Annotated in this window: 54 protein-coding genes and 3 pseudogenes (2 of these 57 cut by a window edge); 18 read left to right on the top strand and 39 right to left on the bottom strand. The window is 56.1% G+C overall.

Translation table 11 applies throughout. From position 1 onward, the window contains the following. The 12 genes from gstA to blr form a co-directional block, all read right to left on the bottom strand. Positions 1–300, bottom strand: the start of a protein-coding gene (gstA, locus tag INF77_RS16080) for a glutathione transferase GstA (RefSeq protein ID WP_028012912.1). The gene continues 306 nt to the left of window position 1, outside the view; only the first 300 of its 606 coding nucleotides appear in the window; the start codon lies at positions 298–300; its stop codon lies off the left edge, out of view. A gap of 105 nt (positions 301–405) precedes the next feature. Continuing rightward, complete coding sequence (gene dtpA, locus INF77_RS16075) at positions 406–1,914, bottom strand: dipeptide/tripeptide permease DtpA (RefSeq protein WP_028012913.1); 1,509 nt, start codon at positions 1,912–1,914, stop codon at positions 406–408. Positions 1,915–2,505: 591 nt separating this feature from the next. Beyond that, positions 2,506–3,141, bottom strand: coding sequence for an endonuclease III (nth, locus tag INF77_RS16070; protein WP_028012914.1), 636 nt, complete (start codon positions 3,139–3,141; stop codon positions 2,506–2,508). Further along, positions 3,138–3,824 (bottom strand): electron transport complex subunit E, encoded by a 687-nt coding sequence (locus INF77_RS16065; protein ID WP_023617347.1) that lies wholly within the window; start codon positions 3,822–3,824, stop codon positions 3,138–3,140. The genes nth and INF77_RS16065 overlap by 4 nt, the downstream gene beginning before the upstream one ends. A 2-nt stretch (positions 3,825–3,826) precedes the next feature. Further along, positions 3,827–4,447, bottom strand: a complete 621-nt coding sequence (rsxG, locus tag INF77_RS16060; RefSeq protein ID WP_193531782.1) for an electron transport complex subunit RsxG — start codon at positions 4,445–4,447, stop codon at positions 3,827–3,829. Between the two features lie 10 nt (positions 4,448–4,457). Beyond that, positions 4,458–5,510, bottom strand: a complete 1,053-nt coding sequence (gene rsxD, locus INF77_RS16055) for an electron transport complex subunit RsxD (protein ID WP_049138880.1) — start codon at positions 5,508–5,510, stop codon at positions 4,458–4,460. Beyond that, positions 5,511–7,532, bottom strand: coding sequence for an electron transport complex subunit RsxC (gene rsxC / locus INF77_RS16050; RefSeq protein ID WP_193531783.1), 2,022 nt, complete (start codon positions 7,530–7,532; stop codon positions 5,511–5,513). After that, a complete protein-coding gene (gene rsxB / locus INF77_RS16045) occupies positions 7,525–8,103 on the bottom strand; it encodes an electron transport complex subunit RsxB (protein WP_032640037.1) in 579 nt (192 codons plus the stop codon). The genes rsxC and rsxB overlap by 8 nt, the downstream gene beginning before the upstream one ends. Further along, entirely contained in the window at positions 8,103–8,684 is a 582-nt protein-coding gene (gene rsxA / locus INF77_RS16040; protein WP_028012919.1) for an electron transport complex subunit RsxA, read from the bottom strand. Before rsxA ends, rsxB begins: the two co-directional genes overlap by 1 nt. Before the next feature lie 76 nt (positions 8,685–8,760). After that, on the bottom strand, positions 8,761–9,201 hold the full coding sequence (locus INF77_RS16035; protein ID WP_023311379.1) for a DUF2569 domain-containing protein: 441 nt from the start codon (positions 9,199–9,201) through the stop codon (positions 8,761–8,763). A gap of 86 nt (positions 9,202–9,287) precedes the next feature. After that, complete coding sequence (gene ydgT / locus INF77_RS16030; protein WP_013096896.1) at positions 9,288–9,503, bottom strand: transcription modulator YdgT; 216 nt, start codon at positions 9,501–9,503, stop codon at positions 9,288–9,290. A gap of 233 nt (positions 9,504–9,736) precedes the next feature. Next, positions 9,737–9,862: a division septum protein Blr gene (gene blr, locus INF77_RS16025; RefSeq protein ID WP_168733269.1), complete on the bottom strand. Its 126-nt coding sequence runs from the start codon at positions 9,860–9,862 to the stop codon at positions 9,737–9,739. Between the two features lie 241 nt (positions 9,863–10,103). On the opposite strand from blr, the gene INF77_RS16020 reads away from it, so the two are divergent. Continuing rightward, on the top strand, positions 10,104–11,144 hold the full coding sequence (locus INF77_RS16020) for an oxidoreductase (protein ID WP_193531784.1): 1,041 nt from the start codon (positions 10,104–10,106) through the stop codon (positions 11,142–11,144). A 54-nt stretch (positions 11,145–11,198) separates the two neighbouring features. Here INF77_RS16020 and add read toward each other — a convergent pair whose 3' ends face one another. From add to malX, 3 genes are all read right to left on the bottom strand, one after another. Continuing rightward, positions 11,199–12,200 (bottom strand): adenosine deaminase, encoded by a 1,002-nt coding sequence (gene add, locus INF77_RS16015; protein ID WP_047368418.1) that lies wholly within the window; start codon positions 12,198–12,200, stop codon positions 11,199–11,201. Between the two features lie 96 nt (positions 12,201–12,296). Then, positions 12,297–13,469, bottom strand: a complete 1,173-nt coding sequence (locus tag INF77_RS16010) for a MalY/PatB family protein (RefSeq protein WP_193531785.1) — start codon at positions 13,467–13,469, stop codon at positions 12,297–12,299. A gap of 48 nt (positions 13,470–13,517) precedes the next feature. Further along, a complete protein-coding gene (gene malX, locus INF77_RS16005) occupies positions 13,518–15,110 on the bottom strand; it encodes a maltose/glucose-specific PTS transporter subunit IIBC (RefSeq protein ID WP_028012923.1) in 1,593 nt (530 codons plus the stop codon). Positions 15,111–15,287: 177 nt separating this feature from the next. On the opposite strand from malX, the gene INF77_RS16000 reads away from it, so the two are divergent. Continuing rightward, the gene (locus INF77_RS16000; protein ID WP_028012924.1) at positions 15,288–16,316 is read left to right on the top strand and encodes a Mal regulon transcriptional regulator MalI; all 1,029 of its coding nucleotides are present in this window, start codon (positions 15,288–15,290) and stop codon (positions 16,314–16,316) included. Between the two features lies 1 nt (position 16,317). On the opposite strand, the gene INF77_RS15995 is transcribed toward INF77_RS16000, so the two are convergent. Continuing rightward, the gene (locus tag INF77_RS15995) at positions 16,318–17,214 is read right to left on the bottom strand and encodes a LysR family transcriptional regulator (RefSeq protein ID WP_088205345.1); all 897 of its coding nucleotides are present in this window, start codon (positions 17,212–17,214) and stop codon (positions 16,318–16,320) included. Between the two features lie 107 nt (positions 17,215–17,321). Here INF77_RS15995 and INF77_RS15990 point away from each other — a divergent pair, with 107 nt between their 5' ends. After that, the gene (locus INF77_RS15990) at positions 17,322–18,302 is read left to right on the top strand and encodes an MBL fold metallo-hydrolase (protein ID WP_193531786.1); all 981 of its coding nucleotides are present in this window, start codon (positions 17,322–17,324) and stop codon (positions 18,300–18,302) included. A gap of 15 nt (positions 18,303–18,317) precedes the next feature. Further along, positions 18,318–19,172 (top strand): alpha/beta fold hydrolase, encoded by an 855-nt coding sequence (locus INF77_RS15985; protein WP_150143605.1) that lies wholly within the window; start codon positions 18,318–18,320, stop codon positions 19,170–19,172. A gap of 38 nt (positions 19,173–19,210) precedes the next feature. Here the strand turns inward: INF77_RS15985 and INF77_RS15980 are convergent, their stop codons facing one another. Beyond that, on the bottom strand, positions 19,211–20,743 hold the full coding sequence (locus tag INF77_RS15980) for a YdgA family protein (protein ID WP_193531787.1): 1,533 nt from the start codon (positions 20,741–20,743) through the stop codon (positions 19,211–19,213). 99 nt (positions 20,744–20,842) lie between these two features. After that, positions 20,843–22,018 (bottom strand): mannose-6-phosphate isomerase, encoded by a 1,176-nt coding sequence (gene manA, locus INF77_RS15975; protein ID WP_028012929.1) that lies wholly within the window; start codon positions 22,016–22,018, stop codon positions 20,843–20,845. A 199-nt stretch (positions 22,019–22,217) separates the two neighbouring features. Between manA and fumA the strand changes: the two genes are divergently transcribed. Further along, positions 22,218–23,864 (top strand): class I fumarate hydratase FumA, encoded by a 1,647-nt coding sequence (gene fumA / locus INF77_RS15970; protein ID WP_028012930.1) that lies wholly within the window; start codon positions 22,218–22,220, stop codon positions 23,862–23,864. Positions 23,865–24,001: 137 nt separating this feature from the next. Beyond that, on the top strand, positions 24,002–25,396 hold the full coding sequence (fumC, locus tag INF77_RS15965; protein WP_028012931.1) for a class II fumarate hydratase: 1,395 nt from the start codon (positions 24,002–24,004) through the stop codon (positions 25,394–25,396). On the opposite strand, the gene tus is transcribed toward fumC, so the two are convergent. The 3 genes from tus to INF77_RS23295 form a co-directional block, all read right to left on the bottom strand. Continuing rightward, positions 25,397–26,326: a DNA replication terminus site-binding protein gene (gene tus, locus INF77_RS15960; RefSeq protein ID WP_193531788.1), complete on the bottom strand. Its 930-nt coding sequence runs from the start codon at positions 26,324–26,326 to the stop codon at positions 25,397–25,399. It abuts the gene before it with no gap. 73 nt (positions 26,327–26,399) lie between these two features. After that, positions 26,400–27,698, bottom strand: coding sequence for a two-component system sensor histidine kinase RstB (gene rstB, locus INF77_RS15955; protein WP_028012933.1), 1,299 nt, complete (start codon positions 27,696–27,698; stop codon positions 26,400–26,402). A gap of 29 nt (positions 27,699–27,727) precedes the next feature. Continuing rightward, positions 27,728–27,982, bottom strand: coding sequence for a hypothetical protein (locus INF77_RS23295; protein ID WP_370529626.1), 255 nt, complete (start codon positions 27,980–27,982; stop codon positions 27,728–27,730). Positions 27,983–28,014: 32 nt separating this feature from the next. Here INF77_RS23295 and INF77_RS23290 point away from each other — a divergent pair. Further along, positions 28,015–28,188, top strand: a pseudogene (locus INF77_RS23290) (KilA-N domain-containing protein); the annotation flags it as partial. Positions 28,189–28,230: 42 nt separating this feature from the next. On the opposite strand, the gene INF77_RS15950 reads toward INF77_RS23290, so the two are convergent. After that, positions 28,231–28,617, bottom strand: a complete 387-nt coding sequence (locus tag INF77_RS15950; RefSeq protein ID WP_126345674.1) for a hypothetical protein — start codon at positions 28,615–28,617, stop codon at positions 28,231–28,233. 327 nt (positions 28,618–28,944) lie between these two features. Between INF77_RS15950 and INF77_RS15945 the strand changes: the two are divergent. Beyond that, positions 28,945–29,091: pseudogene (locus INF77_RS15945) on the top strand (DJ-1/PfpI family protein); the annotation flags it as partial. Between the two features lie 175 nt (positions 29,092–29,266). Here the strand turns inward: INF77_RS15945 and INF77_RS15940 are convergent. Both INF77_RS15940 and rstA read right to left on the bottom strand, forming a co-directional pair. Next, positions 29,267–29,527: a hypothetical protein gene (locus INF77_RS15940; protein WP_063942568.1), complete on the bottom strand. Its 261-nt coding sequence runs from the start codon at positions 29,525–29,527 to the stop codon at positions 29,267–29,269. 243 nt (positions 29,528–29,770) lie between these two features. After that, positions 29,771–30,487 carry a two-component system response regulator RstA gene (gene rstA / locus INF77_RS15935; RefSeq protein WP_028012938.1) on the bottom strand — a complete coding sequence of 239 codons (717 nt, stop codon included), beginning with the start codon at positions 30,485–30,487 and terminating at the stop codon, positions 29,771–29,773. A 128-nt stretch (positions 30,488–30,615) separates the two neighbouring features. On the opposite strand from rstA, the gene INF77_RS15930 reads away from it, so the two are divergent. Next, positions 30,616–30,951, top strand: a complete 336-nt coding sequence (locus INF77_RS15930) for a GlpM family protein (RefSeq protein WP_014883596.1) — start codon at positions 30,616–30,618, stop codon at positions 30,949–30,951. Here the strand turns inward: INF77_RS15930 and folM are convergent. The 3 genes from folM to ydgH all read right to left on the bottom strand — a co-directional run bounded on the left by folM (position 30,948) and on the right by ydgH (position 34,221). Further along, positions 30,948–31,670, bottom strand: coding sequence for a dihydromonapterin reductase (gene folM / locus INF77_RS15925; RefSeq protein WP_028012939.1), 723 nt, complete (start codon positions 31,668–31,670; stop codon positions 30,948–30,950). The genes INF77_RS15930 and folM overlap by 4 nt on opposite strands. Before the next feature lie 39 nt (positions 31,671–31,709). Then, positions 31,710–33,092 (bottom strand): amino acid permease, encoded by a 1,383-nt coding sequence (locus INF77_RS15920; protein WP_028012940.1) that lies wholly within the window; start codon positions 33,090–33,092, stop codon positions 31,710–31,712. A gap of 184 nt (positions 33,093–33,276) precedes the next feature. After that, the gene (gene ydgH / locus INF77_RS15915; RefSeq protein ID WP_193531789.1) at positions 33,277–34,221 is read right to left on the bottom strand and encodes a DUF1471 family protein YdgH; all 945 of its coding nucleotides are present in this window, start codon (positions 34,219–34,221) and stop codon (positions 33,277–33,279) included. 535 nt (positions 34,222–34,756) lie between these two features. Here ydgH and pntA point away from each other — a divergent pair. The 3 genes from pntA (at position 34,757) to INF77_RS15900 (ending at position 38,901) form a co-directional block, all read left to right on the top strand. Beyond that, on the top strand, positions 34,757–36,286 hold the full coding sequence (gene pntA / locus INF77_RS15910; RefSeq protein ID WP_028012942.1) for a Re/Si-specific NAD(P)(+) transhydrogenase subunit alpha: 1,530 nt from the start codon (positions 34,757–34,759) through the stop codon (positions 36,284–36,286). 10 nt (positions 36,287–36,296) lie between these two features. Next, positions 36,297–37,685 (top strand): Re/Si-specific NAD(P)(+) transhydrogenase subunit beta, encoded by a 1,389-nt coding sequence (gene pntB / locus INF77_RS15905; RefSeq protein ID WP_013096868.1) that lies wholly within the window; start codon positions 36,297–36,299, stop codon positions 37,683–37,685. 106 nt (positions 37,686–37,791) lie between these two features. Continuing rightward, complete coding sequence (locus tag INF77_RS15900) at positions 37,792–38,901, top strand: mechanosensitive ion channel family protein (protein ID WP_045261475.1); 1,110 nt, start codon at positions 37,792–37,794, stop codon at positions 38,899–38,901. Positions 38,902–38,941: 40 nt separating this feature from the next. On the opposite strand, the gene uspE is transcribed toward INF77_RS15900, so the two are convergent. The 7 genes from uspE to INF77_RS15865 all read right to left on the bottom strand — a co-directional run bounded on the left by uspE (position 38,942) and on the right by INF77_RS15865 (position 46,116). Beyond that, positions 38,942–39,892 (bottom strand): universal stress protein UspE, encoded by a 951-nt coding sequence (gene uspE, locus INF77_RS15895; protein WP_028012944.1) that lies wholly within the window; start codon positions 39,890–39,892, stop codon positions 38,942–38,944. A 109-nt stretch (positions 39,893–40,001) separates the two neighbouring features. Then, positions 40,002–40,184 carry a hypothetical protein gene (locus INF77_RS15890; RefSeq protein ID WP_224224379.1) on the bottom strand — a complete coding sequence of 61 codons (183 nt, stop codon included), beginning with the start codon at positions 40,182–40,184 and terminating at the stop codon, positions 40,002–40,004. Between the two features lie 146 nt (positions 40,185–40,330). Then, positions 40,331–41,083, bottom strand: a complete 753-nt coding sequence (fnr, locus tag INF77_RS15885; protein ID WP_006174991.1) for a fumarate/nitrate reduction transcriptional regulator Fnr — start codon at positions 41,081–41,083, stop codon at positions 40,331–40,333. Between the two features lie 183 nt (positions 41,084–41,266). Continuing rightward, positions 41,267–41,782: a methylated-DNA--[protein]-cysteine S-methyltransferase gene (ogt, locus tag INF77_RS15880; protein WP_028012946.1), complete on the bottom strand. Its 516-nt coding sequence runs from the start codon at positions 41,780–41,782 to the stop codon at positions 41,267–41,269. 10 nt (positions 41,783–41,792) lie between these two features. Continuing rightward, positions 41,793–43,319 carry a p-aminobenzoyl-glutamate transporter gene (abgT, locus tag INF77_RS15875; protein WP_045261473.1) on the bottom strand — a complete coding sequence of 509 codons (1,527 nt, stop codon included), beginning with the start codon at positions 43,317–43,319 and terminating at the stop codon, positions 41,793–41,795. A gap of 41 nt (positions 43,320–43,360) precedes the next feature. After that, complete coding sequence (locus tag INF77_RS15870; protein ID WP_045261472.1) at positions 43,361–44,806, bottom strand: M20 family metallopeptidase; 1,446 nt, start codon at positions 44,804–44,806, stop codon at positions 43,361–43,363. Next, the gene (locus tag INF77_RS15865; RefSeq protein WP_193531790.1) at positions 44,806–46,116 is read right to left on the bottom strand and encodes a M20 family metallo-hydrolase; all 1,311 of its coding nucleotides are present in this window, start codon (positions 46,114–46,116) and stop codon (positions 44,806–44,808) included. Before INF77_RS15865 ends, INF77_RS15870 begins: the two co-directional genes overlap by 1 nt. A gap of 175 nt (positions 46,117–46,291) precedes the next feature. Here INF77_RS15865 and INF77_RS15860 point away from each other — a divergent pair, with 175 nt between their 5' ends. Continuing rightward, entirely contained in the window at positions 46,292–47,203 is a 912-nt protein-coding gene (locus INF77_RS15860; RefSeq protein WP_045261470.1) for a LysR family transcriptional regulator, read from the top strand. A gap of 355 nt (positions 47,204–47,558) precedes the next feature. After that, the gene (smrA, locus tag INF77_RS15855; protein ID WP_045630204.1) at positions 47,559–48,122 is read left to right on the top strand and encodes a DNA endonuclease SmrA; all 564 of its coding nucleotides are present in this window, start codon (positions 47,559–47,561) and stop codon (positions 48,120–48,122) included. 27 nt (positions 48,123–48,149) lie between these two features. On the opposite strand, the gene INF77_RS15850 is transcribed toward smrA, so the two are convergent. Next, on the bottom strand, positions 48,150–49,811 hold the full coding sequence (locus INF77_RS15850) for a methyl-accepting chemotaxis protein (RefSeq protein WP_193531791.1): 1,662 nt from the start codon (positions 49,809–49,811) through the stop codon (positions 48,150–48,152). A 143-nt stretch (positions 49,812–49,954) separates the two neighbouring features. Here INF77_RS15850 and INF77_RS15845 point away from each other — a divergent pair, with 143 nt between their 5' ends. Next, positions 49,955–50,821: an aldo/keto reductase family oxidoreductase gene (locus tag INF77_RS15845; RefSeq protein ID WP_028012953.1), complete on the top strand. Its 867-nt coding sequence runs from the start codon at positions 49,955–49,957 to the stop codon at positions 50,819–50,821. Positions 50,822–50,867: 46 nt separating this feature from the next. Here INF77_RS15845 and INF77_RS15840 read toward each other — a convergent pair whose 3' ends face one another. Next, entirely contained in the window at positions 50,868–51,068 is a 201-nt protein-coding gene (locus tag INF77_RS15840) for a hypothetical protein (RefSeq protein WP_028012954.1), read from the bottom strand. A gap of 309 nt (positions 51,069–51,377) precedes the next feature. Here INF77_RS15840 and umuD point away from each other — a divergent pair, with 309 nt between their 5' ends. Both umuD and umuC read left to right on the top strand, forming a co-directional pair. Next, entirely contained in the window at positions 51,378–51,812 is a 435-nt protein-coding gene (gene umuD, locus INF77_RS15835) for a translesion error-prone DNA polymerase V autoproteolytic subunit (RefSeq protein WP_028012955.1), read from the top strand. After that, positions 51,796–53,058 (top strand): translesion error-prone DNA polymerase V subunit UmuC, encoded by a 1,263-nt coding sequence (gene umuC / locus INF77_RS15830; RefSeq protein WP_193531792.1) that lies wholly within the window; start codon positions 51,796–51,798, stop codon positions 53,056–53,058. Before umuD ends, umuC begins: the two co-directional genes overlap by 17 nt. An 83-nt stretch (positions 53,059–53,141) precedes the next feature. On the opposite strand, the gene INF77_RS15825 is transcribed toward umuC, so the two are convergent. Continuing rightward, a complete protein-coding gene (locus tag INF77_RS15825; protein WP_193531793.1) occupies positions 53,142–54,122 on the bottom strand; it encodes a nitronate monooxygenase family protein in 981 nt (326 codons plus the stop codon). Between the two features lie 136 nt (positions 54,123–54,258). Between INF77_RS15825 and INF77_RS15820 the strand changes: the two genes are divergently transcribed. Beyond that, positions 54,259–55,143, top strand: coding sequence for a LysR family transcriptional regulator (locus tag INF77_RS15820; protein ID WP_193531794.1), 885 nt, complete (start codon positions 54,259–54,261; stop codon positions 55,141–55,143). On the opposite strand, the pseudogene INF77_RS23495 reads toward INF77_RS15820, so the two are convergent. Then, a pseudogene (locus INF77_RS23495) lies at positions 55,077–55,259 on the bottom strand (hypothetical protein); the annotation flags it as partial. The gene INF77_RS15820 and the pseudogene INF77_RS23495 overlap by 67 nt on opposite strands. Positions 55,260–55,332: 73 nt before the next feature. After that, positions 55,333–55,935, bottom strand: the 3' end of a protein-coding gene (locus tag INF77_RS15815; RefSeq protein WP_193531795.1) for an efflux RND transporter permease subunit. Its footprint extends 2,475 nt past the window's final position; 603 of the gene's 3,078 nt are visible here — the last part of the coding sequence; its start codon lies beyond the right edge, outside the window; it ends in the stop codon at positions 55,333–55,335.

Below are 55,935 nucleotides of genomic sequence, written 5' to 3'. Positions count from 1 at the left end.
ATAGTTCAACCACTCCAGCGTTTTATAACGTGCGACGCTGCCGGTAGGGGCAAGGAGCTGGCGATCCGGTACGTTGTCCGCCAGGAATTGCATAATCGCCACGCCTTCGGTCAGCAGAGTTCCGTCATCCAACAGCAGGGCCGGAACCTGCCCTTTTGGGTTAATCGCAAAAAAGTCATCCCCGTTTTCCAGGCGCTTTTTCATCAGATCAACGCCATCCAGCGTGAAATCTTTGCCGCTCTCGCGCAGGGTGATATGGGAAGCAAGAGAGCACGCGCCCGGTTTGTAGAACAGTTTCATCGGTAACTCCTTTTTGCTGAGGTTTCAGCTATGTTAGTGCGCGAAGGGACAAAAAAAAAGCCGCTAATCTCTTAGCGGCTTCTGTTCTGTCGTTTCTCTCAAATATCACGCGGTAGCGGTTTTGTTCGCTTCCGCCGTCTTGTCGTCGTCCTGAGTCATTCGATTCAGTTTCGGCGCGGTCAGCAGCATCAGCGCCGCGATAACCGCCGTAGCGATACCAATCTGCATGAACACGGTACCGTAGACGTTCAGGGAGAGCAGCGGATCGGTCACGTTTTCTGGCACAGCCATCAGGTTCGCGATCTTACCGGCGATGATCGCCGCACCGGCAGTGGTCAGGAACCAGCTACCCATAATGAAGCCCATCAGACGCTGTGGAACCAGCTGTGCAACCATCGCCAGACCCAGACCGGAGATCATCAGTTCGCCGATAGACTGCAGCGCGTAGCTCAGGATCAGCCAGTTAACGGACACGATACCGGCGTCGGACGCAAACTTAGTCCCCAGCGGCAGCACCAGGAACGCACCAGAACAGAGCACCATACCCACCGCGAACTTGTGCGGCATTGGCAGACGATCGCCCATCTTGTTATAGATTGCGGCCAGAATCGGGGAACCGATCATGATCCAGAAGGGGTTCAACGCCTGGAACTGCTCGGGTTCGAATGCGATACCCAGGATAGAGTGCTCAACGTTACGAATAGCGAAGAAGTTCAGAGAGGTTGGCATCTGGCTGTACAGCACGAAGAAGATAATCGCTTCCAGCATCAGAATGAACGCCACAATCATCTTACGACGGGCTGCACCCTTCATAGCGAACGCTTCTTTCGCGAAGATGACCACGATGCCCAGCGCAACTACGCCCAGAACGGCACGAGCGATACCCTGGTTGTGCAGCAGCCAGGTGGCGATCGCCGCCAGGACGACAACGCCCACGATGGTAGCCAGCAGCTTGCCCATGTGTACAGGCTCGAAGTCAGGTTTTGAACCGTAGTCTTTCACCCAGTTGCGGCAGAACAGGAAGTTTACCACGGTGATCAGCATACCCACGAAGCTCAGCGCAAACGCCACGCTCCAGCCGAATTTCGCGGCCAGCCATGGGGTTGCCAGCATGGAAAAGAAGGAACCGATGTTGATGGACATGTAGTACATGGTAAATGCACCGTCCAGACGTGGGTCATCTTTGCTGTAGCAGGTTGAGAGCAGGGAAGACGGGTTCGCTTTGAACAGGCCGTTACCCACGGCGATGGTTGCCATGCCCATGTAGACCACAGCCGCATCATGTCCTGACCATGCAACCAGACCATAGCCAATAGCCAGAACAATGGCACCCAGCATAATGACGCGCTTAGTACCGAGAACTTTATCACCCAGCCAGCCGCCGATAGCAACCAGACCGTAAACGAGGGCACTAAAGGAGGAGAACAGCGTGATGGAATCGGCTTCGGACATACCCAGCTGTTTAACCAGGTAAACCGCCATGATCCCTTGCAGGCCGTAGTAACCAAAACGCTCCCATAACTCGATAGAGAAGATGAGATAAAACGCTTTCGGTTGTTTAAAAGCGTTCAGACTCACGCTTTCATCTGTTGGTTTATTGTTTGCAGTCGACACATATACCTCTTTTTTTACATCCCATATTAACGGGGGTGTTCATAGCGTGATGGCCGTAGCCCATCCGCCTTATAGTTATATTGGGAGGAGAAACGGCGGGTAATGTTCACTATCCTGCCCCGTCTGGCAATACGTTTGTAATAATCTGTTACATATATCTTGAACGGTATAATTGTCGGTTTCTACAAATGTTATTTAGCGTTAAATTTTATACGATAACTAAAGGTAGTTTTTTCGACTGGCATACACCCAGTGCGATGGGGTTTTGGCGATATGTTCTGCTATTTGCCGCTTGTTGTAGTGATATAGCCCATATTCTGAAAAATAGCTGGTCTTATCTTCCGGGTAAACGCATTTAAATCTTGCCCGGCAAAGGGTTTGCGATGACTTTGACTACAAAAAATCAACATGACGTTATCAGAGTGATCGCGATCACAGATGTATAGAAATTTTTGGCTATGAAAAAAGTATTAACCTGTTTGAGCGTTATAGAGCCGAACAAGTGACAAGTCAGAAGAAAGTAAGAGCGGACAAATAACGGCCAAAAGAAGAACGAACGGTAGTCCTTCTTTTGGTAGGTGATTATGACGGTCAGGGATAGACTTTTTCTTTATATTCGCAAAGATCTTCAATAACGCAGGAGCCGCAGCGCGGCTTTCGGGCTATGCAGGTATAACGACCGTGCAAAATCAGCCAGTGGTGGCAGTCAACCTTGAATTCGGCAGGAACCACTTTTAACAGCTTCTCTTCTACCTGCTCGACATTTTTCCCTGGGGCGAAATTTGTCCGGTTTGAGACGCGGAATATATGCGTATCAACGGCGATGGTCGGCCAGCCAAACGCGGTATTGAGCACAACGTTCGCGGTTTTACGCCCCACGCCCGGCAAGGCTTCCAGCGCGGCGCGATCTTCCGGTACTTCGCCTCCGTGCTGTTCCAGCAGGATCCGACAGGTCTTAATTACGTTCTCGGCTTTGCTGTTAAACAGGCCGATGGTTTTGATATAGGACTTCACACCTTCCACGCCCAGCTCCAGCATGGCCTTCGGCGTATTGGCGACCGGATAGAGCAGGGCAGTGGCTTTATTGACGCTCACGTCGGTAGCCTGCGCAGAGAGCAACACCGCGATCAGCAGCTCAAACGGGGAGGTAAAATTCAGCTCCGTCGTCGGGTGCGGGTTCTCGTCCCGCAGACGGGTCAGGATCGCAATGCGCTTTTCTTTATTCATGAGGCCTTCTCGGGTGTCCCTTCCAGAACGCTGCGCTCAGCCGCGCGGCGCTTACGTTTCTCATCAATCAGGTATTTTATCGCCAGCATCATGCCGAGGCCAATAAACGCGCCGGGCGGCAGCATCGCCAGCAGGAATGGCGTATCGGTGTGAAACACCTCAACGCGCAGCGCTTTAGCCCAGCCGCCCAGCAGCGCATCTGCGCCGTCGAACAGCGTACCGTTGCCGAGGATTTCACGCAGCGAGCCCAGCACGAACATGGCGCACGTGGCGCCCATGCCAATGGAAAAACCATCCAGCGCCGACATGGCCGGGCTGTTTTTTACCGCGAACGCTTCCGCACGCCCGACCACAATACAGTTGGTGACGATAAGAGGAATGAAGATCCCGAGCGACTGGTACAGACCAAACGCGTAGGCGTTAATCAGCATCTGGACAATACTGACCACCGACGCAATGATCATGACGTAAATCGGAATACGAATTTCCGACGGCGTCCAGCGTCGCAGGGCAGATATGGAGAGGTTGGTCAGGGTCAATACCAGCGTGGTTGCCAGACCCAGACCGAGCGCGTTGGTGGCGGTGGATGTCACCGCCAGCAGGGGGCACATACCCAGAAGCTGTACCAGCGCGGAGTTGTTCTTCCACAATCCCTGGACAATAACCTCTTTAACCTGGCTCATGATTACTCCTCACAGGCCGGAAGATTGTTGATCTGCGCGGGCAGCGTTTCAGCGTACAGCCCGGCTCGTTTTACAGCGTTTACCACCGCCCGCGGGGTGATGGTTGCGCCCGTGAACTGGTCAAACTCGCCGCCGTCTTTCTTCACCGCAAACGCGGTGTCATCTTCACCATGGATCACTTTACCGGCAAAGTGCAAAATCCAGTCGCTCAGACGGATTTCGATTTTATCGCCCAGGCCCGGCGTTTCATGATGTTCCGTCACGCGGGTGCCCAGGATGGTACCGGAGAAATCGCTGCCCACGAGCAGCTGAATGGCGCCGGAATAGCCGTCAGGCGCGGTCGCTTCCATCACCGCGCCGACCGGTTTATCCCCTTTGCGGGCGATAAAGAGGCGGTGCGGGCCTTTCCCAAGCTGCGGCGCGTCTACCACAAAGCAGCTTTTTTGCAGGTCATTATCGTAGAAATCGGACGGGATCACCTGATCGAACAGCGCCTTTTGCTGCTTCGAGGCCTGTTCTTCGATGGTCGTTTTGGTCAGCGCATTAACCAGTGCCGTCAGCCCCGTCAGGACCGCGGCGAAGACAGCCAGCGTGACGCCGTGTTTTTGCATCGTTTTTAACATGGCGAAACCCTTAGCGATGGCCGTACACGCGCGGACGCGTGTAATAGTCGATGAGCGGAACGGTAATATTGGCGAGCAGGACGGCAAACGCCACGCCGTCCGGATAGCCGCCGAAGCTGCGGATGAGCCAGACCAGCAGGCCAGCCAGCGCGCCGAAGATCAGGCGACCGCGGTTGGTGGTGGAGGCCGTCACCGGATCCGTCAGGATAAAGAAGGCACCCAGCATGGTCGCGCCGGAGAGCAGGTGCATCTGCGGGCTGGCCAGCGATTCAGGAGAGAATACCCAGCCCAGCGTGGCGCAGACCGCCAGCGTTACCAGGAAGCTGACCGGAATATGCCAGCGGATGGCCTTCTGCTGCAACAGGAACAGGCCGCCCAGCAGATACGCCAGGTTGACCCACTGCCAGCCGGCTCCCGCCAGCACGCCGCTGTAGATGGCGGACTTCATGATTTGCTCAACGCTGTGCCCGGCGTGCAGGGACGTTTTAAACGTATCGAGCGGCGTCGCCTGGCTGATACCGTCCACGCCCATACGCAGCGCGTTCATATCAGCACCCAGCGCCGTATGGCCGGTAAAGATCACCTGCAGAGCATCCATAATGCCGGGAACCGTGGCCGCAATCTCGTGCGGTGGCAGCCAGCTGGTCATCTGTACCGGGAAGGAGATCAGCAGCACCACGTAGCCAATCATCGCCGGGTTAAACGGGTTATGACCGAGGCCGCCATAGAGCTGTTTGGCAATAATCACGGCAAACACGGTGCCGAGCACCACCATCCACCACGGGGCAAGCGGGGGAATGCTGATGGCCAGCAGCAGGCCGGTCAGCAGAGCGGAGTTGTCCGCCAGGATGCGGGAAACCGCCATCTTGCGCAGCTTCAGCACGAGGGCTTCCGCGGCGACGGCGCTGGCGCATCCAAGAGCTATCTGGAACAGAGTTCCCCAGCCGAAAAACCAGCACTGAACGGCAATGCCCGGCAGCGCGGCCAGGCAGACCAGCATCATGATGCGCGAGGTCTGGCGCTGATTGTGGGTGTAAGGGGAACTTGCGATTCTGAAAACCATTTAATCCTCGTTTACGGCTTGCTGTGCGGCTTTCTTTGCCTGAACGCGCGCAATGGCGGCGGCGACGGCGGCCTTGCGCGGGTCATCGTTGGCGGCCTGCGGCTGCTCTTCCTGCTGTGCTGCTTTGCGCGCTTTGGCGCGGGCTATCGCCGCTTCAACGGCGGCTTTACGTGGGTCGACCGGTGCTTCAGGTTCTGCGGCTGGCGCCTGCTGCGCTGCTTTGCGCGCTTTGGCGCGGGCAATCGCCGCTTCAACGGCAGCTTTACGCGGATCGACCGGTTCCTGTTCAACCACCACTGGCTGCTCCCCAGCCTTGCGCGCTTTGGCACGGGCAATCGCCGCTTCGACGGCGGCTTTGCGTGGATCGATTTCAGCTTCCGGCTGCGCAGCTTGCGCTTTTTCCGCCTGACGGGCGCGGGCCGCAGCTTTACGCGCTTCGCGGGCGGCAATCGCTTCGCTGTTATCCGGTTTTTCACCGGCCTGGATCACCAGCGTCTGGGCGGCACTGGCTTTTTTCTCGCGAACGCGCGCCAGTGCGGCGTTGATTGCATCCTGATCCTTCCCGACAGGCTGAACGGCGGCCTGCTTATGTCGCTCCTGACGAGCCATCTTCTCACGTTCGAGACGCGCCTGACGCGCTTCGAAACGTGCCTTGGCTTCCGCGGCGCGTTTTTCTTCCATGGAGATGGCATAAATCTCGGCCTTCTCCTGGCGGAAGTACTGCACCAGCGGAATGTTGCTTGGGCAGACCCAGGCGCAGGCGCCGCATTCGATGCAGTCGGCCAGGTTATGGGCTTTGGCTTTATCGTGCTGCTGGCCTTTGCTGTACCAGTACAGCTGCTGCGGCAGGAGATCCGCCGGGCAGGCATCGGCACAGGCGCTGCAGCGGATGCAGCCTTTCTCTTCCTGCTCCTCCCCCATTTCGGTTGGGGAAGGGGCGAGCAGGCAGTTGGTGATCTTCACTACCGGAACGTCGAGCCACGGCAGGGTAAAGCCCATCAGCGGACCGCCCATGATCACCATCTGGTCGCTGGCAGGGCAAAATTCAGCCTGTTCCAGCAGATGGCGCACCGGCGTGCCGAGGCGCGCCCAGACGTTACCCGGACGAGAGACAGACTCTCCGGTCAGCGTTACCACGCGCTCGGTCAACGGCTCGCCGTCAATCACCGCACGCTTGACGGCGTAAGCGGTGCCGACGTTTTGCATCAGCACGCCGATATCCGAAGAGCGTCCGCCGTGCGGGACCTGCTTGCCGGTGAGGATTTGCGTCAGCTGTTTTGCGCCGCCAGAGGGGTACTTGGTCGGAATAACGCGCAGGGCGATATCATGGCTACCGGCCAGTACGGCGCGCAGCATTGAAATAGCCTGCGGTTTATTGTCTTCGATACCAATCAGCACTTCTCGCGGCTGTAAGATGTGGGCAAGGATGCGGATGCCTTCCACCACCTGGGCGGCGCAATCCTGCATCAGACGATCGTCGGCGGTGATGTACGGCTCGCACTCGGCGGCGTTGATAATCAGCGTCTGAATCTTATCGCCACCGCCGCGCAGCTTGACGCCGGTCGGGAAGCCCGCGCCGCCAAGCCCGGCGACGCCGAACTGATGAATACGCTCGATGAGCGCTTCGCGGCTCTGGCTGCGGTAGTCGCTCCAGCCGTCACGGTCAATCCAGCGATCTTCGCCGTCGGCTTCAATAATCACGCTCAGTTCCGACAGCGCGGACGGATGCGCCACCGTATGAGGGGCAATCGCCACCACTTTCCCGGAAGTAGGGGCGTGTACCGGCAGCATACGTCCGCGTCCGAAGGTCAGCGGCTGACCGCGCAGCACCGTATCGCCTTCTTTCACGCACAGCTCGCCCTCAGCGCCAATATGCTGCTTGAGCGGCATGACGTAACGCGTCGCCAGCGGAATTTGACGCAGCGGCGTGCCGTTGGACTGGGTTTTCATCTCTGGCGGATGGATACCGCCGTCAAAGTCCCAGATCTTCTCTTTTCTGAAAGCAGAAAATAACTTAAGCATGTTGTTCCACAGGAATATTGCGAACCGGAATGGTTTGAAGATCCCACTTCCAGCTTTCGGTAGTCGTTTCAACCGGGCGCAGCTCTATACATTGCGTCGGGCAGGGGGCCACGCAGAGGTTACAGCCGGTGCAGAGATCCGCCACAACGGTGTGCATGGCGCGGGTCGCGCCAACAATGGCGTCGACCGGACAGGCCTGAATACATTTGGTGCAGCCGATGCAGTTTGCTTCGTCGATCACCGCGAGGGCGCGAACCGGCTCCTGGACTTCCGCATCGCCATCAACGGGCTGCGGATCGACGTTAAGCAGGGCGGCAATTTTCAGCATCACCGCTTCGCCGCCGGGCGCACAGCGGTTAATTTTTTCACCCTGAATGCCTACCGCTTCAGCGTAAGGGCGGCAGCCCGGGTAGCCGCACTGTCCACACTGACTTTGCGGCAAAAGCTCATCAATTTTTTCAACAACAGGATCGTCCTCTACCGCGAAACGGCGGGAGGCGTAACCCAGGATAAGGCCAAACACCAACCCCAGGACGCTGATAGAGGCGATGGCAATCCAGATAGCACTCATTACAACTTCACCAGACCACTAAAGCCCATAAAGGCCAGAGACATTAAACCCGCGGTCACCAGCGCAATGGCATTACCGCGAAATGGCGCAGGGATATCCGCTGCTGCCAGACGTTCGCGAATCGACGCGAACAGCACCATAACAAATGAGAAACCGACAGCGGCGGAGAAACCGTACAGCGCCGATTGCATAAAATTATGGCCAAGGTTGATGTTCAGCAGCGCCACGCCAAGCACCGCACAATTGGTGGTGATCAGCGGCAGGAAGATACCCAGCAGGCGATAGAGCGCCGGGCTGGTTTTGCGTACCACCATTTCGGTAAATTGCACTACAACCGCAATGACCAGAATAAACGCCAGCGTGCGGAGATAGATTAACCCCAGCGGGATGAGGATCCAGGTGTCAATCAACCACGCACAGATAGACGCCAGCGTCATGACGAAGGTCGTCGCCAGCCCCATGCCCATCGCTGTTTCCAGCTTTTTGGACACGCCCATAAACGGGCACAGGCCAAGGAACTTCACCAGAACGAAGTTGTTAACCAGCACGGTGCCGACAAAGAGCAGTAAGTAATCGGTCATTATTTAGCCTGAAATAAAAAAGCCGCCTATTATCGGACAAACCGGGGCAGGCGACAACAGGTTATCTGTAAGGTTATTACGGGTTCACGAAGGTGTTTTTCACACGCGTTGAACGTTTGAAATAGGGCACCAGCAGCGCCGCGGCCAGTAACGGGAAAAGCAGCTGGCGGACAGCAAGCGCGTCAGACACGGGCGAGAAAGCAAACGCTTTAACCGCCAGCAGGACCGAAATGAGCAGCCAGATAATGTAGTGCTTAGGCACACTCTTGCGGCGCTTAAAGAAGGCGATAGTCAGCCACAGGGTGTAGTACCACATCCCAATCGCGAAAACGAACGACACAAACCACATCGCTATATTCAGCACGCTTTGCGACATCAGGGTCTGAATAGCGTGAGGGGTAATCAGTGCGGTGGTATAAAGCAGCAGCGCAAGCGATGCGCTTAATAAGGCAACCAGCAGCCATGCCAGTGGGGCGATTAACCAGCCTCCGATGCGTTCTCCAGGCGTTGCGGTCATGAACTCTCCCATTATCTGCGCGAAATGTTGTACAGCCAGTTTGCAGGGCGGAGAGTATATAACATTTCGCGCGGATGGCTACTTTCTTATAAAACGTAACGCCATACGGACTTCGGCACCTCGCCGACGTTGAACAAGCGACCGCCGGAGACCAGCTCCGCACGGCGATGGTCAGCGGCGCGATACATATTGATGATGTCCTGATTATCCGACAGGGTGTAGTTCAGATGGTCAAACAGTTTTTCCAGGCTCTCAAGCGAATTGATCTTGCGAAATTTTAATAAATAGTCCTGAACTGTCATATTAATAATTTTCCATATAAAAGTGAGTAATACCAGTTAAGGTAATTCGGTCGAATAATAAACGGATTAATACAGACGTAAACAGCCCACTCAGATAACGCGACGAAATTAGGAGTTTTCTTTGCTGAAATTCAGGCACCGAAGGTGATGCCTGGAAGAGAAGGTTAACCGCGTTCACCAGGGCTGGCAATACGAAACTGACACATTATGTCACTCTTTAAAGCAGCAACCGGTTACTTAGGATGGGTGACGGCAGCAGGCTCCGGCGGCTGGTAGTTATCAATATGGCTGGCTACGCCGAGCAAAATGACCGAAACCCCAAGAACAATCCATCCCGCTAATTCAATGATTCGATTAATAATTGATGCCATGATTCACTGTTGTAATTTATCCATAAATACAGGTCGCAAATGTTACAGCGCTGTTTCTCTGACGGCAAGCGCTTTGGGAACGATTCCCTTAAACAAAATCAGAAGGTTAATACTATGTAACAAAAATAGCCGGTACAGCCTGCTATTTTAAGCGCCATGGCTCATTATTAATGAGGACAATGCCAGAAAAGCCAGTATGAAATAAGAAACGCAAAAAGAGGACAACACGATGAGTGATAACATCCGCGTCGGGCTTATAGGCTACGGGTACGCGAGCAAAACGTTTCATGCGCCTCTGATAGCCGGAACGCCGGGAATGGCGCTGGCGGCGGTATCCAGCAGCGACGCCGCCAAAGTCCACGCTGACTGGCCCGCAGTGCCGGTTGTCTCCGAGCCTAAACACCTTTTCAACGATCCGAATATCGATTTAATTGTTATTCCCACCCCGAACGACACGCACTTCCCGCTGGCGAAAGCCGCGCTGGAAGCCGGGAAGCACGTCGTTGTTGACAAACCCTTCACCGTGACGTTGTCACAGGCGCGTGAGCTGGAGGCGCTGGGAAAAAGCCTGGGCAGAGTGCTGTCCGTTTTCCATAACCGCCGCTGGGACAGCGACTTCCTGACGGTTAAAACGCTTCTCGGGGAAGGCACGTTAGGAGAGATTGTTTTTTTTGAATCACATTTTGACCGCTTCCGTCCGCAGGTGAGAAACCGCTGGCGCGAGCAGGCCGGTCCGGGCAGCGGCATCTGGTACGATTTAGCCCCGCATCTGCTGGACCAGGCCGTGAATCTGTTTGGGCTGCCGGTGAGCATGACGGTCGATCTGGCCCAGCTGAGGCCCGGTGCGCAGACAACGGATTACTTCCACGCGGTGTTGAGTTACCCGCAGCGGCGGATTGTGCTGCACGGCACGATGGTCGCGGCCGCGGAATCTGCCCGCTATATCATCCACGGCACGCGCGGGAGCTACGTGAAGTTTGGCCTCGATCCGCAGGAAGACCGCCTCAAAAACGGTGAACGTCTGCCGCAGGAAGACTGGGGCTATGATATGCGCGACGGCGTCGTGACACGGACGGAAGGTGAGGAGCTGGTTGAGGAAACCCTGTTAACGATCCCGGGTAACTATCCGGCTTATTATGCTGCCATCCGCGATGCGCTTAACGGCACGGGGGAGAATCCGGTTCCGGCCAGCCAGGCGATTCAGATTATGGAGCTGATTGAGCTGGGGATCGAATCTGCCAAACATCGCGCCACGCTCTGTCTGGCATAAGTTTTGACGTTGTTGTAGGCCGGGTAAGGCGTAGCCGCCACCCGGCAAAAGGGTTTACGCGGTTGCCACCTTATCCCGCAGCGCCTGCTTCTCTGCAGGCGTAAGGAAGGCGATCTCCAGCCCGTTGATCTGCGCCTGGCGGATCTGCTCGCGGCTCAGGCCCGCCTGCGGTGCGGCGATGTTGTACTCGTGGATGATATCCACGCCCTGAACCGCCGGGTCGTCCGTGTTCAGCGAGGCCAGCACGCCGTGCTCAAGGAACGTTTTCAGCGGGTGCTGCGCCAGCGTTGCCACGGTGCTGGTCTGAATGTTGGACGTCAGGCACGACTCAATGCCGATGCGCTGCTCCGCCAGGAAATCCATCAGCGCGCGGTCTTCTACCGCCTTCACGCCGTGGCCGATACGCTCGGCGCCCAGCTCGCGGATGGCCTGCCAGATGCTTTCCGGGCCCGCTGCTTCACCCGCATGGACGGTAATGTGCCAGCCGGCATCGCGCGCGCGGTTGAAGTGGGAGAGGAACAGGCTGCCGGGGAAGCCCAGCTCATCGCCGGCGAGGTCGACGGCGGTGATGGCATCGCGGTGCGCCAGCAGCGCTTCGAGCTCCTGCAGGCAGGCGGCTTCGCCGAACGTGCGGCTCATAATGCCGATCAGGCGGGCCTGAACGTCGAACGTTTTACACCCTTCGCGGACGCCTTCAATGACGGCTTCCACCACGCCTGCAACGGGCAGGTTGTGGGTCATCGCCATATAGCCCGGCGAGAAGCGCAGCTCAACGTAGTGCAGGCCGTTACGGGCCGCGTCTTCAATGTTCTCAAACGCCACGCGGCGGCAGGCATCCAGCGAGGCCAGCATCTTCACGCCCCAGTCGAGTTTGCTCAGGAAACTGACCAGGTCCGGTTCATTGGAGGTGACCTGTACGTGTGGGATCAACGACTCAAGCGTCTGAGCGGGAAGCGTTAAGTTGAACTGGCGGCCAAGATCGAGGATGGTTTGGGCACGAATGTTACCGTCAAGGTGACGATGAATATCAGTTAAGGGCAGGCGTGTATCAATCATGGTCGCACTCTTTTCGGGTTAAAGTGCGCCATATTATAAAAACAAAACGGGGTAAAAAGCTATTTGCGCAAGGGAATATTCCGTTGCGCAAACAAATTACAGGAGCGTGTTGATCCCGGCGATGAGGCGCTGAACCCCTTGTTCCAGCTTGCTGCGTGGGCAGCCGGCGTTAAGGCGCACGAAGCCGTTACCCTCGTTTCCGTACGTGTATCCCGGCATGATGGCGACTTTTTGCTGCTCGATCAGCACTTTTTGCAGTGCCCTGTCGTCAATGTTCAGCGGGCGCAGGTCAATCCAGGCCAGATAGGTTGCTTCTGGCGGCTGCCAGTTCAGTTTCGGAAAAGCACTGTTTAATTCCTGTGCGATATAAAGCAGATTCTCTTCCAGATAACGACGCAAGGCATCCAGCCATGGCTCTCCCTGCTGATAGGCGGCGATATGGGCCGTCAGCGCCAGCACTGAAGGGGAAGAGAGCCCATCCCGTCCTTTTAGCGCGCTGAGATAGCCGTTACGGCTCTCTTCATCGCCGATCAGGCCGTATGCGCCCGTCAGTGCCGGAATATTAAAGCTTTTCGAGCCGGAGGTGAGAAGCGCCCATTTGCCGCGTGCTACCGCATTCCACGGGATGTGGCGATGTGCCCCCCAGACCATGTCCATATGAATTTCATCGCTGATAACCGCCACGTCATAGCGCTCACAGAGTTCCGCCATCTGCGTCAATTCACCCCGCGTCCAGACCTTGCCGGTCGGGTTCTGCGGGCTGCACAGCAGCAGAATTTTATTTTCCGGTTTCGCCAGGGCCGCTTCAAGCGCCGCCATATTGCCCTGCCAGCCAGTCGCCTGCTTTTCCATCTCAACAGCCACAACCTGACGCGCATTGCCTCCAATGGCGTTGTAAAACGCATCGTACGCCGGGGTGTGAACCACCACGCCGTCACCGGGCTTTGACCAGAGGCGGATCAGCTCTGACACCATGTAGATGACGGAAGGGCCATAAACGATGGTTTCTTTATCAATGCGGCTGTTAAAGCGCTGCCGAAACCAGTGCTCAACAGCGGCAAGAAACTCGTCGTTTTTCCAGCGGCTGTAGCCCAGCACGCCGTGGTTGATGCGCTGATGCAGCGCGTCGGTAATGCAGGGGGCGGTGGCGAAGTCCATATCCGAGATGGTGAAGGGCAGCAGATCCGCCGCGCCAAAGCGGTCGGCGACGTAGTCCCACTGCGTACACCAAGTGCCGTGACGATCCACGACGGTAGAAAAATCAAACATGACGTTAATCCTTAAAGTAAAACCCCCTCATGAGAGGGGGTTGAGGCATCAGGCTTCTACTGTTCGCATCAGGGTTGCCAGCTCATCTTTCACTGACTGAACCTGCGGGCCGATAACCACCTGCAAATTGTGCTGATTTAACTGTACCACGCCGATGGCCCGGTTGGCTTTCAGGGCGTTGGTATCTACTTTTGACATATCCGCCACCGACAGACGCAGGCGGGTGATGCAGTTATCCAGCGAGGTAATGTTATCCGCACCGCCCAGCGCAGCCAGAATGGCAGGGGTGTTATACCCGGATTTGCCCACAGTACCGGCCACCGCCTGCTCAACGCTGGTGGCGGTATCGGTATCGCGGCCCGGCGTTTTCAGGTTAAAGCGGGTGATGGCGAAGCGGAAGATACCGTAGTACACCGCGAACCAGATAGCCGCCACGACCGGCACCAGATACCACTTGGTTGACAGGCCGTGCAGGATCCCGAACACCACGAAGTCAATCACGTTGCCGTCGGTGTTGCCGATGGTGACGCCCAGCACCGCCATCACGGTAAAGCCCAGGCCGGTCAGCAGCGCGTGGATGAGATAAAGCACCGGCGCAACAAACAGGAACAGGAATTCGATAGGCTCGGTGGTACCGCCCACGACGCAGGCAATCACGCCGGAGATCAGCAGCCCTTTAATTTTATGTCGGTTTTCCGGGCGCGCGCAGTGGTACATCGCCAGCGCGGCACCCGGCAGGCCGCCGAGGAAGGCCGGCATTTTACCCTGAGACAGGAAGCGGGTGGCGCTTTCAGAGAAGCCGTGGGTAGTCGGACAGCTCAGCTGCGCCTGGAAGATGGTCAGCGCACCGCTCACGTCGTGACCGCACACCTCCATGGTACCGCCCGCTTCGGTGAAGCGAATCAGGGCCACCAGGATATGCTGCAGGCCGAACGGCAGCAGCAGACGCTCGCCGGTGCCGAAGATCATCGGACCAAAATCTCCCGCGCCGTTGATGATGCGGCCAATGCCGTTGATGCCCATCGCAAAGACCGGCCAGATCAGCGGAATGATCAGGCCGAACAGACCCATGACCACCAGGGTGACAATCGGCACGAAGCGGGTACCGCCGAAGAAGGCCAGAGCATCCGGCAGGCGGATATTGTGGAAGCGTTCGTGCAGCATCCAGATAATCACCCCGGCGATCACCGCTCCGAGGATCCCGGTATCAATAGACTGGATGCCAATCACGCTCTGAATGTTGTTGGCCTTCAGCACGGCAGCATCGGTCGTCGGCAGAATGCCTTTCGCGGTCAGCCAGAAGTTAACCGCCAGGTTCATCACGGCGTAACCCACAAACCCGGCAAACGCCGCGACACCTTTATTCTCGCGGGCCAGGCCCAGCGGGATGGCGATGCAGAACATCACGGGCAGGAAGCTAAACGCGAAGGAGCCGACCTTACTCATCCAGATAAAGATCGCCTGCAGCACGGGAGTACCGAGGAACGGGATCAGCGTGATGACGTCTTTACTGCTCAGCGAACTGCCGATCCCGAGCATGATCCCGCAGAACGAGAGGAGCGCCACGGGCAGCATAAAGGTTTTACCCAGTTGCTGGAAAAACTCCCACAGCGATATTTTTTGTGCTGTTTTCGCCGTCATAAAACGACTCCTTTATTGTTAAAATCAGTTTGCCTGCTTCAATGCTGCGAGAAGATAAAACGTTTTATCAAAGTTTAGTGCGCGCTAAATCACATTCTCAGGCTTTGACTGGTAGTATAAAGATAACGTATTGATAAAACGTTTTACCGATCTCATTTCAGGGAGTCACGCTGACACATGGCTGTAGCGAAAAAAGTCACCATCAACGATGTCGCACTGGCGGCGGGGGTTTCCGTCAGCACCGTTTCTCTCGTGCTCAGTGGTAAAGGGCGCATCTCGCCCGCAACCGGCCAGAGGGTGAACGAGGCGGTTGAACAGCTGGGCTTTGTGCGTAACCGTCAGGCGTCGGCGCTGCGCGGCGGGCAAAGCGGGGTGATTGGCCTGATTGTCCGCGACCTGACGTCACCTTTCTATGCGGAGCTGACCGCCGGGTTAACCGAAGCGCTGGAAGCGCAGGGGCGGATGGTCTTTCTGCTGCACGGCGGGCGCGAGGCCGGGCAGCTTCTCTCCCGTCTCGATATGCTGCTGACCCAGGGGGTTGACGGAGTGATCGTCGCCGGAGCGTCGGGCGTGGGTAGCGAACTGTGCGAGCGTGCCGCCGAAAAAGGCGTGCCGCTGGTGTTCGCCTCGCGCGCCAGCTATCTGGACGAGGCCGATACGCTGCGCCCGGATAACATGCAGGCCGCGCAAATGTTGACCGAACATCTTATTCGCCGCGGGCATCAGCGCATTGCCTGGCTGGGAGGGAAAAGCTCCTCCCTGACGCGCGCCGAGCGGGTCGGCGGCTACTGCGCGACGCTGATTAAATACGGCCTGCCGTTCCACAGCGAATGGGTCGTGGAGTGTGAATCCAGCCAGAAGAAAGCGGCGGAAGCGATAGGCGCGCTGCTGCGAAGCAATCCGACGATCAGCGCCGTGATTTGCTACAACGATGTGATTGCCATGGGTGCCTGGTTTGGCCTGATCCGCGCCGGGCGTCAGAGCGGCGAGGGCGGGGTGGAAACCTTCTTCGGCCATCAGGTGGCGTTAGGGGCGTTCGCCGACGTTGGTGAAAACGCGCTGGATGACCTGCCGATAGTCTGGGCTACCACCCCTGCGCGGGAGATGGGCTACACGCTGGCAGACAGAATTATGCAGCGCATCGACAACACGGATGTCCAGTCCGGGCACCAGATTGTGGCGGCGCGGCTGGTGACGGTGAAATAACTCAGCTCTGCTGCGTTAGCGGGTTGAGCGTCAGATGTGTCTCCAGGGCTTCTACAAATTTTCGTACTTTTGCCGGGATCAGCCGGGAGGTCGGGTAAACCGCCCAAATGGCCAGCGATTCCGGCTGAGCATCTTCCAGGACGATCCGCACGAGTTTACGCTCAGCAATGGCGGGCTCTACGTACCAGCGAGATAAATTTGCGATGCCGAGTCCCCCCAGACAAGCCTCGAAAATCGCCTCAATAGAGTTAGCCGAGAATCGGCCTGACACCTTTTGTTTGTAGCGCTGTTCACCCTTCTCAAATGACCAGTGTGTCGTATCTGAGGTGGTCAGGCAGCTATGCCCAGCCAGATCGTTAAGCAATTTCGGTGAACCGTACGCGGCGAGATACTCCGCGCTGGCGCAAAGCTCGCGGGGGTTATCACAGATGCGGTGTGCAACTAACCGGTTATCGCGCAGCGGTGCAATGCGTAACGCCACGTCTATGCCTTTCCCGACAATATCAATTTGCTCATCGGTTGCCAGCAGGTCGACCTGCAGGGCAGGATGTTGCTGCATAAACAGCGGCAACATCGGTGCAACGATCTTGCGTCCAAACGCCGCTGAGGCGGTAATGCGAAGGCGTCCGGACAGGTGCGTACCATCAGGAAACAGATCGGCCAGCGCGTTATTTTTATCTTCCAGCAACGCCTGCGCATGCGGCAAAAAAACGTCACCATCGCTGGTCGGTGAGAGGGATCGCGTGGTGCGATGCACCAGCCTGACCCCCAGCTCAGCCTCAAGATTGTTAAGAGAGCGTGACGCCGCCATGGCGCTCATTGAGAGCCGACGCGCGGCGCCCGCCAGGCTACCCGCCTTAATCGCTTCGACAAACACTTCAACGTCTTCCAGTTTCATTATATCGTTTTTCGCTATGCTGCCTTATCAAAGTACATATCTACAGTATTTATCGTTACGCTGCCATAGTCTCTTCACAACCTGAAAAATATCAATCTGGAGTGAAGATGAAAAAGTTGAAAACGGTTCTGGCATTCAGCAGCCTGTTGCTGGTAAGTGCCGCCTGGGCTGACGCACCTGCGCAGGTGATGCAGCAGGTCCCCGGCTATTATCGTCTGGCGGTAGGGGAATACGAGGTCACGGCGCTGTTCGACGGCTATAACGACCTTTCGCCGTCATTACTACACGGTCTTTCAGACGACAAGGTTCGTAAACTGCTGGCTCAGCATAAAATCGATGCCGACCGCATGCCGACCGCTTTTAACGCTTTCCTGGTTAATACCGGTAAACATCTGGTCATGATTGACAGCGGAGCGGGGCACTGCGTGCCGGAAACGGCCGGCCAGCTGGTTAACAATATGAAAGCATCAGGCTATCGTCCTGAGCAGGTTGATACCATTTTCCTGACTCACCTGCATCTTGACCACGTGTGTGGCCTGAGCGATGCAGACGGTAAAGCGTTGTTCCCCAATGCCACCGTCTACGTACCGCAGGGGGAGGCCGACTACTGGCTTGATCCTGCAAAAGAAGCGAGCGCGCCGGCTAATGCGAAAGAGTATTTTGCTATCGCCCGAAAAGCATTGTCTGATTATAAAGCCTCCGGACATCTTAAAACCTTCGTTCCGCCAGCTTCGCCGATCCCGGAAGTCCAGACGGCCTATGCCGTTGGCCATACGCCCGGCAGTACCGTTTATCGCTTTGCGTCGCAGGGGACGGCTATTAACTTCATTGGGGATCTGATTCATGCGCCAGCCGTCCAGTTCCCGCATCCTGAAGTGTCTATTCGCTTTGATGTCGATTCGAAAAAAGCCATCTCGTCCCGGGCGCAGGAATTTAACGCCCTGGCGAAAGACGGCGAGTGGATGGCCGCTGCGCATCTGCCTTTCCCCGGTATTGGGCATATCACCGCCTGGCAGCAGGGCTATAACTGGAACCCTGTAAATTACGGTCCTTATCAACGTGCGGCCAACGTGCCTCTGCTGAAATAAAGTGAGGTTACGAATATGAAAAGTTACACCGTAACGGCAAACGACATTCGCCAGTTTGTGGTTGAAGAGGGTGAAGGCGCGCCGGTTATTCTTCTGCACGGTTTTCCTGAAACAAACTATGCCTGGCGCTACCAGATACCTGTATTGTCCCGGCACTACCGCGTCATCGCGCCGGATTTGCGAGGATATGGCGAAACGGATAAACCGGCTTCTGGCTATGATAAACGGAACATGGCCCGGGACATCCGGGAGCTGATGCGTGCGCTGGGGTTACAGAAGGCGGTGCTGGTGGGGCACGATCGCGGGGCGCGCGTCGCGACGCGGTTCGCAAAAGATTACCCTGAGCTGGTGGATCGTCTGGTGGTCATGGATAACGTGCCAACGCGTATCGTGGCGCGCGATTTGAATGCGTCCATCGCCCGCGCATACTGGTTCTTCCTGTTCCATCTTGTGCCCGATCTACCGGAAGCGCTGATTGCAGGACGTGAAAATATCTGGCTGCGCCACTTTTTCTCGGACTGGACCTACGATCCGTCAACCATCAGCGGCGAGGCGTTTGACACCTATGTTCGCGCGTATCAGGCGCCCGGAGCCGTGCGAGGCGCGATGGCTGACTATCGCGCCAACGCGGAAGACGTGGCGCAGGATCTTGCCGACGCTGACGTGAAAATCGCCTGTCCGGTAATGTCGCTGTGGGGCAATGATTTTCACGCGGTCGGAAAGCTCTTCGATATGCAAAGCGTCTGGGCTGAAATGGCGGATAACCTGCGGGCGCAGGGTATCGACGAGTGCGGCCATCTTCCTCAGGAGGAACAGCCTGAGAAAGTTAATGCCTTGCTGCTGGATTTCCTGCAGGGATGGAAAGGATAAGGGCAATAAAAAACCCCTCTTGCGAGGGGTTTTGACGTTTACTGCTGCGGTGCCGCCGGTACGGCTGGCGCTGCGGGTTCAGCCGGTTCCGGCATTCCCAGCGTCGGCATACCAAACATGCCAACAAACTCTTCCAGCGTCATTTTGTCGCCGTTCAGCGTTACCTGGCCGTTGGCATATTGCAGGCTGGTGGAAATGGTGTTGTCTTCCACTTTGGTGATGCGGAACATCTGACCCATCGCCGCCAGACCTTTCACCTGCTGGTTCGCCAGCTTGCCGGCATCTTCATCGCCGTAGCCTTCCAGCTTCGCAATCTGGGTCATAAACTCGGTCGCCATATCCATCGGGATGGTCAGCTTGCTGTCGAGCGACTTCACGCTGCGATCCACTTCCTGCGCCAGCGTCTGCGGTTCACCCGTGGCGGCTGCAGGATCTTTCAGGAACAGCGACAGGTTAAAGCTGGTTTCGCCTTTGCTGTTTTTCCAGCTCAGCGGCGCAACGGTGACCACCGGCTGGCCTTTCAGCAGGATTGGCAGGTTATTGAAAAGCACCGCCATCGCCTGCTGCTGGTACACTTCCGGGTTCTGCTGCAGCGCGGCGTCGGTCAGCAGCGCCTGGCTCTCTTTGCTGTATTTCTGGCTAAATTCGTGCCATGCCTGGCCGTCGATATTGCCGATCTTCAGCGACAGCTTGCCGGTGCCCAGATCCTGATTCTGCACTTTCAGGCTCTTCAGCGTGTAATCCAGCTGGGTATTGATGCTCTTACCGTCTTTGGATACGTCGGATTGACCGTTAACGTCCATGCCTTCCAGCACGGCCATCTCTTTTCCTTCAATTGCGATAGCAATTTTATCCACGGAGAGCTTCTGATCGCCGATACGCTCTTTAAAGTCGGTCATACGGCTGTTGCCGTCGGCTTTCAGGTTGTTGAAGGTGAGCTGAACTTTTTGGTTATATTCGTTCACGGCGTTGACCAGGCCGCTTTCCGCTTCACCCGTCATGGAGAAGACGTTGCCGTCCCGATCCGCATCAAGTTTGAAATGGCCGCCGCTGAAGGCGACTTTTTCGTTCTCTTTCTCGTAGTTCAGCGGTTTCAGCGCGATATCAGAGCTGGTATCACCGGAGTAGCTAATACGGGTGTTAATGTCGAAAGGTGATTCATTCTTCGCCAGGTCAAACAGCGGTTTAGTGACGTCGTTATTCACCAGTACGGTATGAACGGACGCCATGGACGGGATCAGGTTAAACGACTTTAGCTGCGCCAGCGGCAGCGGACCGTGGCTTACCACTTCATCCAGCACCACGCTCTGTCCCGGCTTCAGCCAGCCGTTTGCCGCACCGGCCACCGGCTTCACCACCAGCTGCATGCGGCTGGTGAACACGCCGCGCTGATAGTTCTGGTAGCTCAGCTCCAGACCCGCCTCCGGCGCGCTGCGCTTAATTTCTCCGTTAGCCTGCGCCACCATCTCAGCCAGACGGCCTTCCAGCTGTTTCCCGGTAAACCAGGAGGCACCCGTCCAGACCACGCCTAACGCTACAATCACTCCAACCGCTACGACCGATTTTTTCATTGCGACTATCCCTAAAATGAAACCAGGCGGTAAAAACCGCCCGGAGATATTAAGCCTTCAACTAGCTTAGCAAGAGTTGTTAAAAAATTCAGTAAGTGCTTAAAGCTTATTAAAAACGCGCGCCAGGCGACCGGTGCCGCTTACGCTGACCGGGGACTCATTGGCTGCAACGAATGCTGACTCGCCAGGCTGGAGAACCAGACGCTGCTCGCCTTTGCGCAGCGTTGCTTCGCCCTCGACGCAGAACAGGATCGCCGCGCTTTCCTGTGCGATTGTCGTTTCCGTCTGATTGAGGTCGTGCAGGGAGAACGCAAAATCCTCAACCGGAATCGGGAAGTCCAGCTCTGCACCGTTTTTCACCGGCTGAGTCAGCAGCTCCGCGGCAGGCTTCGCTACAAACTTCACGTTGGCAACCAGCTCAGGGATGTCGATATATTTCGGCGTCAGGCCCGCGCGCAACACGTTGTCAGAGTTGGCCATCACCTCCAGCGCTACGCCCTGCAGGTAGGCGTGCGGGGTTTCCGCGAACAGGAACATCGCTTCGCCCGGGTTCAGCTTCACCACGTTCAGCAGCAGAGGGGAGAACAGGCCGCTGTCGTCAGGGTAAAACTCGGAAATCAGGCGGATGGTCTCCCACGGTTCCCCTTGCTGGCTGTTCAGGGCCGCTTTCAGCACCGCCAGCGCGTGAGATTTCTCTTCACCCTGCATATTCAGCAGGCTGGCAAACAGCTGGCTGAGCGCGTCCGCGTTTGGGTTTTCGAGGAAGTGGGCAATAGCCTTGTTGGCACCCGCGACCGGCTGCAGCAGGGAGATAATCTCTGAAAACTCGCGGAAGGCGTTCATCGCCAGGAACGGCGTCAGTGCGAACACCAGCTCCGGCTTGTGGTTAGGATCTTTGTAGTTACGCTCGGCGGCGTCCAGCGGGATGCCCGCCGCGTTCTCTTTGGCAAAGCCGATTTCAGACGCTTTCTTGTTCGGGTGAACCTGGATGGAGAGCGGCTGGTCGGCGCACAGCACCTTAAACAGGAACGGCAGTTCGCCAAAGCGCTGAGCCACCTTGTCGCCCAGCAGTGCGGCTTTATCGGCATCAATCACGTCACGCAGGCTGCGTACCTGGCCGCTGGCGTCTTCAATTTTTGAGCTGCTCTTCGGGTGCGCCCCCATCCATAGTTCCGCCATCGGCAGGTTGTTCGGGTTCGCGATACCGTAGAGATCCGTTAACGCAGTTTTACTTCCCCAGGCGTAGTTTTGCACTGAGTTAATGAGTTTTTGCATTATCAAGCCCTGATTCAAATGTGGAATTAACTCCGGGTATTAAAGCAATAAACTACGTGGAAGTAACCTGTGGATGTAAAAAGTCGTACTAGTCTCAGTTTTTGTTAAAAAATTGTGTAGGATAAGCTGACTCGCTTTTAAGCCGGGCAGCGGAACATCTGCCCTGAATAAACAGACCGAAGCAGTAAGTGAGAGAACAATGTCGAATAAACCCTTCCATTATCAGGATCCTTTCCCCCTCAGTAAGGATCAGACCGAGTATTACCTGTTAACCCGCGATCACGTTTCCGTCTCTGAGTTTGAAGGACAAGAGATCCTCAAGGTGGATCCGCAGGCGCTGACGCTGCTGGCGCAGCACGCTTTCCACGATGCCTCCTTTATGCTCCGCCCCGCGCATCAGCAGCAGGTTGCCGATATTCTGAGCGACCCGGAAGCCAGCGAAAACGACAAGTACGTTGCCCTGCAGTTCCTGCGTAACTCCGATATCGCGGCGAAAGGCATTCTGCCAACGTGCCAGGATACCGGCACGGCGATCATCGTCGGTAAAAAAGGCCAGCGCGTCTGGACCGGCGGCGGTGACGAAGCGGCGCTGGCTCACGGCGTCTACAACACCTACACCGAAGACAACCTGCGCTACTCGCAAAACGCGGCGCTCGATATGTACAAAGAGGTCAACACCGGCACCAACCTGCCCGCGCAGATTGACCTCTACAGCGTCGACGGTGACGAGTACAAATTCCTCTGCATCGCCAAAGGCGGCGGTTCGGCCAACAAAACCTATCTCTACCAGGAAACCAAAGCGCTGCTCACTCCGGGCAAGCTGAAAAATTACCTGGTTGAGAAGATGCGCACCCTCGGCACCGCGGCGTGCCCGCCGTACCATATCGCGTTTGTGATTGGCGGTACCTCGGCGGAAAGCACGCTGAAGACCGTCAAGCTGGCCTCAACCAAATACTACGACGGCCTGCCAACCGAAGGTAACGAACACGGTCAGGCGTTCCGCGACGTGCAGCTTGAACAGGAGCTGCTGGAAGAAGCGCGTAATCTGGGACTCGGGGCGCAGTTTGGCGGTAAGTACTTCGCCCATGACGTGCGCGTGATCCGTCTGCCGCGTCACGGTGCCTCCTGTCCGGTCGGGATGGGCGTCTCCTGCTCTGCGGATCGCAACATCAAGGCCAAGATCAACCGCGAAGGCGTGTGGATCGAAAAGCTGGAAAATAACCCGGGCAAATACATCCCGGAAGCGCTGCGTAAAGCGGGTGAGGGTGAAGCGGTTCGCGTTGACCTGAACCGTCCGATGAAAGAGATTCTGGCGCAGCTTTCTCAGTATCCGGTCTCGACCCGTCTCTCCCTGAACGGCACGATCATCGTGGGTCGCGACATTGCGCACGCGAAGCTGAAGGAGCGTCTGGACAACGGCGAAGGGCTGCCGCAGTACATTAAAGATCACCCGATCTACTACGCGGGCCCGGCGAAAACGCCTGAAGGCTATGCCTCCGGCTCGTTAGGCCCAACCACGGCAGGGCGTATGGACTCGTACGTTGATCAGCTGCAGGCCAACGGCGGCAGCATGATCATGCTCGCTAAAGGCAACCGCAGCCAGCAGGTGACGGACGCGTGCCACAAGCACGGCGGCTTCTACCTTGGCAGCATTGGCGGCCCGGCGGCGGTACTGGCGCAGGGCAGCATCAAGAGCCTGGAGTGCGTGGAATACCCGGAGCTGGGTATGGAAGCGATCTGGAAAATCGAAGTGGAAGACTTCCCGGCGTTTATCCTGGTGGATGACAAAGGCAACGACTTCTTCAAGCAGATCCAGTCGTCCCAGTGTTCGGCGTGCGTGAAGTAAATTGAAAAAAACGGGTGGCGCAGCCGCCACCCGACATCAAAAAGAGCGCACAAAGCGCCATACCGTTTCTCAGAAGTCATCAATACTTATCCCTTAAGCATGTGAGCAATCCCTCTTTTGTTATCAAGGAGAAAGTAATGACCACGGTACGCCATGAGAAAGACTCGATGGGCGCCATCGACGTCCCGGCCGACAAGCTCTGGGGCGCGCAAACCCAGCGTTCGCTGGAACACTTCCGTATTTCGACCGAAAAAATGCCCGTCTCGCTGATTCAGGCGCTGGCGCTGACCAAACGCGCCGCCGCGAAAGTGAACCAGGATTTGGGCCTGCTGGACGCCGATAAAGCCACCGCCATTATCAACGCCGCAGACGAAGTGCTGGCGGGCAAGCATCCTGACGAATTTCCCCTTGCTATCTGGCAGACCGGTTCCGGTACCCAGAGCAACATGAACATGAACGAAGTGCTGGCGAACCGGGCGAGCGAGCTGCTGGGCGGCGTGCGCGGCATGGAACGTAAGGTCCACCCGAACGATGACGTCAACAAAAGCCAGAGCTCTAACGACGTCTTCCCGACGGCGATGCACGTGGCGGCGGTAATCGCCATTCGCGAGCAGCTTATCCCGCAGCTCAACGTGCTCAAATCCACGCTTAACGAGAAAGCGCAGGCCTTCCGCGACATCGTCAAGATTGGCCGTACGCACCTGCAGGACGCCACGCCTTTGACGCTCGGCCAGGAGATTTCCGGCTGGGTGGCGATGCTGGAACATAACCTGAAGCATATCGAGAACAGCCTGCCGCACCTGGCGGAGCTGGCGCTCGGTGGGACGGCGGTCGGTACCGGGTTAAACACCCATCCAGAATACGCGGTGCGCGTGGCGGAGGAGCTTGCTGCCATCACCGGACAGCCGTTCGTCACGGCGCCCAATAAGTTCGAAGCGCTGGCGACCTGCGATGCGCTGGTCCACACCCACGGCGCGCTGAAGGGGCTGGCGGCCTCGCTGATGAAAATTGCTAACGATGTGCGCTGGCTGGCCTCGGGCCCGCGCTGCGGCATCGGTGAAATCAGCATCCCGGAAAACGAGCCGGGCAGCTCCATCATGCCGGGTAAAGTGAACCCGACCCAGTGCGAAGCCATGACCATGCTCTGCTGCCAGGTTATGGGCAACGACGTGGCCGTCAACATGGGCGGTGCGTCCGGCAACTTCGAGCTGAACGTCTATCGCCCGATGGTGATCCACAACGTGCTGCAATCTGTTCGTCTGCTGGCGGACGGGATGGAGAGCTTTAACGAGCATTGCGCGGTGGGGATTGAGCCCAATCGCGAACGCATCAGCCAGCTGCTCAATGAATCTCTGATGCTGGTCACCGCGCTCAATACCCATATTGGCTACGACAAGGCCGCCGAGATCGCCAAAAAAGCGCATAAAGAGGGGCTGACGCTGAAAGCCTCCGCCCTGGCGCTGGGCTATCTCACGGAGGCGGAGTTTGACGCCTGGGTTCGCCCGGAAGCGATGGTCGGTAGCCTGAAATAATCATCCCGCCACGTACAGGTGCAGCCGAGGAATAATCAGCTGTAGCGGCTGCGCCTGAGGTCTGTAACGGTGCTGAACATTGTCAGCATCGTAATTCAGCAGTTCCCCGATATCGGGTACCACCGCGCCCTGATCGGCATCGTAAAGCGCAATCAGCGGCGTCGGGCAGGCATACTGCACCTGCTTTTGCTGACCGGAATACCAGACGCGAGCGATAGGCTGCACCTTCACCGGGCGCTTTATCTTCAGGCGCGCATCCGCCGGCAGCGAGGCGATGCTGTGGTACTCCTGCTCCAGGCGCTCAATCCACTGCTCCCGCGACCACGGCGCGACGGTGCGCGGCGTCTTCAAGCTTTTTTCCAGCTGGGCCAGAATCTCATCCCGGGTGAAGTTTTTAATGATGTGCTTATTCGCCCAGCCGAAGCGCAGCGTAGCGGGGTGACGCAGTACCGTCAGCGTCCGATAGGCATTCAGGGTAATCAGCCCCGGAAGCTGGCGGTGCACCCACTCAAACCGCGCGGCAGGGGCGAGGCCGGACTCTTCGGTGATGATCTTTTCAAAGGCCGCTTTCAGGGTGTTGATATGCGCAATCTGGCTTTCCAGCGCTTCGCGCGATGTCGCATCGGTTTGCAGGCAGATGACCCCCGGCAGGCGCACGGCGGCCTTGCTGCTGCGGTTTTCTGACTGCTGCTGGATAAACAGGCGACGATAGTGTTTTAGCGCCAGCTCAAGGGCCGCGCTGCCGATGTGCTGTTCGACCTCGATGGTGTCCAGCGGATCGTGCTCGGCTCCCTTAGCCACTTCCGGCAGGGTAAAGACGCGCGCGGCCAGCAGGCGGCAGGCCTGCAAACGCTCGGTCAGGGTCAGGAGTTCGTGTTCTATTTCCCGAAACGTGCCGTTAAGCCGTTCGATGAGATCGTAGTTCGCCATAAACACTCTCATTAGTTACAACATACTTATCATATAGCACAGCACGCCGGGTCAGGCCAGCGTGCGGTTGAGGTCAGGCAGGAACGGGAAGGGCGATGTTATGGTACACCGGCCAGCTAAAGCAGAAGCGCGCGCCGCCGAGCTCGCTCTCCTCGCAATGCACCGTGCCGCCCATCGCCTGCGCGATAGAGTAGACAATCGCCAGCCCCAGGCCGCATCCGCCGGTGGCGCGATCGCGGCTGGGATCGAGGCGGACAAACGGTTCAAACACGGTTTCTCTCGCTTCCGGGGCAATTCCCGGTCCGTCGTCCTCCACCGTCAGGCTGGCCCGGTTGCCCTGTAAATCCAGGCCAATCTGGAGCGTACTTTCGCTGTAGCGCATGGCGTTGTTCATCAGGTTGTCCAGCACGCGCTCCATCAGGCGCATATCGAGCGCGCCGTAGTCACCCGGCGTGACGCGCGTCAACAGCGTGCGCTGCGGGTTTACGCTCTGAACGTCATCAATGTGGGTTTGCAGCCAGGCGGGCAGATCCGGCGTGGTGAGGTTCAGCTCGTTTTGCGGGCGGTCGAGACGCGCGTAGGTCAGCAGCTCCTCAATCAGCGCTTCAAGCTGGCCAATGTCGCGGTTAAGCGCCTGATTCTCTGCCTCGGTCAGATTCTCGCTCATCTCCAGACGGTAGCGCAGGCGAACCAGCGGCGTGCGCAGCTCGTGCGCAATTCCGTCGATCAGCTGCTTCTTACTGGCGATCAGGGCGTTGATGTTATCGGCCATCTGGTTAAAGGCCACGCCCAGACGCTCAAAGCTGGAACCGCTGTCGAAGTGAATGCGTTCGGTAAAATGCCCCTCGCCAAAACGCTGCGCGGCAGATTCCAGCTTCAGCATGTCCTGCCAGTGGGGCCGCATCCAGATAAAGACCGGAAATGCGAGCGAAATGGCGATAAAGGCCATCAGCGCCATGTCCAGCAGGCGCATCTGGTGCAGATAATAGAGATAGGGCACCGGCCCGACGGCCAGCACGTAATGGCTGCGCGGAATACGCTGGATAAAGGTGTATTTCTCATCCAGCGCGACGATGTCCCCGTCGCGCAGACGCTGCATGGCGGGCGGGTCCAGATCGAAATCTTTTAACGGCTCAATGCGTAAATCGAATGACAGATTGAGATCCAGCTCTTTCAGGGTTTTCGCCCAGTCGTGTGGCGGGATCTCTCTCAGCTCGCTGCGCATCAAATAGAGCGAGCTTTTCATCAGATCGTCCAGCGACTGCCGGCCCGCACGTTCGGCGGTGAATTTATAAACCAGGCCGACCAGCATGGTCATCACCAGGAAGCAGACAAACAGTAAAAGATAAAACTGCACAAACAGCTTTTTCATTAAATATCACCGGGACATCAAGTAATTAACTACTTTGTTTTTACCTTCAGGGGCACTATAGGGGCATTTGCATATCCGCCAAAGCGCTGATTCAAAAATGCTACCTGATCGCTCTCGAGAACCTTTATCCTCGCAGAGTACACATGGAAGACCATCTCTGCATTCTCATCACCCATCTGATTCGCTATAAAAGCAGGATTAGCATCTGCCGACAACATCCAGCACGCGTATGTATGACGCAGCTGATAGGGGCGTCTGCGGCGAATGCCCGATCGTTTTATCATTCGGTAGGCCTGTCTTCTCTTTCAGTTTTGAAGCAATTTCTCGGCTGAACAAGCTTGATCATATTATTAATACCGAAACGAAAGAGGTTAGTCATTGCGCCAGCAAAATGGCCCGGTGGGAAGCTGGTGGTAGGAAACAATTTCTTCATATGGCTCGTGAGTGGATGATGAGCGAAGTTCAGATTTATTTGCCAGGCTTCAAATAAGTATTCACAGAGAGCCATTTTCACAACGGCTTCCAGATAAAATTACTTCCTGTAAAGGTCGCCTTGACCGGACCTTGCTCTTTCCCAGATTTCATCATCAGAGAGTGAAGTTTCTATCAGTTCAATCGGTGCGCCATTGTCATTAATCATGGCAACAAAGAAACCGTCAATGGGCTCATAGGGACCAAGAATGACTTCTTCATCTTCGATAGCTCTTAACAGGTTGTCCACTTTGAAGGCGACGTGAGGCACAGTTTTTATCAGATTGTGGAGTGGGGAACTATCTTTAAATCTATGCCACTGCACACGAAACTGACCTGGGTTATCAACTGTATACATCCCGGCTTTTTCGCTGTATGCACCTTCAAAAACGCCATCCTGTAACGGGATGCCGAAGTGATGAAAAGTATACTTTACATTTGATTTCATTCTTATCTCGCTAACTAATTAATGACAATGTAATTGAGCATAGGATGTAACTACTGTGGGCAATGTACTAAATATAAACAACAAAAGAATACCATACATGAAATTCTTCCAACACGAGCGCATTTGTAAGTGGATTTAAAAGGGATATCCCTACAGCGGATAAATCACCTGCTATTCCCTTGAGTGGATAAATAGACGTTCATGACTTACATCGACAGATGCATTAAACCTGTAAGGGAATCGATTTAACTGCTGGTAATTTTGAAATGTTCAATCTGATGCGAGCGTTTGTTTCTGAATGTGTTGAATTTTTTTACAAACTTATGCAGCAAGCGGTTTGGTTCAGTTTGTACGGGGGCATTACTCCTGGCGCTCACCGGAAAGCTAAATGGAAAAAGAGTGACCACGCATTGGACATGTGCGAAAACCCTTTCCGCCAGGCATCCCCAAATAATCGTAGAGGCAGATGCGTTGTAACGAGCCGTTAATAGCTTTGCGAACGGGAGAGAAGCTATAGCCTTTCCAGTAAATTGCAGATTTTCTGCACACTAAACTGCACAAACAGCTTTTTCATTGGATCTCACCGAAAAAACGCTATGTGCAGAATATACATGAAAACCCTTCGGGTTTTTCACGTCTGTCGAGCGTGTTATATGGCTTTCGCGCTGTTTTTTACCTTGGCGATGAGTTTTTCGGTCACGGCCAGGCCTTCCGCAATGTGCGTATCAATCACATCCACCCCGTATTCGCTGATGAGATCCAGCAGTATTTCGTAAGACTGGATGAGTTCCAGCAGGTCAAAGAGCGCTTTTTGATCGGTGCGTGAGGGGGAGGTGTGGTTAAGGGTTGCCTGATTAACAATCCACTCAAGATTGGTTTTAATCGCTTCTACCTGACCGTAGCTATACATAATTCATGGGCTTAAATCCTCATTTCAAGATTTCTGGGAGCGATGTCGTGAAAGCTTCACGGCGAAAATGAGTAAAACGATCGCAAGAGCGGGATGAGCTGAAGAAAGGAGAGTCGAGAAGCTAATTATGGAATAGTTTGCGTGCTTAGCAAGTTAAATGTTGCGCAAACGTAAAAATAAATGCGCGAAAAGAGGGCGTTTCGCGCAATGCCTTCAATTCGCGCAGATTATCCTCTCCGACGATCAGGTTTCCCAGGCGTGTGGGGCAAACAGATAACCCTTGTTACGCACGGTTTTAATGCGGTAGGGCTCGGTGGCGTTATCCTGCAGTTTTTTTCGTAATCGCGAAATCGCCACGTCAACGCTGCGATCCATACCGTCATAGCTCACGCCACGGAGGTTTTTCAGCAGCGCGTCGCGGTCCATGATTTGCCCGGCATGCGTGGCCAGCTCCCAGAGCAGGTCAAAGTCTGCGGTAGAAAGGGCGATAAGCTCGCCGGAAAGCAGGACCTGGCGGTTAACCGGGTCAATAGACAGCGTACCGAAGCGCAACGCTTTGTGCGGCGTCAGGGACGGCGCGGGCGCTTCGCGTTCGATGCTGGCGTGCTGGCGCAAATGCAGGCGCAGGCGGGCCAGCAGGACGGCAGGCGGTGTGGTTTTCAGAATGTAATCATTGGCGCCCATCTCCAACGACAGAATATGGTTCATATCGCTGTCCAGTGAGGTAAGCAGAACGATAGGACCGTCCCAGCGGGCTCGCAGGTCCCGGCAGAGCGTCATGCCGTCTTTGCCTGGCAGCATGATGTCCAGCAGCACTAAATCCGGGTTTTCACGGACGACCACCTCTTCGGCACGATCGCCGCGAGGCTCAACAATGACGTCCATATCATGTTTACCCAGATAGGCGGCGATCAATTGCCCGACTTCGGGTTCGTCTTCAACATATACAATCTTATTCATACAGCGTCTGTTTTCGTGAAAAAAGCCAAAATACACCGCGGAACCTTAACCTTCCATTAATCTTTCAAAATTAACGCCGCTTCCGTTATTCTGACGTTTCTTGTTATTTGATTGTTATAGGAAAAAATATGGGGCTGGTGATCAAAGCCGCGCTGGGGGCGCTGGTGGTGTTACTGATTGGCATTCTGGCAAAAACCAAAAACTACTATATTGCCGGGCTGATCCCGCTGTTCCCGACCTTTGCGCTGATTGCCCACTATATTGTGGCCTCTGAGCGGGGTACGGAAGCGCTACGCACGACCATCGTGTTTGGCATGTGGTCAATCATTCCGTACTTTCTCTACCTGCTTTCCCTGTGGTATTTCACCGGTTTTCTGCGGCTTCCCCTGGCGCTGGGCGGGGCAGTGGTCTGCTGGGGGCTCAGCGCCTGGGTGTTAATCTTCTTCTGGAGCCGCTTTCACTAGCGCAGCGGGCGGCCGCCGTCCACGGCAAAGGTTCTGCCGGTGACGTAGCAGCTGGTGAGCAGATAATCTACAAGGTCGATCACCTCTTTCTCGCCTGGGGCAATTTTCATCAGCGACTTATTCAGCGCCTGCTGGCGGTATTCCGCATCATCGTGTTCGTTAAACAAAATCATCGCCGGGGCGATGGCGTTCACCTTTACCTCGGGCGCGAGCTTGCGGGCAAAGGAGCGGGTCATGTTATCCAGCGCGGCTTTGCTGGCCGCGTAGGCGATATGCTTGTCGCTGCCGCGCTCCACCACATAATCGGTAAAGTGGATAATGTCGCCCGCCGCATGCCCGTGGCCGCGCAGCAGATCCTGCAGCGCGTGGTTAAGCAGATAAGGGGCGTTAACGTGGATCTGCAGCATGGCGGAGAGCGTATCGCTGAGGGACGTGCCGGGCTTCTCGGCACACCATGCGCTGGCGTTATGGATCACAGCGCGCAACCCCGTCGCGGTGGATTTAACCTGTTCTGCAAAGGCCAGAATGCCTTCGTCGGTGGAAAAATCAGCCTGAATGCAGACCGCTCCGGCCTTGCGCAGCCCCTCAATCGACGGGTATTCCGTACGGTAGCTGACAATAACCGGATGGCGAAGGTTGAGAAAGTGATGGGCGAGGGCGAGGCCGATACGGCGGCCTCCACCGGTGATCAGTATTGGGCGAAGCGGTGCATTTCCCATCGTATTCTCCTTTACAGTTCAACAATGGGAAAGACAGTGCTATCCCATTAACATCCAGGTTGCCGGTACGGCAGCAACCAGTAACAGCCCGATTAAAGCCATTTCACGGCGTTTCAGCGCGTTCTCCAACTGATGCGTGCGGCGGGCATAGATAAACACCAGCAGACCCGGCGCATACAGCACAACCGACAGCAGCAGATGCATCGGCCCGGAAGCATACAACAACCACAGGCCGTAAATACAGGCCCCTACGCCCACAACATAGTGCGCCGGACGCGTGGCGATTTTTAACAAATACGCACCCACTAAGAAATAGGGTACCAGAATCATCTCCGAGGCGATGGTCAGCAGGGTGTTATAGTCTGAACCTGTGAGCCAGATCAGCACCAGACAGACCTGAACGCTGATGTTGGTCAGCCAGAGTGAGGCTGATGGCGCATTATTTTGGTTTTGACGGGCAAACAGGCGTGGAAACGCCTTGTGCGTCGCGGCCAGGAACGGCACTTCAGCCGCCATGATGGTCCAGCTCAAATAAGCGCCGCAGACGGAGACGATCAGCCCTGCGGCAATCACCACGTCGCCCCACGGGCCGAGCATTTTCACCATCAGTCCTGCCATGGACGGGTTACGCATTTCGGCCAGTTCAGGACGCGCCACCACGCCCAGCGACAGCAGGGTCACCAGCAGATACACGCCCAGCGCCGCCAGGACGGCCAGCAGCGTGGCGCGGCCCACATCGCGCTTATTACGCGCGCGGGCAGAAACCACGACGGCACCCTCAACGCCGATAAATACCCACAGGGTAATCAGCATCGTGTTTTTCACCTGCTCCCAGACCGGAACGCCCAGCGCAATGCCGCTGAAATCAAGCGAAAACACGTCGAGACGGAAAGCAATGAAGGCCAGCACGATAAACAGGCCAAGCGGCACCAGCTTCGCCAGCGTCGCCACCAGGTTGATGCTGGCGGCGGTCTGGACACCGCGCAAAATCAGCCAGTGAACAATCCACAGCAGCACCGAGGCGCCGACGATAGACTGCCAGGTATTGCCGTCGCCAAACAGGCGCAGCTCAGGGGTATCGGTAAAGAAACTGAGCGCCGAGAAGACAATCACCAGATAAGAGACGTTGGCGATGACCGCGCACAGCCAGTAGCCCCAGGCGGAACAGAAGCCGATCAGCTCGCCGAAACCTTCACGTGCATAGGTGAAAATGCCGCCGTCCAGATCCGGGCGAATGCGCGTCAGCAACAGCATGGCAAACGCCAGCAGCAATATCCCGACACCGGTAATGCCCCAGCCAATGAGCAGGGCGGCAGGGCTTGCGACGGCCGCCATGTTCTGCGGTAAACTGAATACGCCCGCGCCCAGCATTGAGCTCAATACAAGTGCAGTTAAAGCACTCAGGCCAAGTTTCTTTTCCATTGGCTTCCTGTTATGAAAAGTCCCAATCCAGAATAATTATTTCGCTAAGGCGCATAAAAATGGTGGATCACACTAAGGCGCGGGATTTTACGGAGTGTAACGAAAGCATGCAATGATGTGTGGCAGATTTTCAAAAAAAGTAACAAAAAAGGCGGCATTGCGCCGCCTTTCGTCAACGGTTTTGTTACTTGTACAGATCGGCGCTGATGGTCACGTTGTTACCACGTTCCTGCCACTGGCGGGTGATGTGGTAATACTTCGCCCCTTTCTTCGCCGCACGCTTCGCGACCTGATAAGAGACTTCCGTCATATTGCCGTAGTTGCCGGTAAACTTGATGCTGTCGAACGGCACCATCTGCGCGGCAGTGGCTTTGTTCAGCTCTTCAATTTTGGTGCCGTCCGGCAGCGTCACGGAGTAACGGCCACCTTTCGTGGACTGCGTTTCAAAGAAACGGCCCACTTCAGCGCTTGGCGCCGCAGAGGTCGCTACGCCCGGAATTTCAACTTTCTTCGCTTCTTCGCCGCCTTTGGCTATCGCCGCGCGACCCGCTTCAGAATCCGCAGGGATGGCATCCGGGCTCTGCAGAACGCGTTTTTTCGCATCTGCTTTGTAGATGAATGCGGTAATGCGCTGGTTGCCGCCCTGGTTAGCATCCACCTGACGCACGATATAGAAAGAATAGGCACCTTTCTCTTTCGCGGCTTTGGTGATGGCATCGTTCACTTCTGGCTGGCTGCGATAGAAGCCCTGAACGGTAACGGTGTCGTAAGGTTCCAGCTCAATGGCCTGGTCTTTCGGCAGCTCAACGATACCGTTGATCACGCGGTTTTTCGGCGCGTCAGCCTTTGGTGCATTATCTTTATACAGCGCAATGGTCACGCGCTGGTTACCGCTGTTGCCGTAATCGGACTGGTCAACTACGTAAAACGAGGCCGCCCCGTTTTTATCCGCGGCTTTTGATGCGGCGGCGACGGCATCGCCAATAGAATTATAACGACCCACAATGACCGTATGGTCAAAAGGTTTTAACGCTGCCGCTTGCTCTGGCGTTAACTCTGTTGCGGCATTCGCAGACAGGGCGGTCGCACAGAGAAGTGCGGACGCCAGGAGTGTGTTCTTAAGCTTCATAAAAATAATCCTTCGCCTTGCGCAAACCATGTACTGGTATTGTTGTTAATTTGAGACGGCCCCGATTATGGCATTTAAAACCCGTCGCTGTCTGCGCCATTTTTCACTGCCTGTGCTCACTCAATTACCGAATTCGATAACATTTAGTGATATGTTGAAAAAACAGGCGTTTGACAAGCAAAACTGATAAAGCATATGACTTTTACAAGTTAATTTAATGTTAATAACTTGTTCTCTTATGGCGCTATATCATGTTTTTATCGCTTCGCTTGCGCGATTTATCGGTTCTGGCGATGAATTTAAGGTAAATATCACTGTCAGTGACGCCGATCGCTTATTTTTCACAGATAAAGTAAGAAATAGTGTTTTCTGGCGGTAGATCACAAGCGCTATTTTCAGTAGGTTATAGACAGTTTGTTACTGTTTTATTTTGCGGGGTTACTCATTTCTCGTCGCTATCATGCTGGCGAAAATTGATACAAACCGCGGGCATTTATCGACAAACCATCATCAAAAACCGATGGAAGGGAAAACTATGCGTATTGGGGTACCAAAAGAACGGTTAGCCAATGAAACCCGCGTAGCGGCAACACCGAAAACGGTGGAGCAACTGCTTAAGCTGGGTTTTACCGTCGCGGTTGAAAGCGGCGCAGGCAAGCTGGCGAGTTTCGATGACGAAGCCTTTATTCAGGCTGGCGCGGAAGTGGTGGACGGTGCTGAAGTCTGGCAGTCGCCCGTGATTCTGAAGGTCAACGCGCCGGAAGAGAGTGAGATTGCGCTGCTGAATCCAGGCACCACGCTGGTGAGCTTCGTCTGGCCTGCACAAAATCCTGAACTGATGGAGAAGCTGGCGGCCCGTGGCGTGACCGTGATGGCGATGGACTCCGTGCCGCGTATTTCGCGCGCGCAGTCGCTGGATGCGCTGAGCTCCATGGCAAACATTGCCGGCTACCGCGCCATTGTTGAAGCAGCCCACGAATTTGGACGCTTCTTTACCGGCCAGATCACCGCGGCGGGGAAAGTCCCACCGGCGAAAGTGATGGTGATTGGCGCGGGCGTGGCGGGTCTTGCCGCAATCGGTGCGGCAAACAGCCTGGGCGCTATCGTGCGCGCGTTCGACACCCGTCCCGAAGTGAAGGAACAGGTTCAGAGCATGGGGGCCGAATTCCTTGAGCTGGACTTTAAGGAAGAAGCGGGCAGCGGTGATGGTTACGCGAAGGTGATGTCCGAAGCCTTCATCAAAGCCGAAATGGAACTCTTCGCCGCGCAGGCGAAAGACGTCGACATTATTGTTACCACCGCGCTTATTCCGGGTAAACCGGCGCCGAAGCTGATCACCCGTGAGATGGTCGACTCCATGAAGCCGGGCAGCGTGATTGTCGACCTGGCGGCGCAAAACGGCGGTAACTGCGAGTATACCGTTGCCAATCAGGTGACCACGACCGCTAACGGCGTGAAGGTGATCGGCTATACCGACCTGCCTGGCCGCCTGCCAACCCAGTCGTCTCAGCTGTACGGCACCAACCTGGTTAACCTGCTGAAGCTGCTCTGCAAAGAGAAAGACGGCAACATCACCGTCGATTTTGACGATGTGGTGGTGCGCGGCGTCACCGTCGTTCGCGAAGGTGAAATTACCTGGCCTGCGCCGCCTATTCAGGTTTCAGCCCAGCCCCAGGCAGCGCCGAAAGCGGCACCCGAGCCAAAAGAACCGGCAAAACCGGCTTCTCCGTGGCGCAAATACGCCATCATGGCGCTGGTCATTATTCTGTTCGGCTGGCTGGCTGACGTCGCGCCGAAAGAGTTCCTCGGCCACTTTACCGTCTTCGCACTCTCGTGCGTTGTGGGTTACTACGTGGTGTGGAACGTCTCCCATGCGCTGCATACGCCGCTGATGTCGGTGACCAACGCTATCTCCGGGATCATCGTGGTAGGGGCGTTGCTGCAGATTGGACACGGCGGCTGGATCAGCTTCCTGAGCTTTATCGCGGTGCTGATCGCCAGTATCAATATTTTCGGTGGTTTCACCGTGACTCAGCGCATGCTGAAAATGTTTCGTAAAGGCTAAGGGGTAGCATATGTCTGGAGGATTAGTGACAGCCGCATACATTGTTGCTGCAATCCTGTTTATTTTCAGTCTGGCGGGGCTTTCCAAACACGAAACGTCTCAGCAGGGAAATAACTTTGGTATCGCCGGGATGGCGATTGCGCTGATTGCCACCATCTTCGGGCCGGATACCGGCAACGTGGCGTGGATCCTGGTGGCGATGATCATCGGCGGCGCGATTGGTATTCGCCTGGCGAAGCGCGTGGAAATGACCGAGATGCCGGAGCTGGTGGCGATTCTGCACAGCTTCGTGGGCCTGGCAGCGGTGCTGGTGGGCTTCAACAGCTACCTGTATCACGAACCGGGCATGGAGCCGATTCTGGTCAACATTCATCTGACCGAAGTGTTCCTCGGTATCTTCATCGGTGCAGTAACCTTTACCGGTTCTATCGTAGCGTTCGGCAAGCTGCGCGGTAAGATCTCTTCTAAACCGCTGATGCTGCCTAACCGTCACAAGCTGAATCTGGCGGCGCTGGTGGTGTCGTTTGTGCTCCTGGTGGTCTTCGTGCGTACCGAAAGCGTGGGCCTGCAGGTACTGGCGTTGCTGGTGATGACCATCATCGCGCTGGCGTTTGGCTGGCATCTGGTGGCGTCCATCGGCGGTGCGGATATGCCGGTGGTTGTCTCGATGCTGAACTCCTACTCCGGTTGGGCAGCGGCGGCTGCGGGCTTTATGCTGAGCAACGACCTGCTGATCGTCACCGGTGCGCTGGTCGGTTCTTCCGGTGCCATCCTGTCTTACATCATGTGTAAGGCGATGAACCGTTCGTTCATCAGCGTTATCGCCGGTGGCTTCGGTTCTGACGGTTCTTCTACCGGCTCTGACGAAGAAGTGGGTGAACACCGTGAGATCAGCGCGGAAGACACCGCGGAAATGCTGAAAAACTCGCATTCTGTGATCATCACCCCAGGCTACGGTATGGCGGTGGCGCAGGCGCAGTATCCGGTGGCGGAAATCACCGAGAAGCTGCGCGCGCGCGGTATCAAAGTTCGCTTTGGTATTCACCCGGTGGCCGGACGTCTGCCGGGCCACATGAACGTACTGCTGGCGGAAGCGAAGGTGCCATACGACATCGTGCTGGAGATGGACGAGATCAACGATGATTTCGCCGACACCGACACCGTGCTGGTTATTGGTGCTAACGACACCGTTAACCCGGCGGCACAGGACGATCCGCGCAGCCCAATCGCCGGGATGCCGGTTCTGGAAGTGTGGAAGGCGCAGAACGTCATTGTCTTCAAACGCTCGATGAACACCGGCTATGCTGGCGTGCAGAACCCGCTGTTCTTCAAAGAGAATACCCACATGCTGTTTGGCGACGCCAAAGCCAGCGTGGATGCGATTCTGAAAGCGCTGTAATTCGCTTTCTCCTGACAAACCGCCTTTCGGGGCGGTTTTCCTATTTCTGCGGCCAGCGTTTCTCCTCTGTCTATACTTTACCCTTTGTGTAATACGAGGAGGTGTAATGCAATTTCTGTCCCGCTTCGACATCATCGCGCTGATGATGACGCCGACATTCTGGATAGGCGCCGCCACGGTTGTCTTTGTGACGCTGCTGGTGTACTGGCTGCTAACGCGCCTGATCGCATTCGTTAAGAAAGGCATCACCACCTGGGGCGACAAGCACCCGACCACCAACCGGATGCGTTTTATCCTGACCGATATGCTTAACCGCACCAGCCGCTTCCTGCTGTTTGTGGTGGCGCTGCTCTTCAGCCTGCGTTTCGTTGACTTGCCGGATCATCTCTTTGGCACTGTGAGCCACGCCTGGTTCCTGGTTTTCGCCATCCAGGTGGCGCTGTGGATGGATCAGGGGGTGGTGTCGTGGCTTCGTCACGTCATGCTGGCGCCCGGAAGCCATAAAAACCCGGTCACGCTGGTGATCACGGGGCTTATTCTCCGTGCCATCGTCTGGTCAGTGATGCTGCTGTCTATCCTTGCTAACGCGGGCGTCAACATCACTGCTCTGGTTGCCAGCCTTGGGGTAGGGGGTATTGCCATCGCCCTCGCCGTACAAACGATCCTCAGCGACGTGTTTGCCTCGCTCTCTATCGGCTTTGATAAGCCGTTTGAAATTGGCGATTTTGTGGTGTTCAACGACGTGGCGGGGACGGTAGAGCATATTGGCCTGAAAACGACCCGCATCCGCAGCCTGAGCGGGGAGCAGATCGTCTGCGGTAACGCCATTTTGCTTCAGCAGACGCTTCACAACTACAAACGCATGCAGACGCGTCGCATCGTCTTTACCTTTGGCGTTGCCAGCGACACGCCGCCCGATAAGTTGCGCTACGTGGGGGATATGGTCAGGCAGATCATTACCGATGTCGGCGAGACAAAATTCGATCGTGCCCATTTTCTGGGATTCGACCGCGACCGCCTGACGTTTGAAGTCGTCCATATCGTTAATACCGCGGATTACAATAAATACATGGACATCCAGCAGGAGATCAATATCCGTATTCTTGAAGGGCTGAACGCCCAGGAGATTAAGCTGGCGCTGCCCAGCATGGTATTGCACGCGCCGTGGATGCAGGATGAGTCAGGTGAACAGCCGAAGCCGGTAATGGAGAGCTGATGAGAAAAGCCCGCCGGAGCGGCGGGCTTTGATGTTTACGTTAATCGTCTTCCGGGTCGTCCAGCTCAATCGGCGTCTGATACTCATCCGGCTTGATGACCAGCAGGTCGCAGCGCAGATGGTCGATCACCTGTTCGGCGGTATTGCCGAGGAAGGCAGCAGAGATACCGGTCCGGCCAATGGTGCCCAGCACCACAATCCCGGCCTGCAGATGTTCGGCTAAATCCGGGATCACCTCTTCAGGCAGCCCTTTTTCCACGTGCGTCATGTTCTCGTCAATGCTGAACTTCTGGCGCAGCGCTTTCATCGCCAGCAGGTGCTGACCGCGGATCGCGTCGTTATAGACGCTAGGGTCAAATTCCGGCAGCTCAATGGCGATATTGATCGGGGTAACCGGATAGGCGCCCACCAGATGCACTTCGGTATGGTTAACCTGATCGGCAAGCTGGATGGTCTCCTTCACCAGCTTCTCGTTGAGCGAATTGTGATAATCCTCTTCGCTCGCGAGATTCACCGCCACAACGGCTTTCCCGCCTTCAGGCCACGGCTGGTCTTTCACCATCCAGACCGGGCAAGGGCATTTACGCAACAGATGCCAGTCGGTCGGAGTGAAGATTACGGACTCCAGCTTGTCGTGCTGGTGCGCCATCTTCAGCAGCAGGTCGTGCCCACCGGCAACCACTTCCTGGATAATGGCCTCAAAGGGTCGGTTATGCCAGACCACTTTAATATCAATAGGCACTCCCGCTTCCAGGTAATACTTCGCCTGTTCACGGATCCACGCGGTACGCTGGCTGATGACGCCCTGACGCATAGCGGTGCGCTCGTCAGGCGACAGAAGGGTGGTCATCTCATACGAGAAGTCATAGATCGGCAAAAACGCTTTGATTTTGCCACCAATCCTTTGATGTAAATACACAGCACGTCGTAATGCCGGCTGATCGTCCTGATTCGGATCGATAGCTACCAGCATGTTTTGATACTTGGCCATACAGGTCTCCTTACTACTGTCACCACAGTCTGTAATTAAAAGAGTAACCTATATATCCTGAATGAAACAGAGGGGAGCTTTTGCCAGATCAATAATTCATGAAAATTTATCAGAGGAAAAGCACGGTGGATGTCACCGCGATAAACGCAATGAACAGCAGCACCATCACCGCTATCGCAAAGGTCGTGGAATCCTGAACGTAGGTTTTTTCCTCCCCCTTCATCGGACCGACAAGCATGATCCAGATGAAGATAAAGGTCACTGAGGCGATCACGACTGAAACGAAAAACAAACTTTCTCTCAATTCATAACCTCAACGACAACCTTTCAGGCGCTGTGTGGGGAAGTGCTACGGTGAAAATGTCTTAAAGCGGAAGCGATGATACCAGACCAATAATTCACGTGAATTTATCAGTCTGGTTATCAACATGCGGAGAGTTACGCCACGTTGCGGGCGTGTCCGGCAAGAACGGCCAGCGCTTCGCCGTTTTCGATAGTGATGTATTTACCCTTAACGGCCAGCATTCCGCTCTTCTGGAAACGACCCAGCAGACGGCTGATGGTTTCAACGGTCAGGCCCAGGTAGTTACCGATATCGCCACGGGTCATGGTCAGACGGAACTCACGCGGCGAGAAACCGCGCTCGGCGAAGCGGCGGGAGAGGTTGTAGATAAACGCGGCCAGGCGCTCTTCTGCGTTCTTTTTAGAAAGCAGCAGAATCATGTCCTGATCGCCTTTGATCTCACCGCTCATCAGACGCATCATCTGCTGACGCAGGTTAGGCATCTTACCGGACAGATCGTCCAGGGTTTCAAACGGAATTTCGCAAACCATTGAGGTTTCGAGTGCCTGAGCAAAGCTCGGGTGGTGACCAGTGCCGATGGCATCAAAGCCCACCAGATCGCCTGCCAGGTGGAAGCCGGTGATCTGCTCGTCACCCTGTTCGGTGATGGTGTAGCTCTTGATGGTGCCAGAGCGGATAGCATAGAGCGATTTCAGTTCGTCTCCCGCTTTAAACAGCGTCTGCCCTTTCTGAATCGGCTTTTTGCGCTCGATGATGTTATCAAGCTGATCGAGTTCATGCTCATTCAGGGTAAACGGGATACAGAGCTGGCTGATGCTGCAATCCTGGCAATGGATAGCACAACCGCCAGACTGAATGCGTCGTATAATTCGCTTTTCCGGGATCATAGGTTTGCTCAAGCCTTAATTGATATTGGTCAATTTTAACATCTTTTTGGTAAGTACGTAAGCCTGACAAACCCTCAATAAGGACAAGAGACGGCAACGTGTTGCCATCTTCTTGAAATTCCACAGCTTGATTATGGATTTTTAGCCTAACCGGTAGAAAATTAAGCACAAAAAGCCTGGGATCTACAGCAAGAGATACCCTTCGTGACGCAGTAACCACTCCTTGCGCTGCACGCCGCCGGCATAGCCGGTCATGGTGCCGTTACGGCCAATGACCCGATGGCAGGGCACCACAATGCTGACCGGATTAGAGCCATTGGCGGCACCCACCGCGCGTGCGGCGCCTGCGCGGCCTAGCTGCTCCGCGAGCTGGCCGTAATGCATGACCTGCCCGCACGGAATCGACCGCAGCGCCTGCCACACTTCGCGCTGAAAAGGGGTACCTGCCGTGGCGGTTGGCAGAGTGTCAATGATGCTGAGATCGCCTTCAAAATACGCCGCCAGCTTGTCGCTCAGCCCGCCCGGGTTGGTGGCGCTGATGCGTTCATAACCCTGTGCGCGGTAATGAATATCAAGCAGTTCCTCCATGCGGTCGCTGTGCTCTTCCCACTCAACGGCGCGCAGGCAGAACTGCTCGTCCGCGATCACCCACAGCGGCCCGAGCGGCGTCGCAATTTTATCTTCGAGTAATCTCAGCATTTTCAATCCTTTAATTTAGCCTCGGGTATATCCCCGGCCCAATCGGCAGGCCGACAAGATACCATGCCACCAGCATCACCAGCCATACCCCTAAAAAGATAAGCGGGTAGGGTAAAACCAGCGAATAGTAGGTACCCAGTCTGGCCTCGGGCTTATAGCGCTGCAGGAAGCCTAAAAACAGCGGAACGAAAGGTGAGACGGGCGCCAGCGGGATCACCGAGGAGTCCGCGATGCGGAACAGGATCTGGGCAAACGCCGGGTGGAAACCGAGCATCATAAACATCGGCACGAAGATCGGCGCCAGAATTGACCAGATGGCGGAGCCGCTGGCAATAAACATGCACAACAGGGATGATAGCAGCGCCAGCCCGACAAACGCCGGTACGCCGCTTAATCCGGCAGCCTCCAGCGCGTCGGTCAGGCCCACGGCCATAAACTTGCCCATGTTGCTCCAGTTAAACATCGCCACAAACTGCGCCAGCGGGAATACCATCACGATAAAGCCCGCCATCTCTTTCATCGGCTCGATCATCAGCTGCGGCAGATCGCCCTGACGGCGGATTTTGCCGGTAGCGATACCGTAGGCGAGCGAAACGACAAAGAAGAAGAGAATAATCAGCGGCACGATGCCCTGAATAAACGGCGACGGCAGGACGGTATGCTTAACCGGATCGCGCAGTATGCCGTTTTCCGGCACCACCATCAGCGCCACCAGCGCGATAAACGCCAGCGAGACCAGCCCGGCCACGCGCAGGCCGAAGCGCTGCTCTTTGCTCAGCGTCTCCAGCTTTTCATCGCTACGGCCTTCCCATTTGCCCAGACGCGGTTCGACGATCTTATCGGTAATCAGCCCGCCGACAATCGTCAGGACAATCACCGAGCTGGCCATAAAGTACCAGTTGTCGATCACGCTGACGTGCATGGCCGCATCAATGGTTTTCGCCGCCTCCGTGCTGATGCCCGAGAGCAGCACGTCGGTGGTGACGATCAGCAGGTTGGCGGTAAAGCCGCAGCCCACGCCCGCAATGGCCGACAGCAGACCCGCCACGGGATGGCGCCCGACGGCGAGGAAGATCAGCGCCCCCATTGGCGGCATAATCACCAGCGCGGCATCGGATGAAATGTGGCTAAAGAAGGCGATAAACAGCACCATGTAGCTGGCGTAGCGCGCGCTGACGTGGGACGCCATTTTTACCATCAGTGCGGGTAACAAGCCCACGCGTTCAGCCAGCCCGGCGCCCAGCACCAGCGCCAGAATGGCCCCCAGCGGAGCGAAACCGCTGAAGTTTTTGATCACGTTCGGTAAAAACCAGTGCAGCCCGTCAACGCTGAGCAGGTTTTTCACCGCCACCAGGCTGCCGTCTGCCGGGCTGCGCACGCTGACGTCAAAGGCCGAGAGCACGGCGGTGGCAACCATCAAAATCACAATCAGATAGATAAACAGCAGGAAAGGGTGCGGCACTTTATTGCCGATCCTTTCAACCCAGCCATAGAGCTTACCGGATGGGGAATGCGAAGGTATGGATGACATACTCATGGGCGTTCCTCGGGAGTGTTGTGTTGTTGTGTTGTGTTTTTTTATTTTAAAGGTGACGGTGTCACGCCCGGTGGGATCGGACACGCGTACGGTTTTTCTTCTATTTGTTGTTCGAACTCTTCACGGCATGTTTTCAGCAGGTCTGCATCCTGCAGCAGATTGAGCGCGGTTGCGCCCATCACTTTCCCGGCCAGCAGCATGCCTTTGTGGGCGATGGAGGTTCGTCCCTGCGCCACCAGTTGCCAGGTGTGCAGCGGCGTGCCGACGGTAAAGCAGGGGCTGAAGCACTGGGCGACCGGCATTTTCCAGCTGACGTCACCCACGTCCGTTGAACCCGCCAGCACGTTATCGGTGATGGCATAGGGCGCGACTTCATCCACCAGCAGCGTCTCCTGATGGCGGCGGGCAAAGGCTTTGCCTGCTTCTCCCCCCGTGGCGGCAATGTTTTTCAGGCTGTTCTGCAGATCGTTGGGCGTCAGCGTGGCGCGGATTTCGCGGGCAAAGTCGCGCTCTTCATCGGTCCACTCCGGCGTGCCGTAGTGCTGCAACGCGCGGTACATCGCAGCCTCAAGCGTGCGGTTTGGCAGGTAGCTGGAGCAGGCCTTATCAAAGCGGCATTCCACGGTGGTTTCGGTCATCATCGCCGCGCCCTGGGCAATTTTTTCGATGCGTTGGTAGATCTGCTGCGCGTCGGCCATCTCCGGGGCGCGGATCAGGTACAGCACTTCAGCCTGCGCCTGCACCACGTTGGGCGAAATCCCGCCGGTGTCGGTGATGGCGTAATGGACGCGCGCTTTCTCTATGATGTGCTCGTTAAGGAAGTTGGTGCCGGTGGTCATCAGCGTCACGGCGTCCAGCGCGCTGCGCCCTAAATGGGGCGAGTTGGCCGCATGCGCCGCCACGCCGTGAAAACGCCAGGCCGCCTGAATGTTGGCGAGCGTGCTGACGTTAAACATCCCGGCAAAGGCCTCCGGGTGCCAGGTGACGGCGGCATCAACGTCATCAAACAGACCTTCACGTACCATAAATGTTTTCCCGGAGCCGCCTTCCTCACCGGGACAGCCGTAAAAACGCACCGTTCCGCTGCCGCCGTGCTGCTCCAGCCAGCTTTTTACCGCCACCGCGCCCGCAAGCGCCGCGGTGCCCAGCAGGTTATGCCCGCAGCCGTGGCCGTTCGCCCCCGGCGTGGCGGATTGCGCCGTCGCGCAGTGCGCCTGCTGGCTTAGCCCGGCCAGCGCGTCGTACTCGCCCAGCAGAGCGATAACCGGTTTTCCGCTGCCGAAGCTGGCGATAAACGCGTTTGGGATACCGCCTGCCTCGCGGGTCAGCGTAAAGCCCTCGGCTTCCAGTTCGTCAGCGAGCCGTCTGGAGGACCAGAACTCTTCAAAGCGGGTTTCGGGATGATCCCAAATTGCGTCGGCAATATCGGTTAGCGTCTGACATCGCGTGTCGATGGCATCGGCAATAAAAGCGTAGTTCTCCTGCATTACACACCTCGCGTCCACGGGAAATTGAGCGCAGTTCGCGCCAGCGTTTCAATGGCGACAGCCATGACCTGCTCATCGAAGTCGAATTTTTCGTTGTGATGTCCGGCGCTCAAATCCGTGCCGAACACCATATACGATGCCATGCCGCCGTTCTGCTGCACGCGGGCCATCATCAGCGTGGCGTCTTCAGAGCCTGCTGGCGCTTTCACTTTATCGATTGCGTGCACAATTCCCGATACCTGGCTCGCCTGTTCACGCAGGTAATCAACCCAGGCCGGCGTCGGTGCGCTGGAGGTGGCGGCCCCCATCAGGCGCATCTCCGCGCTCACGCCATAGAGCGCGGCCGCGCCGGTAATGACAGCCTGCGCGCGTTCAAAGACATACTGGTTTATTGCTTCGCTTTCGCCGCGGGTTTCAACCTTAATCAGTGCATTTGCGGGCACCACGTTGCGGCCGCTACCCGCCTGCATCACGCCGACGTTGACGCGGGAAGCGCCTTCGCTGTGCGGGGCGATGCAGTGCAGGGCGAGGGCGGCCTGCGCGGCGGCAAGCAGGGCGTTACGTCCATCCTCCGGTTTGCCGCCCGCGTGTGCGGCAACGCCGGTAAAGTTCACGTCGAACTTGGTGGTTGCCATAAAGTTATCGCTGCCGCAGATCGCCGTTCCGGCGGGGACGCCGGTACCAATATGGATGGCGGTAAAATAGTCCACGCCGTCCAGCGCCCCGGCGGCGACCATGGCGCGCGCGCCGCGGGTGCCTTCTTCGGCAGGCTGGAAAATCAGCTTGACGGTACCGTTGAGCTGCGCTTCGTTCTGCTTAAGCACCTTTGCCAGCCCCAGGCCAATGGTAGTGTGGCCGTCGTGCGCGCAGGCGTGCATCATTCCCGCGTTGCAGGAGGCAAAACCGTCGCGGAACGGGCGATGGCTGTCGTCGAGGGCTTCGCTTAAATCAAGGGCATCCATGTCGACGCGAAACGCCAGCGTCGGGCCCGGTCGTCCGGTATTCAGGGTCGCCACAATGCCGGTAAATCCGCCTTCAAACGGTGCCAGCCATTTCTCAGGCGCGCCCTGTGACCGCGCACGGGCAAACTCTCGCGAAAGGGTAGCGTCATCGGGCAGCCCCATACGGCTTTCGGCATCGATCACGTCGCGACCCATCGTCAGTTCGTAGCCCAGGGAGTCAAGGATTTCCGCAACCTTTGCGGCGGTACGGAACTCTACCCAGCCGGATTCCGCAAAATGGTGAAAATCGCGACGCCATGCGATCAGCTGGGGGGCTAATGTCTGGATGTACTGCGCCAGTGTGTCCATATCTGTTCCTGTCATCATTAAAAAATGTGAACTGCTTCACGCTGTGATAGTTTTTACTTATCACTAACCGTTTTTTCACAGTTTTAACCGTTCAGGAATTACCCTCGCACATCCCTTTCCATTAAAGTAGATGACAGTTTCTTTACTCTGATAAACAATGGTTATCGGTTGGGCTATGTCATTTCAGATTAAATTTCATCAAATCCGGGCGTTTGTTGAAGTGGCGCGTCAGGGCAGCATTCGCGGTGCCAGCCGGACGCTGAATCTCTCGCAGCCGGCGCTGACCAAATCCATCAAAGAGCTGGAGGAGGGCATGGCGGCGCAGCTTTTTGTTCGCCGGAGTAAAGGCGTTGCGCTGACCGAGTGCGGGGAAGGGTTTTACCAGCGCGCCAGGCTGATTCTGGAAGAGCTGCGTGCGGCGCAGGATGACATTCGCCAGCGGCAGGGGGATCTGGCCGGGCAGATCAATATCGGGATGGGGGCCAGCGTGTCACGCAGCCTGATGCCCGCCGTCATCACCCGTTTTCACGCCCAGCACCCGCAGGTTAAAGTGCGAATTATGGAAGGGCAGCTGGTGTCGATGATCAATGAATTACGCCAGGGCGAACTTGACTTCACCATCAACACCTATTATCAGGGGCCTTACGACCATGAGTTTACGTTTGAAAAACTCTTCGAAAAACCATTTGCGGTATTTTGCCGGGAAGGGCATCCGGCGACAGGGGCAACATCCATTAACGATCTGCTGCATTATAACTGGACAATGCCAACGCCGCGGGGAAGTTATTATAAGCAATTAGAAGATCTATTTAGCCACCGCTCGCAAATACCGCGGATTGGCGTAGTGTGCGAAACCTTTTCTTCCTGCATTAGCCTTGTTGCGCAAAGTGATTTTTTAAGTATCCTTCCGCAGGAGTTAGGCTGTGATCCGCTGCTGGCGCACCGTCTGGTCATTCTGCCGGTTGCCGAGTCGCTTCCAAAAGCCGCATATTATTTAATTCAGCGCCGGGATTCTCGTCAAACTCCGCTTGCCGAATCATTAATTACGCAATTCAGAAGGGAAGCGAGAAAAATAATTTCAGGGTGAGTGTCGCATAATAAAAAAACAGAGTCTGCCCGACATCAGACAGACCCTATAGTACACACAGCAGTGCGTCCTTTCGCAAGTCCTGGGTATTATATCCATGAGGCAGGTAAATTTAGTTATAACACCTTTCCCGAAAAATGAAAGGAAGGTGAATGACTGATTTTAGAAAAATTTAACGCAAATCACCTATTTTACTCTTGCTGGGGTTTTAGTTAAGTCAGGTTTAAGTGCATTTTATAATGACTATATATATTCATCGGGTTAATATTTATCTCGTGCCTCATCTTCTAAGGGTTATTGAGACACCTGTCTGGCGCAGGTATAGTACAAGCCCAGATGTAGCCGGAGGATTTCCATGAACCCTGACGACAAATCCCTTTTTCTTGACGCCATGGAGGATGTCCAGCCCCTGAAACGCTGCACCGATATCCACTGGCAGCAAAGCCGTAATACCCGGGCTCGCCAGGACATCGATACCGAACAGCTCGACAACTTTCTGACCCTGGGTTTCCTTGAGCTATTGCCGCTTGACGAGCCGCTGGCGTTCCAGCGCGAAGGCGTCCAGCAGGGCGTTATTGATAAGCTGCGTTCGGGTAAATACTCCCGACAGGCCAGCTTAAATCTGTTGCGTCAGCCCGCTGAACGCTGCCGCCAGATGCTGTATTCCTTTATTCGCCAGGCCAGTCGTGACGGATTACGTAACCTCATCATCATCCACGGGAAAGGGCGCGAGCAAAATTCGCATCCTAATGTGGTGCGTAGCTATCTGGCACGCTGGTTAACCGAGTTCGAGGAAGTGCAGGCGTTCTGCGTGGCGCTGCCGCATCACGGCGGCAGCGGGGCTTGCTATGTTTCCCTGCGAAAATCTGACGACGCGAAGCAGGAGAACTGGGAACGGCACGCCAAGCGCAGCCGTTAGCGGGCGATATCTTCGCCCGCCTGAGGCTTAGAAGGTTTCCCAGTTACTGTCGGGGGTGGCGTTAGCCGTTGCCGGACGCAGCAGCTGCGGCGTTTTAACGTTGGCCGGGCGCGGGGCGGTGGCGTTTGCTTTACCGTTCAGACGAAACGCGGCCACGGCCTGACGCAGCTGTTCGGACTGATCTTCCAGCGCCGCTGCCGCCGTGGCGGACTGCTGCACCAGCGCGGCGTTTTGCTGCGTCACGCTGTCCATCTGCGACACGGCCAGGCTCACCTGCTCAATTCCGCGGCTCTGTTCATCCGATGCGGACGAAATCTCGCCCATGATATCGGTGACGCGGGTGACGGCGGCGACAATCTCCTTCATAGTCGCGCCCGCTTCGCTGACCTGCTCAGAACCGGTGTTCACCCGGCTGACGGAGTTCTCAATAAGCCCTTTGATCTCTTTCGCCGCCTGCGCGCTGCGGCTGGCCAGCGTACGGACTTCACCGGCGACAACCGCAAACCCGCGGCCTTGCTCGCCTGCGCGTGCGGCTTCCACCGCGGCGTTAAGCGCCAGAATGTTGGTCTGGAATGCAATGCTGTCAATCACGCCGGTAATATGAGCGATTTGCTGCGAACTGTCGGCAATTTCGTTCATGGTGCGCACCACGTTATCCACGACGTGGCCGCCGCGAGCCGCTGTTTCAGAGGCATTCTTCGCCAGCAGCGTCGCCTGACGGGCGTTATCGGAGTTCTGTTTAACCGTTGCGGTCAGCTCTTCCATGCTGGCGGCTGTCTCTTCGAGCGAGGAGGCCTGCTCTTCGGTGCGGGCGGAGAGATCGTTGCTCCCTGCGGCAATTTCACCCGCGCCGGTGTAGATGGAGTCGGTGCTGCCGCGTACGGCGCTGACGGTCATCACCAGCGACTGCTGCATCTCGTGCAGGCCAGCCGCCAGCTGACCCATCTCATTGCGGCCAGAGAGGGTGATATCCTGCGTCAGATCGCCTCCCGCAATGGCGCGAATATGGTTCATGATGGCGTTGAGCGGTTTTAACAGCAGGTGCTGTAAACCCTGCCAGATCACCACCAGCACGGCGATAACGGCCAGGAAAATGGCTGCCAGCGTCCACTGCATCTGCGTGAAGCTGCTTTGGTTCTCTTCGGTTGCCGCCTTCAGCAGCGTGTTGTTCTCGGCGCGCCAGCGGTTATAGACCGCTTCCATGTCGTCCTGGGCCTGCTGAGCGTCCAGATCGCCATAGGCCTGGTAGTTGTCGGCACGCAGATACTCAATCGACAAACGCATCACCTCGTGCATCTGATTCCATGACTTCTGCATCTCGTCGGTTAACGCCGCATTCTGGCCGTTAACCTGCGGCATTTTCTGCCATTCTTTGTTATAGGCTTCAGCTTTAGCCAGCGAGTCGCCTGCGGTGCCGAGCAGTTTGTTAATCGCGGCAAGGGATGCCGGGTCGCGCTGGTTCTTCAGGTAGCGGATTGCCACGCGAGTGACGGTAACGCGCGTTTTCACCAGCGTGTTCACGCTGTCGCTCAGGCTTTCCTGCTGGGCATTCAGCACGCCGGAGTTCTGGAAGTTATGGCGATCGTTGCTGACGGCAGAGTAGAACAACCCTCCCGTGACAACTTGCAGCAGACAGAATATGGTGAGGGCAAAGATAATTCCGGTAATCACGTGCAGATTTTTCAGCATAGCGGTCGTCCGTTAGAAAAGATGCAGAGGTACACCCATACTATCGTCGTATAGAATTTAAACTTTAATTTAACTCGCGCTTAACTTAGGGCTTCGGTCAGGAACCTGTTGTAAATCCGGATCATTTTATGAGGAAGGTTAACATGAGCAGCATTGATAAAAGCGGGACGTACGCGCTCGGAACGCGAACGGTGAAACGACTGGGCTACGGGGCAATGCAGCTTGCCGGGCCGGGCGTATTTGGCCCGCCGAAGGATAAACAGGCCGCGCTGGACGTGCTGCGCGAAGCCGTGGCGGCGGGTGTGAATCATATCGATACCAGCGATTTTTACGGGCCGCATGTGACGAACCAGCTGATCCGCGAGGCGCTTCATCCTTACCGGGACGATCTCACCCTCGTCACCAAGATCGGTGCCCGTCGCGATGACAAAGGGGCCTGGCTGCCGGCCTTTTCCGCGCAGGAGCTGACCCAGGCGGTGCATGACAACCTGCGCAACCTGAAGCTGGATGTGCTGGACGTGGTGAACCTGCGGATCATGTTTAGCGCACACGGCCCGGCAGAAGGATCGATTGCTGAACCGCTTTCCACCCTCGCAGAATTACAGCAGCAGGGGCTGGTACGCCACATTGGCCTGAGCAACGTCACGGCCACGCAGGTGGCGGAAGCGCGGAAGATGGTGCAGGTCGTCTGCGTGCAGAACATGTACAACATTGTGAACCGCGGCGACGATGCGCTGGTGGATTTACTGGCGCAGCAGGGGATTGCGTATGTGCCGTTCTTCCCGTTGGGAGGCTTCACGCCACTGCAGTCCACCGGCCTGCAGGCCGTCGCGGATTCCCTGGGCGCAACGGCGATGCAGGTTGCGCTGGCATGGCTGCTGCAACGGTCGCCGAACATCCTGCTGATCCCCGGCACGTCATCCGTGGCGCATCTGCGGCAAAACCTCGCGGCGGGAGAGGTGCAATTGCCGCCTGAAGCACTTGAAAAACTGAATGCGCTGATGGGTTAATCACAGCATGGGCAAAGCCGGAAGGACACTTCCAGGCTTTGCCTGCTCAGACTCCGCATTGACTTTTCTGTCTGTGAAGCGCTAACGCTTCTGCCACAATTTCCTGCTTGCTTTTTCGCGTCTCAAAGGCGGTGATTCTGATGTATTCCATCAGGTCAGGCTCAATGCGGGCGCTCAACATCCTGAGATCGGCCTCCTTTGCTAAACCGCGGGCAACTCGCTTGTCGGGATAGTCACGGGCTGGCATAGAAAACGTCCTCCAAAAGTCTTGATAATTCGTGCCCTAAAATATGCGTCATTCTTATGTGTAAGTCAATTGATAGTGTTTCTATAGTGATTTAATGATCTTTTTTCACATGAAGTGATTTTAAAGTGTTGGTTAGTGACTTTTTTATGACTTTTGGTTGGCCCATCTGCGATCGCCAGCAGGAGAGGTTGCTAAATTAAATCCGCTCAAACTTCAACGCGTTTGCGGTCTTTGTCGGAAATGACCTTGATCCTGTGCCGTAATCCGTAATACTGTGTTTATATACAGTATCTGGCGGGAAAGGCATTTATGGACACTCTCTTTTCTTATCATCCAAAGCAACTTATTGAATTACCTTTATATCTTGAGCGTGTTGCCTGTGGCTTTCCAAGCCCTGCGCAGGATTATGTGGAGGATCGTCTCGATCTTAACCGGCTGGCGGTCAGGCACCCCAGTGCGACCTACTTTATCAAAGTGAGCGGGGACTCCATGATCGGCGCAGGGATTAGCGACGGCGATCTGCTGGTGGTAGACCGCTCGTTAAATGCCGAGCACGGGGACATTGTTGTGGCGTCGGTCGGCGGCGAGTTTACGGTGAAAGAGCTACAGACCCGCCCGGTTCTGCGGCTGCTGCCGCGTAATGCCCGCTATCAGCCGATCGCCTTTCAGTCCGAAGAGGAGCTGCAAATCTTCGGTGTCGTCACTCATACGCTCAAAACGCATAAACATGTTCGCGCTGGTTGATGTGAATAGCTTCTATGCCTCCTGCGAGAGGGTGTTTCGCCCCGATCTGGTGGGTAAGCCCATCGTGGTGGTGTCCAATAACGACGGCTGTATTATTTCGCTGTCGCGGGAGGCAAAGCAGTTCGGCATAAAAATGGGGGAGCCCTATTTTAAATTCAAAGAGAAGGGGTATCCGTCGCGGGTTTACGTCTTTAGCTCCAACTATGCGCTGTATGCCGATCTCAGCAGCCGGGTGATGCAGACGCTGACCGATCTCGCGCCGGCCATTGAGATCTACTCCATCGATGAAGCATTTGTGAACGTTTCGGGTGTCAGCAACTGCATCTCGCTGGAAGCATTCGGTCATCAGATGCGTACGCAGGTCTTTAAAAACACAGGCTTAAGTGTGGGCGTCGGGATTGCGCCGACTAAAACGCTGGCGAAGCTGGCCAACTATGCGGCGAAGCGGTGGTCAGCCACCGGTGGCGTGGTCGATCTCTCGGATCGTGGACGGCAGCGTAAGCTGCTGGCAAAGGTTCCGGTGGAGGAGGTGTGGGGCGTAGGACGACGCATCACGAAAAAGCTTAACGCGATGGGGATAACCACGGCGCTGGAGCTGGCGGAAGCGTCATCCTGGGTCATCCGCAAACATTTTAACGTGGTAATGGAGCGCACGGCGCGCGAGCTTCGAGGTGAGCCCTGCCTCGATCTGGAAGAGTTTACTCCCACGAAGCAGCAAATTATCTGTAGTCGTTCGTTTGGACACCGTATTACGCAGTACGAGGAGATGCATCAGGCCATTTGCGCCTATGCAGAACGTGCTGCGGAAAAACTGCGTGGCGAGCATCAGTATTGCCGCTTTATCAGCGTGTTTGTGCGCACCAGCCCGCATGCCGACAACGAAATTTATTACGGCAATCAGGCTTCCGTCACCCTGATGACGCCCACCAATGATTCGCGCGATATCATCCGTGCCGCCACGGAGGCGCTGGGGCGTATCTGGCTTGACGGATATCGCTATATGAAAGCGGGGGTGATGCTGGCAGACTTTTTCAGCAGCGGCGTTGCCCAGCTGAATTTGTTTGACGATAACCGCCCGAGCGCCAACAGCGCGGCGCTGATGGAAACCATCGACAGCTTAAATCATTCCGGCAAAGGGAAAATATGGTTTGCCGGGCAGGGGATTGAGAAAGCCTGGGCGATGAAGCGCGAGATGCTGTCACCGGCCTATACGACGCGGTACTCGGATTTACCGGTGGCGAGATGAAAGGCGGCTATGTGTGACAAAGAGCCGAAGACGGTTTACGGACGCCGCTTCTGTGCAGCGTCCATAGCATCAGGGTTAAGGGCTTACTCAACCGTTAACGCATCGACAACCTCGACCACGCTTCTCACGCTGCGGATATTCCCGATCCCCGTGCCGAGCGCGATATAACCTTCATCGGTGTTATTTTCCAGCATGCCCAGGCGCAGGCCCCGCAATCCTCCCATCGCCTTGCCCAGCGCTTCATTGCTTGCGCCAGCTTTATCCATCGCCGCCAGTTTATCCGCCAGCTTGCCGGGGAGAGAACGATAGTAGTGAGGGACGGTGCGGAAAAGCAGCAGGTCCAGGCCGTTGGCGGCAACAATTTTCTCTTTGACCTCCTGCGGCACGCGGCTTTCTACGGTACTGATAAAGACCGAACCGGCAAACACGCCTTCCGCACCTAACGCATGCGCCGCTCTGGCGGTGCGGCGATCGGTAATACCGCCCGCCGCCATCACCGGAACATGCTTCACGGCATCGGCAATCAGCGGCACGATGGAAAAGGTACCCAGCGCCGTTGCGGGTAGCGTCCCGCCCTCGTCAAAACCGGTGGCGACGATAATGTCTGCCCCCATTTCTTCAGCCAGAAGGGTGTTCTCCGGCGTGGGATTAATGTCGCGGTAGATAATGGCGATACCCGCCTCTTTTAACTCATTGAACAGCGCAGGAATAATGCTGCCTTCACCATAGCCCGTATACACCACGGCCCTGACGCCTTCCTCTTTTATCACCTTAAGAATTGGCCCGGTCCAGACGTCATTAACGGCGGTGGGGATCAGGTTCACGCCGAAGGGGTTTTCGGTCAGCCGTTTGGTTTTGCGAATTTCTTCGCGCATTTTTTCGGCGGTCTCTTCCGGCGTGGAGACCGCGGTGTCGGCGGTTAAACCGGCATTAGGCCCCAGCACGCCGAGTCCTCCTGCATTGCTGACCGCGGCCACTAAACGGGCATCAGTAAGCCAGGATAACGGTCCCTGAATAACAGGCTTTTCGATCCCCAGGATCTGACAGATACGGTTATTTTTCATAGCAGAACATTCCTCACGTTTGAATGGAGGAGAGTGTAGGGCGGAAGATTGTTAGGAAAAATAGCCAAAAAGATTCATCACTGTTATAAAATAAGTAACAATCCTGACATTCCTGTGACGGCAAAAGAGACAACCAATGCAACTAAATCTCTTTGAATCAATTAGAGTTTTCATTGAAATTGTCGAGTCGGGCAGCCTGACTCAGGCGGCGGAAAATCTGCAGATCCACCGTCCGGCGGTCACCAAAGCGTTACAGCATCTGGAGCAGCACAGCGGCACGCGTTTGCTGCAGAGAACAACGCGGCGGATTAGCCTGACGCCGGACGGAGAGGCGTTTTATCGCCGAAGTAAACCCCTGCTGGCGCAGGCGGACGATTTACTGGAGTCGTTTGGCACTGGCCGGGCAATACACGGTCAGTTGCGGGTGGATATGCCCATCGCTTTTGCGGCGCTGAGGGTCATACCCAACCTGCCGGATTTTTATCGGCAGCATCCTGAGATCGACATCATACTGAGCAGCTCTGACCGCCGTCGGGATATGCTGCGCGATGGCCTGGACTGCGTGCTGCGAGTGGGGGAGCTGGACGATGGTGACTATGTCGCGCGCAAAATCGGGAACATTAAAATCACGACCTGTGCCAGCCCGGCCTGGCTGGCAAAACACGGTACGCCAGAAACGCTGGATGATTTATACAAACATCAGGCCATCAACTGGATTAATAACAACAGCAGAAAAATTCAACCCTGGACGTTTACTACGCCAGAAGGCATTGCGGAAATAACGTTGCCCGGCAAGCTGGTCGTGGATAACTCCGAAGCCTACATCGCGGCGGGCCTGGCCGGGTTAGGGTTAATACAGGGGATGAATCTTTTTCTGCAGCCCTATATTGACCGCGGCCAACTGGTTGAAGTGTTACCGGAGCATAGCTCCCCGGATCGTAAATTGTCGCTTCTCTATCCACACCGCCATCTCTCCCGCAAGGTGCGGGCCTTCACCGAGTGGCTGGAAAGTTTAGTGTAAAACCGCCACCGGAGAAGAGCCGCCAGTTCATGACACCGCGCGCCAATCTGTTCCATGGCATTCAGCAGGCGAGGCGTGGGTTCGTTTGCGCAGTTTAGCCGCAGCAGCTGACGGAGGATGAGATCCCCCGGATCCTGAGGAACCGTTTTGCGCTGACGGCTGTGTAATCTGCCGGGGAACGATTGAGCCTCAGCTCACCTTTCTTCTGCGGCTTTGCGCTGAGTCCCCCCACTGTAACAGCAGGCTAAACGACGCGGGTAATACGGTCAGCGTTACCAGCGTCGCGACCAGCAGCCCGCCGATAATCGCATAGGCCATTGGCCCCCAGAATACCTGATGAGAGATCGGAATCATGCCCAGAATGGCGGCGCAGGCGGTCAGACAGATGGGTCTGGCCCGATGCTCCGCGGCCGCCACAATCGCGGCATCGTTTGCCATCCCTTGAGTAAGATTACTGTCTACCTCGCTAATCAGTATCACCGCGTTACGCACGATCATCCCCGCCAGGGCGATGACGCCCAGCAGCGCGACAAATCCCATCGGCGTGCCGCCGGGTAGCATAGCCAGCACGATCCCCGGTAAACCAAACGGGGCCATCAGAAGCGCCAGCAGCATCCGGGAATATCGGCGCAACTGAAGCATCAGCAGCATCAACATGATGACAAGCGTCACCGGAAGAACGCTAAAAACGGAGCTGTTCCCCTTATCTGATTCGGCAACCGCGCCGCCTTCTTCTATGCTGTAACCGGCAGGCAGCTCCGCGCGCAGCGTGTCGATCGCCGGACGCAGCGC

The organism is Enterobacter cloacae complex sp. P1B, from assembly GCF_014982345.1.
Lineage (GTDB): Bacteria > Pseudomonadota > Gammaproteobacteria > Enterobacterales > Enterobacteriaceae > Enterobacter > Enterobacter bugandensis.
The sequence above is the reverse complement of the archived record's forward strand: the minus strand, read 5'-3'. Positions and strand labels throughout refer to the sequence as shown.

Excerpts from the sequence above, each read along its gene's own strand:
- rsxD (WP_049138880.1), bottom strand. The coding sequence starts at position 5,510 with ATGGTTTTCAGAATCGCAAGTTCCCCTTACACCCACAATCAGCGCCAG.
- INF77_RS15990 (WP_193531786.1), top strand. The coding sequence starts at position 17,322 with ATGAAAAAGTTGAAAACGGTTCTGGCATTCAGCAGCCTGTTGCTGGTA.
- INF77_RS15850 (WP_193531791.1), bottom strand. The coding sequence starts at position 49,811 with ATGCTGAAAAATCTGCACGTGATTACCGGAATTATCTTTGCCCTCACC.
- INF77_RS15930 (WP_014883596.1), top strand. The coding sequence starts at position 30,616 with ATGGGGCTGGTGATCAAAGCCGCGCTGGGGGCGCTGGTGGTGTTACTG.
- abgT (WP_045261473.1), bottom strand. The coding sequence starts at position 43,319 with ATGAGTATGTCATCCATACCTTCGCATTCCCCATCCGGTAAGCTCTAT.
- ydgT (WP_013096896.1), bottom strand. The coding sequence starts at position 9,503 with ATGACAGTTCAGGACTATTTATTAAAATTTCGCAAGATCAATTCGCTT.
- folM (WP_028012939.1), bottom strand. The coding sequence starts at position 31,670 with ATGGGAAATGCACCGCTTCGCCCAATACTGATCACCGGTGGAGGCCGC.
- smrA (WP_045630204.1), top strand. The coding sequence starts at position 47,559 with ATGAACCCTGACGACAAATCCCTTTTTCTTGACGCCATGGAGGATGTC.
- INF77_RS15995 (WP_088205345.1), bottom strand. The coding sequence starts at position 17,214 with ATGAAACTGGAAGACGTTGAAGTGTTTGTCGAAGCGATTAAGGCGGGT.
- INF77_RS16035 (WP_023311379.1), bottom strand. The coding sequence starts at position 9,201 with ATGACCGCAACGCCTGGAGAACGCATCGGAGGCTGGTTAATCGCCCCA.
- rsxG (WP_193531782.1), bottom strand. The coding sequence starts at position 4,447 with ATGTTAAAAACGATGCAAAAACACGGCGTCACGCTGGCTGTCTTCGCC.
- INF77_RS15900 (WP_045261475.1), top strand. The coding sequence starts at position 37,792 with ATGCAATTTCTGTCCCGCTTCGACATCATCGCGCTGATGATGACGCCG.
- INF77_RS15985 (WP_150143605.1), top strand. The coding sequence starts at position 18,318 with ATGAAAAGTTACACCGTAACGGCAAACGACATTCGCCAGTTTGTGGTT.
- INF77_RS15920 (WP_028012940.1), bottom strand. The coding sequence starts at position 33,092 with ATGGAAAAGAAACTTGGCCTGAGTGCTTTAACTGCACTTGTATTGAGC.
- fumA (WP_028012930.1), top strand. The coding sequence starts at position 22,218 with ATGTCGAATAAACCCTTCCATTATCAGGATCCTTTCCCCCTCAGTAAG.
- fnr (WP_006174991.1), bottom strand. The coding sequence starts at position 41,083 with ATGATCCCGGAAAAGCGAATTATACGACGCATTCAGTCTGGCGGTTGT.
- INF77_RS15950 (WP_126345674.1), bottom strand. The coding sequence starts at position 28,617 with ATGAAATCAAATGTAAAGTATACTTTTCATCACTTCGGCATCCCGTTA.
- ogt (WP_028012946.1), bottom strand. The coding sequence starts at position 41,782 with ATGCTGAGATTACTCGAAGATAAAATTGCGACGCCGCTCGGGCCGCTG.
- tus (WP_193531788.1), bottom strand. The coding sequence starts at position 26,326 with ATGGCGAACTACGATCTCATCGAACGGCTTAACGGCACGTTTCGGGAA.
- rsxC (WP_193531783.1), bottom strand. The coding sequence starts at position 7,532 with ATGCTTAAGTTATTTTCTGCTTTCAGAAAAGAGAAGATCTGGGACTTT.
- uspE (WP_028012944.1), bottom strand. The coding sequence starts at position 39,892 with ATGGCCAAGTATCAAAACATGCTGGTAGCTATCGATCCGAATCAGGAC.
- INF77_RS15845 (WP_028012953.1), top strand. The coding sequence starts at position 49,955 with ATGAGCAGCATTGATAAAAGCGGGACGTACGCGCTCGGAACGCGAACG.
- INF77_RS15840 (WP_028012954.1), bottom strand. The coding sequence starts at position 51,068 with ATGCCAGCCCGTGACTATCCCGACAAGCGAGTTGCCCGCGGTTTAGCA.
- INF77_RS16000 (WP_028012924.1), top strand. The coding sequence starts at position 15,288 with ATGGCTGTAGCGAAAAAAGTCACCATCAACGATGTCGCACTGGCGGCG.
- INF77_RS15820 (WP_193531794.1), top strand. The coding sequence starts at position 54,259 with ATGCAACTAAATCTCTTTGAATCAATTAGAGTTTTCATTGAAATTGTC.
- INF77_RS15865 (WP_193531790.1), bottom strand. The coding sequence starts at position 46,116 with ATGGACACACTGGCGCAGTACATCCAGACATTAGCCCCCCAGCTGATC.
- add (WP_047368418.1), bottom strand. The coding sequence starts at position 12,200 with ATGATTGATACACGCCTGCCCTTAACTGATATTCATCGTCACCTTGAC.
- INF77_RS15825 (WP_193531793.1), bottom strand. The coding sequence starts at position 54,122 with ATGAAAAATAACCGTATCTGTCAGATCCTGGGGATCGAAAAGCCTGTT.
- fumC (WP_028012931.1), top strand. The coding sequence starts at position 24,002 with ATGACCACGGTACGCCATGAGAAAGACTCGATGGGCGCCATCGACGTC.
- INF77_RS16020 (WP_193531784.1), top strand. The coding sequence starts at position 10,104 with ATGAGTGATAACATCCGCGTCGGGCTTATAGGCTACGGGTACGCGAGC.
- manA (WP_028012929.1), bottom strand. The coding sequence starts at position 22,018 with ATGCAAAAACTCATTAACTCAGTGCAAAACTACGCCTGGGGAAGTAAA.
- pntA (WP_028012942.1), top strand. The coding sequence starts at position 34,757 with ATGCGTATTGGGGTACCAAAAGAACGGTTAGCCAATGAAACCCGCGTA.
- umuC (WP_193531792.1), top strand. The coding sequence starts at position 51,796 with ATGTTCGCGCTGGTTGATGTGAATAGCTTCTATGCCTCCTGCGAGAGG.
- malX (WP_028012923.1), bottom strand. The coding sequence starts at position 15,110 with ATGACGGCGAAAACAGCACAAAAAATATCGCTGTGGGAGTTTTTCCAG.
- INF77_RS15980 (WP_193531787.1), bottom strand. The coding sequence starts at position 20,743 with ATGAAAAAATCGGTCGTAGCGGTTGGAGTGATTGTAGCGTTAGGCGTG.
- INF77_RS16010 (WP_193531785.1), bottom strand. The coding sequence starts at position 13,469 with ATGTTTGATTTTTCTACCGTCGTGGATCGTCACGGCACTTGGTGTACG.
- nth (WP_028012914.1), bottom strand. The coding sequence starts at position 3,141 with ATGAATAAAGAAAAGCGCATTGCGATCCTGACCCGTCTGCGGGACGAG.
- rstA (WP_028012938.1), bottom strand. The coding sequence starts at position 30,487 with ATGAATAAGATTGTATATGTTGAAGACGAACCCGAAGTCGGGCAATTG.
- rstB (WP_028012933.1), bottom strand. The coding sequence starts at position 27,698 with ATGAAAAAGCTGTTTGTGCAGTTTTATCTTTTACTGTTTGTCTGCTTC.
- pntB (WP_013096868.1), top strand. The coding sequence starts at position 36,297 with ATGTCTGGAGGATTAGTGACAGCCGCATACATTGTTGCTGCAATCCTG.
- rsxA (WP_028012919.1), bottom strand. The coding sequence starts at position 8,684 with ATGACCGATTACTTACTGCTCTTTGTCGGCACCGTGCTGGTTAACAAC.
- INF77_RS23295 (WP_370529626.1), bottom strand. The coding sequence starts at position 27,982 with ATGATAAAACGATCGGGCATTCGCCGCAGACGCCCCTATCAGCTGCGT.
- umuD (WP_028012955.1), top strand. The coding sequence starts at position 51,378 with ATGGACACTCTCTTTTCTTATCATCCAAAGCAACTTATTGAATTACCT.
- rsxB (WP_032640037.1), bottom strand. The coding sequence starts at position 8,103 with ATGAGTGCTATCTGGATTGCCATCGCCTCTATCAGCGTCCTGGGGTTG.
- ydgH (WP_193531789.1), bottom strand. The coding sequence starts at position 34,221 with ATGAAGCTTAAGAACACACTCCTGGCGTCCGCACTTCTCTGTGCGACC.
- INF77_RS15940 (WP_063942568.1), bottom strand. The coding sequence starts at position 29,527 with ATGTATAGCTACGGTCAGGTAGAAGCGATTAAAACCAATCTTGAGTGG.
- INF77_RS15870 (WP_045261472.1), bottom strand. The coding sequence starts at position 44,806 with ATGCAGGAGAACTACGCTTTTATTGCCGATGCCATCGACACGCGATGT.
- INF77_RS15860 (WP_045261470.1), top strand. The coding sequence starts at position 46,292 with ATGTCATTTCAGATTAAATTTCATCAAATCCGGGCGTTTGTTGAAGTG.
- INF77_RS16065 (WP_023617347.1), bottom strand. The coding sequence starts at position 3,824 with ATGAGCCAGGTTAAAGAGGTTATTGTCCAGGGATTGTGGAAGAACAAC.